Source organism: Nonomuraea sp. NPDC050383 (assembly GCF_044459125.1).
Classification (GTDB): Bacteria; Actinomycetota; Actinomycetes; order Streptosporangiales; family Streptosporangiaceae; genus Nonomuraea.
In genome coordinates this window covers 55946-113131 of the sequence record NZ_JBITIP010000007.1, presented here as the reverse complement: position 1 = coordinate 113131, position 57186 = coordinate 55946, and the positions used below count along the sequence as shown (strand labels likewise).

Here is a 57186-nt window from a genome sequence, read left to right as displayed (position 1 = left end):
GCGATCAGCCGCAGGTCGGCGACGGTGGAGCGGGCCTTGCGCGGCCAGTCCGCGTACAGCTCCCGCGTGTGCGGGTCGAGGAACATCATGCGGGCGATGTTGGGCCGGTCGTCCGGCCGGTCCGGCGCGCCGAAGTCGAGGTGCCCGGCCAGCAGGGCGTGCGCCATGGGGTTCCAGGCGAGGACGTCCAGGAAGCGGCCCATGACCAGGGCCGGCACGTCGCCGAACGACTCGATCATGACCCGGACGCCGGGCCGCACGCGCTCCGGCCTGGCCGGGCGGCGGCGCGCGGCGGGCCGGGGCCTGGCCAGGGAGTACAGGTGGGCGCGCTCGGCCTCGTCGAGCCGCAGCGCGCGGGCCACCGCGTCGAGCACGGCGTCCGAGGCACCGGGGCTCTGGCCCTGCTCCAGCCGGGTGTAGTAGCCGGCGCTGACGCCCGCGAGCTGCGCCAGCTCCTCACGGCGCAGGCCCGGCACCCGGCGACGGCCCCCGTACGCGGGCAGGCCGGCGTCCTCGGGCCGCAGCCGCGCCCGCCTGGACCGCAGGAACTCGCCCAGCTCCCAGCCGGGCCCTCGTCCGGTCGCCGCCTGTCCGCCCTGTACGCGCATGCCTCCCAGTCTGGCCGATGCCCGGTCGCCGAGCCTGCACCTGTCAGGTGTACCTCCGGCGGTGGGCTGGCACCGCCCGGCGGCACGCCGCAGCCTGGACACCTGAACAACCTGGATGTCGAGGAGCGGCAATGAGGATCATCGTGATCGGCGCGACGGGGACCATCGGGACGGCGGTCGCCGACGAGCTGGAGCGGCGGCACGAGGTGGTGCGCGTCTCGCGGCGGGGCTCGGCGGGGAGCCCAGCGGGGGGCTCAGCGGGGGGCTCGGCCGGGGACTCCGTGCGGGCCGACCTGCGCGACACCGCCTCCATCGACGCGCTGCTCGACCGGGCCGGCCGGTCGGGCGGGGTGGACGCGGTGGTGTGCTGCGCCGCGAGCGGGGCGCTCACGCCGCTGGACGACCCTTCGGACGCCGCGTTCTGGACCGGCCTCGACGGCAAGCTGGTCGGCCAGGTGAACCTGGTCCGCCACGCGCTCGGCCGGCTACGGGACGGCGGGTCGGTCACGCTGACCAGCGGGAGGTTCGCCGAGCCGGTGACCGGGTCGTCGATGGGCCATCTGGTCAACGCGGGACTGGAGGCGTTCGTGCGGGCCGCCGCCGTCGAGCTGCCGCGCGGCCTGCGTCTGAACGCCGTCAGCCCGGGCTGGGTGCGGGAGACGCTCGTGTCGCTCGGCATGGACCCGGCGGACGGGGTGCCGGCGGCCGAGGTGGCGCGCGTCTACGCGCAGGCGGTGGAGGGCTCGTTCACCGGTCGCACGCTCGCCGTGCGGGCCGTTACGCGAGGAGAATCCCCGGCCTCATAGGGATTGCCGCGCCTCTGGAGGGAACTCCTGAGTGCCGGGGCGATTGGATCACGCCATGGGTGGGAATCCCATCACGGTATCAAGCGTTAGACACCGTGGGAGACAGACCCCCCGCGCAATGGGGGCCCTGTAGGAGGCATTCAGACATGGGCGAGCGAGCACTTCGTGGCACCCGGCTCGGGGCAACCAGCTACGAGAATGACCGTAACACGGATCTGGCCCCACGCCAGGAGGTGTCCTACACCTGTCCGAAGGGCCATCTCTTCGAGGTTCCGCTCGCCGCCGAGGCTGAGATCCCCGCGACGTGGGAGTGCCGCATGTGCGGCGCCACCGCGGTGCGGGTGGACGGCGAGCAGCCCGAGTCGAAGAAGACCAAGCCCCCGCGGACACACTGGGACATGCTGCTGGAGCGGCGATCCATCGAGGACCTGGAGGAGGTGCTCAACGAGAGGCTGGCCGTACTTCGCGCCCAGCGTCGCAGGAGCGCCTGAACCCCTCTCACGGTGTGAAGCCCCCGGGCACGTCCCCGGGGGCAGTTTTCTGGACGCCGGTCTCCGTCTGACGACGGGGGCCGGCGTTCGGCTTTCCGGTGACCCCGGCGGACGGAAGGCGGACGGCCGAGCGGCTCGGCCCCGCGGCCCGGGGCCGTAGGGCGCCTCAGTCGCAGGAGCAGTCGCAGCACCCGCCCGAGCACTCGCAGCAGTCGCAGGAGCACTGGCAGCAGTCACAGCAGCCGTCACACCCGTCGCAGCCGTCCTTCAGGTAGCAGCGCTCCTCGCACGAGGCGCCGTTGAGCTCGCTCCACTCCGGCCGCCACAGTCCGCACGTGAGCAGCGTGCCCGCGCCCGCCATCGTCCGCAACGGCCAGGCGGGCCTGCGGCGGGCGGCCGTCGCGTGCTTGCCGAAGGCACGTGCCACCGCCCGCCGTACCTCCGCGCCGAGGAGCACCTCCACCAGGTGCCGCTCCTCCAGCTCCAGGTCCCGTACGGCGAGGGCGATGCCGTGCGCGGCGTCGTCGCACAGCCGCCGCGCCTCCTCGCGGCCGGTGCCGGTGGCGGTGAGCGGGTTGAACGCGCCCCGCGCCGCGTCGTCCTCCTGGTCCTCGACCGCGTCGAGCAGGTGTGCCAGACGCCCGAACAGCGTGCCGATCTCGGCCAGCACGACGGCGTTCCCGGCGCGGCCGGGCCGTCCGTCCGCCGCGGCACAGCGGACTCGCTCGTCCGCCGCGGCGCCGCCGTCCTGCTCGTCCGGCGCGGCGCGGCCGGCGATGAGCGCCGTGTGGGCGAACGCCGTCGCGACCGCCTCCTCGGTGGGCCGGGTCAGCTCCAGCAGTCCCGCTGTCCCGCCGACTGCGGAGGCGGCCGTGGGCGGTCCGGCGGCGGCCAGGCGCTCCAGGGTGATCTGCCGCTCCGCCGTCGCCGCCAGCGTCGCCGTGTCGAAGCCCACCTCCGCCCCGAGCCGCGCCCCGGCCGCCTCCCAGCGGGCCGCCAGCCGGCGGCCGGCGACAGTGGTGCCCGGAGCGGCGTCGCCGTCGGCGGCGTGGTCACGGAGCCGGCCGGCGGCCAGCACGAGCGACACCGAGGCGGCCAGCCGCGCCCCCTGAGCCCGGTGGTCCACCACGTCGGCCCGCCGGAACCCGCGCAGCGCGCACGGGCCCGCGGTGCGGTGCGGGGCGGCGGACGGGAGCTGGGCCTCGGTGAGGACCGAGATGATCAGGGTGTCGTAGTTGGTGGCCAGCCGGGCCGCCTGCCCCTGCCCGTCCTTCAGCGTGAGACAGAGCCCGCACAGGTGGGCGCGCCACGCGTCGCGCACGCTCGCGCAGACGTGCGTGGCGCACGGGCGAATGATTCCGAACACACGACCTCGCCGGTATTGGACCGATCTATACGGTTGATCGCAGGATCGTACTCCGAATCCGGCTCAGCATGACATGCCCGGCCACCGGGGAGGTGCGGTCCGCACGGGCACCCCGGGCGGGGCGGCCCGTGCGGCGGTGAGGCGCCTCAGAAGCCGAGCTTGCCGACCCCCGTGCCCGCTTCGACGATCGACGGGATCTTCGCGGGCTCGTCCAGCGTGTACGGGTAGTACGTGGACGGCTCCACGACCGTGCCGGCCGTCTCCGGCGCGCCCGAGCCGGCGTACACGTTGCGGCGCTCGACCACCCGTCCCGGAGCGCTCTTGTCGTACCCGACGTGAATGGGGTGGGCGACGTTCTCGAAGTAGTTGCCCTCCACCAGGACGCCCGCGTTCTCCGTCGAGGCCACGCCGTACAGGGAGTTGTTGCGGTAGTAGTTGTTGAACACGTGGACCGGCTCGGCGAAGCGCACCCGGGGGTGGCGCTGGTCGGTGCCGTCGAAGAAGTTGTGGTGGTAGGTGACCCGCAGCTTGCCGATGTCGGCGGTGTAGGTGTCGGAGTGGCCGAGCAGCATCGTCTTGCTGTGGTCGTGGAACCTGTTCCACGAGACCGTCACGAAGTCCGACTCCCGCTTGATGTCGAGCAGGCCGTCGTAGCCGTCGGACAGGTCGTTGTGGTCGATCCACACGTGGTGAGCCTTGTTGGTGACGCTGATGGAGTCGTCGTCCGCGGCGGTGAACCGGAGGTTGCGGATGATCACGTTGTTGCCGGGGCGGGTCGTGGAGCCGAGCTGGAGGCCGCCGCCGGTGATCTCCGCCGTCGCACCGACGCCGAGGATGCTCTTGTTCGCGACTACGGTGATCATGCCGCTGGTCCGGACCCGGCCGGAGATCCACAACGTGTACGGCCCCGCGCGTCCGGCGTAGTCCTTGAGCTGCGCGGCCGTGGTGATGGTGACGGAGGGACCGCCGGCGCCGCCGGTGGTGCCGTTCTGGCCGAGGGCGTCGACGGAGGCGAACCCGATCGGCGCGTCGGCCGCCCGAGCCGCCGCGACCGGGACGACGGCGGGGAGTGCCGCGGCGGATTCGGCGGGCAGGGGTGCGGAGGTCAGCGCGACGGCCAGGGTCGCCGCGGCGAGCAGCCGCCCCCACGGCCTGGCGCCCGTACGGCGTGGCCCCGAACCGTGGGGCTCCGAACCGTGTGGCCTCGTGGCGTAGGGCTTCGTGGCGAGGCTGTGCGGGGCAGACACGACGGACATGGCACTCCTCAGATCTTGCCGACGCCGGCGCCGGCCGGGACGACGGTGGGCACGCTGACGGCGGGGTCGGCGGTGTAGGGGTAATAGGTGCGCGGCTCGGTCACGGTGCCACGCGTCTCGATGGGGTGGTGGCAGGCGACGAGGATGTTGTCCCGCTCGACCAGCCGCCCGAGGTCGCCGCTGAACTCCACCCGGCCGGGGTTGTTGACGTTGGTGAAGTAGTTGCCCTCGGCCAGGACGGCGGCGTCGTAGGTGGAGGCGATCCCGTAGCTGTTGCCCCGGTAGTAGTTGTTGTAGACGTGGACCAGCGCGGAGAAGCGGACCCTGGGATGGCGCTGGTCGGAGCCGTCGAAGTAGTTGTGGTGGTAGGTGACCCGCAGCCGGCCGATGTCCTGCGGCCCGGCGGTCTCGTCGTGGCCCAGCAGCAGGGTCTTGTCGTGGTCGTGGAACCTGTTCCACGACACGGTGACGAAGTCGGAGCCGCGCTTGATGTCGACGGCCCCGTCGTCCCCGTTGGACAGGTCGTTGTGGTCGATCCAGATGTGGTGGCTGAACATCTGGACGTTGATCAGGTCGTCGGTGGCGCCGGTGATCGTCAGGTTGCGGATGATGATGTTGTGGACGGCGTTCGCCGGCGGGGCCGTCACGCGGTCGTCGACCGGCAGGCCGATGGTCAGGCCACCTCCCACGAGGGCGGCGTCGGCGCCGAGGCCGATGATGGTCTTGTCCGAGGTGACGGCGTGCATGCCGTCGGTCGTGCCGGTGGGCAGGATGATGCGGCCGCGTACCTGGATCACGTACGGGCCGGGGCGGGCGATGGCGTCGAGGAAGTCCTGGGTCGTGCCGACGGTGAGGGTGGGGCCGCCGGCGCCGCCGGTGGTGCCGTTCTGGCCGAGGGCGTTGACGGAGGCGAACCCGTTCGCGGGCTCGGCGGCCCGGGCGGGGGCTGCCGCCACGGCGGGCGGGGAGGTCATGGCGGACACGAGGACGGTGGCGGTGAGCAGGGCCATGAAGGCGATGAGCGGGACGGCCGCCTCGGGCCGGAGGCGGCGCCTCCTCGGGCCGGGGGCGGGCTCGGCGGTGCCGGGCGGTGTGGGGCGAGCGGTTCCGGGGGGCATGATCGCTCTGCTTTCTGACGGAGGGGGCCGGTGTGCCGGGGCGCCCGGGCCGTGGGGGTGCGGGCGCCCCGGGGCTCGCGGTCGGGCGCCGGGAAGGCGTGCGGCGCGCCGGGGCTGTGCGGTCGGGCGCAGGGACGGCGTGCCGGCGCCCGGGTTGTGCGGTCAGGTGCCGGGCCGGCGCCCGGGCTGTGCGGTCAGGTGCCGGGCCGGCGCCCGGGCTGTGCGGTCAGGTGCCGGGCCGCCGCCCGGGTTGTGCGGTCAGGTGCCGATCTTGCCGACGCCCGCGCCGGCGGTGACGATCGCCTTCACCGAGGCGGGGTCGTCGAGGGTGTAGGCGTAGTACGACCTGGCCTCCTGCACGGTCCCGCCGCAGTCGGGCGTGCCGGAGTCGACGAACACGTTGTCGCGGGCGACGCACCTGCCCGACGGGCCGGCGTAGCTGTTGCTGACCGGCTCCTCGACCCGCTCGAAGGAGTTGCCCTCGACCAGGCATCCGGCGTTCGCCTGGCAGGCCACGCCGACGTCGGTGTTGTAAAAGTAGTAGTTGTTGTAGACGTGCACCGGCTCGCCGAAGCGGACCCGCGGGTTGCGCTGCGGCGTCCGGTCGAACCAGTTGTGGTGGTAGGTGACCTTCAGCCGGCCGACGTCCTGCGCGCCGTTGGAGTCGTCGTGGCCGAGCAGCATGGTCTTGGTGTGCTCGTGGACGTGGTTCCAGGACACGGTGACGTACGACGAGCCGCGCTTGATGTCGATCAGGCCGTCGTAGCCGCAGCACAGGTCGTTGTGGTCGAGCCACACGTGGTGGGAGAACATCTGCACGTTGATCGAGTCGTCGCTGGCGCCGCGGAAGGTCAGGTTGCGGACGATCACGTTGTGCACGGCGTTCGCGGGCGGTGCGGTCACGGCGTCGTCGACGGGCAGCCCGATGTTGAGGCCGCCGCCGCTGATGCCCGACGCCGAGCCGACGCCCACGATCGTCTTGTCGGAGGCGACGTCGTACATGCCCGCGGGCACCGTGATCACGCCGCGCACGCACACCGTCAGAGGGCCGCTCCGCCCGATGGCGGAGATCAGCTCGCTCGCGGTGTCGACCTCGACGGTCGGGCCGCCCGCGCCTCCGGTGGTGCCGCTCTGGCCCCAGGCGTCCACCGAGGCGAAGCCGGCGGGCGAGCCGGGGCTGGTGCAGGTGCCGGAGGGCGGCGGCGTGACCGTCGGGGTGACCGGCGGCTCGGTCGGGCCGCCCACGTCGCTCACGAGCACGTCGTCGAACGAGGCGCTCGCGTACGAGCCGGCCAGGCCGGCCCGGCCGGAGGCGTAGGTGGCGTCCGTCGCGGAGACGACCTCCGCCCCGTCGAGGAAGCCGCGCAGCGTCGTGCCGAACGCCTCCAGCCGGAGTGTGTGCCAGCTGCCCGTCACGATCCCGGCCGGGGCCGAGGCGAGGGTCACCGGTGCGCCGCCGGTGCGCCTGCCGAGGACCACCGCGCCGGTCTCGCCGATCCCGAGGAAGTAGTACGCGCTGGTGCTCTGCGCCCTGGCCAGCACCGCGACGTGCCGGCCGGAGCCGTTGAACGCGATGGGCCGCACCCGCGCCTGCACCGACTGGCCCGTCCACGAGGACCCGGCGATGACCCGGGCGTCCGCGCTGGTGCCGGACTGCCGGTAGGCGCGCGAGCCGTCGGCCACCACCGACCAGCTCCCGCCGGACCTCGTCCAGCCGGCCGCGTCACCGTCCTCGAAGTCGTCGGCGAACAGGGTGGCGGCCGACGCGCCGGAGATCGCGGGGAGCCCCAGGGCCGCCAGCAGCGTGGCGGCGACGGCCGCCACGAGGGCGGCGAGCAGTGAACGGGCCCTGCGGGCTTTCCTGTCGCGTCCTGTGCTCATCGGCACTGCGTTTCTTGGCACTGCGTTACTCGGCACTGTGGGCCTCCGCTGGCAAGCCGTGACCTAGGAGCCCGCTCCCATGAACGGGCTCCTTACCAGGTGTGGTGCTCGTGCGTCAGCTCGGCCGGCCTTGATGCCTTTATGCAACCGTTTGTGGGCCGCGTCAATGCGGAAGGCTGTGCAGTTTTGTTGCAGTGCGCAGGTGGATCTCATGGACGACGCCGTACCGACTTGACCGGCCGTCGTTTCTGTGCAATCGCTTGCAGCCCGGCGGGCTACGGCTCGCGGTCCTCGCGCAGCACCTCGCCGTGGACGACCTTGCCGCCCGCGGGGGCCCGGCCCGCTCCGGCGTCGGGCCCGCCCGGGAACGTCTGCGAGAACAGCTGCGCGTACGGCGAGGCGGCGGCCATCCGCTTGACCCGGCGGTCGAAGAACCACGCCCCCAGCCGGCGCATCAGCGGCCGCGTGAACGGCAGCACGCACAGGAACCCAGCGATGTCGGTGAAGAAGCCCGGCGTCAGCAGCAGCACGCCACCGGCCAGGATCAGCGCGCCGTCGGCCAGCTCGTGCTCGGGCATGCGCCCGGACTGCAGCGCCTCCTGCAGCGCCCGCCAGGCGCGCCTGCCCTCACGGCGCACCAGCCAGGCCCCGAGCAGGCTGTCGGCGATGAGCAGGGCCACGGTCGGCCAGCCGCCGATGACGGACCCGACCTGGATGAGCAGCCAGATCTCCAGCACGGGGACGAGCAGGAAGGCCAGGAACAGCAGGAGGCGCATCGTTACCTCGATTCAGCGCGCGCGTACGTCACGAACAACGACCGGGGGGGCCGGTGCGTTCCGCGATCAGCCACGTCTCCTGCCGAACCGCGCCGGCAGTCCCGCGAACCCCCACATGGCGATGCGCCAGAACGACTCGGTCATGACCCGCCGGCTCATCTTGCTGGTGCCGACGGTCCGCTCGACGAACGTGATCGGCACCTCGGCCACGCGCAGCCCGTGGCGGACGGTGCGCAGCGTGAGGTCCACCTGGAAGCAGTAGCCCTGCGACTCGACGTCGGCCAGGCCCACCTTCTCCAGGGTCTCGGCCCGGTAGGCGCGGAAGCCCGCGGTCGCGTCGCGGACCGCCAGGCCCAGCATGATCCGCGTGTAGATGTTGGCGCCGCGGGACAGCAGCTCGCGGGAGGCGGGCCAGTTGACGACCCTGCCGCCGGGCACATAGCGCGAGCCGATGGCCAGGTCGGCGCCGTCGGCCAGCGCCTCCAGCAGCTTGGACAGCTCCTCCGGCTGGTGGGAGCCGTCGGCGTCCATCTCGACCAGCACGTTGAAGCCCTCGTCGAGGCCCCAGCGGAACGCCTCGATGTAGGCGGCGCCGAGCCCTTCCTTGCCGGGGCGGTGCAGGACGTGGATGTGGTCGTCGCCGGCGGCGAGCTCGTCGGCCACCTCGCCCGTGCCGTCGGGGCTGTTGTCGTCGACCACCAGCAGATGGGCCCCGGGCAGCGCCGCCCGCACCCGCTCGGCGATCATCGGGAGGTTGCCGCGCTCGTTGTAGGTCGGCACGATGATGAGCACTCGGCCAAGAGTCTCCATGATCAGCCTCTCCCCGTCCGGTCGCCTTGCCGCCTGCCGCGCCACACGGCCACGCCCGCGGCCGCCACGCCCATCAGCGCCAGCGCCCACTCGGGCAGCGCGCCGGCCCGGGTGGCGATCGTCTCCTGGGTGCGCACGGGCACCTTCACCACGGTCATGTCCGCGACGAGCTCGCGGGTCCGCCACGAGACCTTACCGTCAGGCGTGACGTAGGCGGAGATCCCCGTGGTGGCGGCCGTGACGACCGCCCGGTTGTGCTCCACCGCCCGGATCTGGGACATGGCGAGCTGCTGCGGCGGCAGGTTGGACAGGGCGTAGGTGGCGTTGTTGGTCTGCACCACGATCGGGCTCGCCCCGGTGCGCACGGTGCCGCGGACGGTGTCGTCGTAGGCCACCTCGTAGCAGTTGACCGCGCCGATCGTCACGGGCCCCATCTTCAGGTCGCCCGGCTTGGTGCCCGCCACGGACTGCCGGCCGACCAGGCTCGCCCGCTCCCACAGCGCGAGCACGATGTCCTTGAACGGGGTGTACTCCCCGAAGGGCACCAGGTGTTGCTTGTCGTAGTAGGCGCCGGGCCCGGTGACCGGGTCCCACACGAGGCTGCGGGTGGCGCGGTGCTCGTCGCCGATGGCGACGACCGCGCCGACCAGGGTGGGCACGCCGACGGCCTTGACGGACGCGTCGATGGTCTCGCGGGCGAACGTGTCACGGTACGGGTCGATGTCGGTGGAGTTCTCCGGCAGGACGACCAGGTCGGGGCGGGGCAGCGTGCCCGCCTCGACCGCGGCGGCCAGGCGCTCGGTCTCGGCGGAGTGGTTCTTCAGCACGACGGCCGGCTCGTCGCCCAGGGCGTACATGCCGCGGCCGGGCACGTTGCCCTGCACGATGCCGATGTTGACCGTGCGGCCCTCGTCGCCGGGGCGCGGGACGGCGAAGGTGAGCGCGGGCACCGCCACGGCGAGCAGGACAGGCGCCAGGCGCCGCGCCGCGCCGGCAGCGCCGCGCGTCCGCTCGCGGGCGCCCGCGAGACGGGCTCGCGCGAGATCGCCGCCCGCGAGGTGGGCGAGGGACGGGACCCGGGCGAGCGGGAGGAAGGCGAGCAGGGCATGGGCGAGCAGGGCGCCGGACAGGGTGACGGCGAACGACACGAGCGGGGCCCCGCCGAGCGCCGCGTACGCGGTGTAGAGCGACTCACCCTGGCTGAAGGCGAGGCGAGCCCATGGGAAGCCGCCGATGGGCACCAGGCCCCGGGCCCACTCCATGGCCACCCACAGCCCGGCGAACCACAGCGGCCACAGCCGCAGCCGGAACACCGGCGAGGCCAGGGCCGCCATCGCGGCGTAGAAGAGGCCCTCGACGGCCACCAGCATGACCCACACGTCGTCGCCGATGGTCCGCACCCAGGCGAGGGCGGGCACCAGGAAGACGACGGCGGCCAGGTAGCCGAGCCAGGCGGCGCGGCGGGGGCGGGCGCCGTACAGGGAGGCGACGACGAGGGCGACGCCGAGCGGCGCGGCGGGCCACCAGCCGAGCGGCGGGAAGGCCAGGAACAGCAGCGCTCCCCCGGCCACGGCGGCGATCGCCCGGAGCAGCACCAGGCGCGCGGGCTCGCGGCCCTTCAATCCACCCGCCCCAGCGCCCTCGGCGGCCGGCACCGCAGCGCCCTCGGCGGCCTTCACGGTGGCCTGCGGGGCCTCCGCGGCTCGCTCCGGCCGTGGCGGCCCTTCGCCGTCGGCGGGCGGGCCTGAGGGGCCTTCGGGGGCCGGGACCGTGGCGGAGGAGCGGCGGCGTGCGGACTCGCCGCCGGTGGGCGGTAGGCCCGTCCTGTCCTGCACCACTGCGCCTGCTCCCCTTCCGCCGCGGGAGGTCCCCCGCGGAGCCGCCCGTGTGCCCGCGGGCGAAAACACGTTCCTGCCGAAACGGTACCGCTCCCGGGCGGCCCTGCGGTCGCGAGGCGCGACCTCCTCCGAGAATAGGGGTCCCAGGCAGGGGGAACGGCCTGGGACACCGCGGGCACGGCGACGGGCGGGCGGGGGGCGGATCGCGGTGGTGAGGCTGGGAGCGGCTGGGTGATCCCCGGTCAGACGGAGCCGTGGGACCACCCGGCGCTGATGGCGATCCTGCGCACGAGAGCGGGAAGAGGGCCCGGAAACCCTTCGGACCGGACCCGTCTCGTCGGCGGCGAGCGCGGAATTCCGTTGTCTACTGGGCTACCGGGCCCGTCCCGGGTCCAACCCCCCGCCCGGCTGGGGTGCCCCGACTCGACGGACCGACGGCCCTGCACCTGGCTGTGTGGACGGAGTCACGCTCCGTCACGGACGCAGGATCCGACGATGTCAGAGACGGCCAACCGGCCAAGTCCCGTGCTGGACTGCGCAGCAAACTACCGACTCCACCTCAGATGTCAACCGTGTCCCGATCAGCGGGAACATCAAGTTTTCGCAGGTAGGACATGCTTGGCCTGCCGCCCCAACGACCCTAAAGACCGTTTGTCGGTAGATGTCCCCTGGGTGGGAGGCCCGTCAGCGGCTCCGGCAGCGGCTCCCCGTGGACGACGCCGAGCCGCCGCGTGGCGCGGGTCAGGGCGACGTACAGGTCGTTGAGGCCGCGCGGCGACTGGGAGGCGATGCGGCCGGGCTCGGCCACGATCACCGCGTCGAACTCCAGGCCCTTGGCCTCGGCGACGCCCATGACCGCCACGGGGGCGTCGAGGGCCGCCGCTCCCCCGCTGCGCCCGGACCCGGGCGGCACCACCACGGTGCCGTCCACGACCCGGGAGACCGCCTCCCCGAGCTCGTCGAGCAGCGCGTCGGGCGCCACGACGGCGACCTTGCCGCCCTCGCCGGCCTCCGCCTTGACCAGCTCGGGCAGCGCCGTCAGCGGCTCCGCCCACGGCCGCGCCCCGGTCTCCCGCACCGAGGCGGGCGGCTCCAGCGACGGGTCGATGGCGGCGAGCACGCGGGCGGCCACCGCCATGAGCTCCACCGGGGTGCGGTAGTTGACGGTGAGCCGCTCCTGCCGCCACCGCCCCGCCACGTACGGGTCGAGCATCTCGCCCCAGGCGCGGGCGCCGGCCGCGGAGCCGGTCTGCGCCACGTCGCCGACGATGGTCATCGAGCGGGTGGGGACGCGCCGCATCACGGCCCGCCAGGCCATCGGCGACAGCTCCTGCGCCTCGTCCACGATGACGTGGCCGTAGGCCCAGGTGCGGTCGGCGGCGGCGCGCTCGGCGGTGGTGAGGTACGGGCCCTGGCCGCGCTGCCGCTCGGCGAGCCGTTCGGCCTCCATGACGTCGGACAGGCCGGTCAGCTCCAGCACCTCGCGCGCGTAGGCCAGCTCGGCCTCGCGCTCGTGCTCCTCCGCCTGGCGGGCCGCGGCCAGCTCCTCCTCGGCCTGCAGCGCGGTGGCGCGCAGCACCTGCTCGTCGATCTCGCCGAGCAGCTCGGCGGCCTCGTCCAGCAGCGGCACGTCCGACTCGGTCCAGGGGGCGCCTGGGTCGCGGCGCAGCAGCGCGCGCTCGGCGGGGGTCAGCGACGCGCCGGCGTGCCCGAGCCGCTCCGGGGAGCCGTACAGGCCGAGCAGCAGGCGCTGCGGGGTGAGGTACGGCCAGAGCCGGTTGAGCGCGGACTTGACCGCGGGCTCGGTGCGCAGCTCCTCACGCAGGTCGGCCAGCTCGTCCTCCTCGATGAGGCCCCGGCCGAGCTTGCGGGCGGCCTGCCGGGCCAGGGCGTTGAGCAGCGAGCGGACGAAGACTGCGCGGGCCTGGTTGTGGGGGCGGCGCGTGCGGGTGGCCTTGTTGCGCGCCCCCTCCAGCATGGCCCGGTCGATCGTGAGGGTGTGGCGGCCGAGGTCCAGCTCGACCGGCTTGCGCGGCACCCGCTGCCGGTCGCGCACGGCGCGCGCGACGACGTCGGCCATCCGCGCGTCGCCCTTGAGCGCGGCCACCTCGGGCCGGTCGCGGGCGGTGGCGGTCAGGCCGGGGTAGAGCTCGCCGACGGTGGACAGCAGCACGTCGTTCTCGCCCAGGGACGGCAGGACCTGCTCGATGTAGCGCAGGAACGTCGGGTTGGGGCCGAGGACGAGGACGCCCCGGCGCTCCAGCCGCTCGCGGTGGGTGTAGAGGAGGTAGGCGGCGCGGTGCAGGGCGACGACGGTCTTGCCGGTCCCGGGACCGCCCTGCACGACCAGGACGCCGTTGAGGTCGGAGCGGATGACGCGGTCCTGCTCGGCCTGGATGGTGGCGACGATGTCGCGCATGCGGCCGGTGCGCTGCTCGTCGAGGGCGGCGAGCAGCGCGGCCTCGCCGTTGAGCGTGGCGCGGTCGTCGTCGCTGAGCGCGTCGAGGTCGAGCAGGTCGTCGTCGACGCCGACGACGACGCGGCCCCGGGTCTGCAGGTGCCGGCGACGGGTGACGCCCATCGGCGCGGCCGGCGTGGCGCGGTAGAACGGCTGGGCGACGGGGGCGCGCCAGTCGATGAGCAGCCGCTCCTGCTCGTCGTCGGCCATGCCGAGCTTGCCGATGTAGAGGCGGCCCTCCTCGACGTGGTCGAGGCGGCCGAAGACCAGGCCCCGCTCGACCGCCCACAGCCGGGCCAGCCTGGAGGCGTACATCTCGGCGAAGGTGTCGCGTTCGGAGCGGTTCTGCATCGTTCCCACGGCACCCGTGGCCAGCACCTCCTTCAGCTGGCGCTGGGTGCGGTCGCGCAGCGTGTCGAGCCGCTCGTAGAGGCGGGCGACGTACTCCTGCTCCCTGGCGAGCTCCGTTTGACGATTTGTCGCCAGACCATTATTGTTGTTAATGGGACACTCCGGGCCATTCTGCTTGTTGTTACGACAAACGACGACACTAGCATGCCTGTTGAGGCACTCCCATCCTTCCGCGTCATCCCCTCCCTCCGGTACGGTCACGGCTTGGTTTCGGCTCTTGACCACGGCCCCGCCGACTCCTTACGTTCGCATCAAGTTAGGAAAGTTTCCTAACTCCGCGTGAAGGAGCACATGTGAGCGGACCGGTGCCCGGCACCCCGAGCCTGCTGCGGGCGATCAACGACCGCGCCGCCCTGCTGGCCCTGCTGGACCGCGGGCCGCTCACCCGCCCCGAGATCGGCGCCCTGACCGGGCTGTCCAAGCCCACCGCCTCCCAGCTCCTGGCCCGCCTCCAGGAGGCCGGCCTGGTGGTGCTGGACGGCGTACGGGAGGGCCTGCCGGGCCGCACGGCGGAGCTCTACCGGATCAACCCGGCGGCCGCCTACGTCGGCGCGCTGGACGTCACGCCCGACCGTATCGAGGCCCGCGTGGCCGACATCACCGGTGAGGTCGTCGGCGAGTACACGCTGCCCACGCCGCGCCGCCCCGGCGGGGAGCTGGTCGAGCGGCTCAACGCCGCGCTGGAGGGCGCGTGCCCGCCGGACCGGCTGCGCCAGGTCGTGATCGGCGTGCAGGCGGCCCTCGACCCGTCCACGGGCGGCCTGGGGTACGCCACGGCCAAGGACATGCCGGGCTGGCAGATCCCCGGCCTGGTGCCGGCGCTGTCGCAGGGGCTCGGCGTGCCCGTCGCCGTGGAGAACAACGTCAACCTCGCCGCCCTGGCCGAGCAGGCGCACGGCGCCGCGCGGGGCCACTCCGACTTCGTGCTGCTGTGGGCCGACGAGGGCATCGGCGCGGCCGTGGTGCTCGGCGGGCGGATGCACCGGGGCGCCACGGGCGGCGCGGGCGAGGTCGGCTACATGCCCGCCCCCGGCGCGCCGACGGCCCGCGAGGCCGGGCGCTACGCCAACCACGGCTACCAGGCGCTCACCGGTGGCCCCGCCGTGCTGCGGCTGCTGCGCTCGTACGGCGTGCGCGGCGCCGACTTCCGGCAGGCCGTCGCCAACGCGGTGCGCGCCGTGGAGATCGCCGCGGAGAGCACCGGGGGCTCCGGGGAGGCGGCGGTCCGGCGGGGCGAGGACGCGCGTGCGGGGCTGCGCGACATCGCCGCCCGCCTCGCGGTGGGCCTGGCCGCGATCACCTCCGTCATCGACCCCGGGCTGATCGTGCTCACCGGCGGCATGGTGCTGGCCGGCGGCGAGACGCTGCGCGAGCTGGTCGAGCACGAGCTGCACGCCCTCACCATCCCCCGGCCGCGGCTGCGGCTGTCGTCCGTCGAGGGCAACCCGGTCCTGGCCGGCGCCCTCGACCTCGCCCTCGACATGGCCCGTGACGAGGTCTTCGGCTCCACGGTGACCGCGTCCGGCGGCTCACCGCGATAGCGGCGGCCGCATCCACCGTCCCCTCACGATCAGGAGGCACCCCCCGTGCGCTACTCCCCCCTGGTGGTCGCCGGCCTCACGGCCCTGGCGCTGACCGCCTGCACCGCGGGCAAGGAGGCGGCCCCGTCGCTCGGCGCCCGTCCCCGGCCCTCCGGATCGGCCTCGCAGGCCCTCCCCGCGGCCACGCTCACCCTGTGGCACGGCTTCTCCACCGGCCCCGAGGTCAAGGCGTTCGAGGACGCCATCGCCGGGTTCACCAAGAAGTTCCCCCAGATCACCGTCAAGACCGTCAAGAACGTCCAGGACGACCAGATCACCCAGGCCATCCGGGGCGGCAAGGCCCCCGACGTGGCGGCCTCGTTCACCACCGACAACGTCGCCCAATGGTGCCGGTCGGGATCGTTCCAGGACCTGACGCCCGTCATCGAGCAGGACGGCATCGACCTGAGCGTGCTGCCCGAGGTGGCGCGGGCCTACACCGGGTTCGCCGGCAAGCGGTGCACGATGCCCCTGCTCGCCGACGCCTACGGCCTCTACTACAACAAGGCCCTGATGAAGGGCAGCGCGCCGCCCAGGACCCTGTCGGAGCTGACCGCGCTGACCAAGAAGCTCACGGTGCGCGACGCGAACGGCGACATCAAGGTGGCCGGCTTCGTCCCGAGCTTCCAGTACTACGAGAACACCCCCGCCCACCTGGGCCCGATGGTCGGCGCCAGGTGGCTCAACGACGACGGCACCTCGGCCATCGGCTCGGACCCGGCGTGGAAGGAGCTCCTGCGCTGGCAGAAGGAGCTCGTCGACTGGTACGGCTACGACAAGCTGGAGAAGTTCCGCAAGGGCCTGGGCGACGAGTGGGGCGCCGAGCACCCCTTCTACGCCGGCAAGGTGGCCATGGTCGTCGACGGCGAGTGGCGCAACGCGATGATCGCGGGCGATCCCAAGGCCAAGGCCATGGACTACGGCACCGCCCCGGTGCCGGTCGCCGACGCCAGGCCCGACCTGTACGGCGGCGGCTTCACCGCGGGCACCGTGATCGGCGTGCCGAAGGGCGCCCAGCACCCGCAGCAGGCGTGGGAGCTGGTCAAGTACCTGACGACCGACACCGACTCGCTGGTGACGCTGTCCAACGCGCTGCGCAACGTCCCGACGACCAAGGCCGCGATGGAGTCGCCGAAGCTGACCAAGGACGCCAACTTCCAGACGTTCCTCGACATCTTCGCCCACCCGAAGACCTCGACGCTGCCGAGCGCCGTCAACAGCGTCTTCAACCAGGAGGCGTTCGCCACGTTCCTCACCAGGTGGGAGAAGGGCGCGGTGCCCGACCTGGACGCCGGGCTGAAGGCCGTGGACAAGCAGATCGACGACAAGCTGAAGCTGTCGGGGAGCTGAGCGTGGCGTCCCTGACCTCTCCGGCCGCCTCGCCGGGGCCGGCCCCCTGGCGGCGGCGCGAGGGCCTGCGCGCGCTCGTGTGGCTGTCGCCGTGGCTGGCCGGCGTGTCGATCTTCTTCGTGTACCCGCTGCTGGCGACGGTGTACTTCTCCTTCCAGCACTACGACCTGTTCACGCTGGAGTGGGCCGGGCTGGACAACTACCGCTACCTGCTGCGCGACCCCCGGGTGCTGACCTCGGCGCGGAACACGCTGTGGCTGGTGGCCGTGATGGTGCCCGTGCAGACGTTGTTCTCGCTGGGGCTGGCGCAGCTCGTGGTCCGGCTCAAGGCCGGCATCGGGATCTTCCGCACCATCTTCTACCTGCCGTCGCTGGTGCCGGTGGCCGCCGGGACGATCACGTTCGTGTTCCTCATGAACCCCTCGACCGGGCCGTGGAACCAGTTCCTCGCGCTGTTCGGGATCAGCGGGCCCGACTGGTTCGGCGACCCCGCCTGGGCGAAGCCGAGCCTCACGCTGCTGTCGGTGTGGGGGTGCGGCCAGATCGCGGTGATCTTCATGGCGGCGCTGCTGGACGTGCCCAGGCACCTGTACGAGGCGGCCGCGATCGACGGGGCCGGCCCGTGGCGGCAGTTCCGCAGCGTGACGCTGCCGTCGATCGCGCCGGTGCTCATGTTCTCGGTGGTGACGGGCGTCATCTACGCCGTCCAGTACTTCGCGCAGGCGATGATCGCCTCCCGGGTGGCGTCGGGCGCCACCGACTCGCCGGGCAGCACGTTCACGCCCGGCTATCCCGACGAGTCACTGCTGACGCTGCCGCAGTGGCTGTTCCAGGCCGGCTTCCGCGACTACCAGATGGGATACGCCTGCGTGCTGGCGCTGGTCCTGTTCGCCACGTCGATGGTGTTCACGCTGATCCTGCTGTGGCAGTTCCGGCGGACGGAGGGGGCCGCGTGAGCGCCGCCGTCACCGCCCCGCCCCGTCCCGCCGCCGCGCCCCGCTCGCGCAAGGCCGCGAACGGGGCCCGCCGGAGGCGCGCGCTGCTCTGGATCGCCCAGCACGCGCTGGCGATCGTGCTCGCGCTGATGTTCCTGGCGCCCGTGGTCTTCCTCGCGTTGACCGCCGTCATGACCGACGAGCAGGCGCTGACCAGCGACCTGTGGCCCCGGTCGTGGAACTGGGACAACTTCGCGACCGTGTTCGCCAAGTCGCAGCTGCTGCGCTGGACGCTCAACACGCTGCTCTACGCCGGCCTGGGCACACTGTTCACGGTCGTGTCGTCCGTGCCCGTCGCCTACGCGCTGGCCCGCTTCCGCTTCCGGGGACGGCAGGCGGCGTTCCTGCTGGTGATCATCGCGATGATGCTGCCGCCGCAGGTCGTCGCGGTGCCGCTCTACCTGGTGTGGGCGCGGCTCGGGCTGACGGACACCCTGTGGCCGCTCATCCTGCCGATGCTGCTGGGCGACGCGTTCTCCATCTTCCTGCTGCGCCAGTTCCTCGTGACGATTCCGCGCGAGTACACCGACGCGGCCAGGGTCGACGGCTGCTCCGACCTGCGCACGCTGCTCAGGGTCATCCTGCCGATGGCCCGCCCGGCCGTCGCCGCCGTCGCGCTGTTCCAGTTCTTCTACTGCTGGAACGACTACTACGGGCCCCTGCTGTACGCGGGCGTCGAGCAGCAGGGCTGGACCCTGTCGCTGGGCCTGGCCACCTTCAAGGCGTTCCACAGCGTGCAGTGGAACCTCACCATGGCCGCCACCCTCCTGGTGACGGCGCCGATCATCATCGTGTTCTTCTTCGCCCAGAAGGTCTTCATCGAGGGCGTGACGCTTACAGGAGTCAAGGGTTGAAACTCGCCGTGGTCGGGGGCGGCTCGACGTACACGCCGGAGCTGATCGACGGGTTCGCGCGGCTGCGCGACGTGCTGCCCATCACCGAGATCGCGCTCATCGATCCCGATGAGAGGCGGCTGGACCTGGTGTCGGGGGTGTCGCGGCGGATGCTGGCCCACGCCGGGCATCCGGCGCGGGTGCTCGCCACCTCCTCGGTGGAGGAGGGCGTGGCGGGGGCGAGCGCCGTGCTGTTCCAGCTCCGGGTGGGCGGTCAGGCCGCCCGCGAGGTGGACGAGACGCTGCCGCTGCGCTGCGGCTGCGTCGGCCAGGAGACGACCGGCGCGGGCGGCCTGGCCAAGGCGCTGCGCACGGTCCCGCTCGTCCTGGAGATCGCCGAGAAGGTGCGCGAGCACGCGCCGGGGGCGTGGATCGTCGACTTCACCAACCCCGTCGGCATCGTCACCCGGGCGCTGCTCGACGCCGGGCACCGGGCCATCGGCCTGTGCAACGTGGCGATCGGCCTGCAGCGGCGCGCCGCCGCGACGCTCGGCGTGCCGCCGTCGCGCATCACGCTCGACCATGTCGGGCTCAATCACCTCACCTGGCTGCGCGGCGTCCACCTGGACGGGGCCGACGTGCTGCCCTCGCTCATCGAGGGCCACGCCGAGGAGATCGCCGGTGGGGCGGGGCTGCGGCCGGAGCTGATCCGGCGGCTGGGCGCCGTCCCGTCGTACTACCTGCGCTACTACTACGCGCACGACGAGGTCGTGGCGGAGCAGCGGACCGCTCCGCCACGCGCGGCGGAGGTCGCCGCCGTGGAGGCGCGGCTGCTGGAGCTGTACGCCGACCCGTCGGTGGTGACCAAGCCGGAGGAGCTGGCGCAGCGGGGCGGCGCCTTCTACTCGGAGGCGGCCGTGGACCTGCTGGCCGCCCTCCTCGGCGGCCGGGACGACGGGCCCGCCCAGGTCGTCAACGTTCGCAACGGCGGGACGCTGCCGTTCCTGCCCGAGGAGGCGGTCATCGAGGTGCCCGCGGCCGTGACCGCCGCCGGGGCGGCGCCCTTGCCGGTGCGGCCCGTGGAGCCGCTGTACGCGGGGCTGATCGCGCACGTGTCGGCGTACGAGACGCTGGCGCTGGAGGCGGCGCTGCGCGGCGGGGCGGACCGGGTGCGCGACGCGCTGCTCGCCCACCCGCTGGTGGGGCAGGACGCGATCGCCGGGGAGCTGACCGGGCTGCTGCTGGAGGCCAACCGCGCCCATCTGCCGTGGACGGTGGGGCGGTGACACGCCGCAGGCTCCTCCTGGCCGTCGACGGCGGCAACAGCAAGACCGACGTGGCGGTGGTGGCGGAGGACGGCGAGGTGCTGGCGACGGCGCGCTCGGGACCGTTCGTGCCGCAGAGCGCCGGGGTGGCGGCGGCCGTCGACGAGATCGAACGGGCCGTCCGGCAGGCTATGGCGCAGTTGCCGCCCGATCCAGGTGGGTCCGGCGCCGCGTCCGGCAGGTTCGACCATGTGGCGGCCTACCTGGCGGGCGCGGACCTGCCGGTGGAGGAGGAGGCGCTGGCCCGCGAGCTCGCCGCCCGCGGGTTCGGGCCGGACGTCGTGGTGGGCAACGACACGTTCGCGCTGCTGCGGGCCGGGACGTCGGCGCCGTGGGGCGTGGCGGTGGTGTGCGGCGCCGGCATCAACGCGGTCGGCGTCTCCCCCACCGGCGAGGTGGCGCGCTTCCCGGCGCTCGGCCGGATCAGCGGCGACTGGGGCGGCGGGCTGGGCCTGGGCGAGGAGGCGCTGTGGCACGCCGTCCGCGCGGAGGACGGGCGCGGCCCGGCGACGGCGCTGGTGGAGGTGGTCCGGGACGGGTTCGGCGCGCGCACGGTCGGGGAGCTGGTGCTGGAGATCCACTTCGGCCGGGTGGACGCGGCCCGGCTGCACGAGCTGGCCCCCGGGGTGCTCGCCGCCGCCTCGGCGGGCGACGCCGTGGCCACGGCGCTGGTGGAGCGGCAGGCCGAGGAGGTGGTGGTGATGGCGGAGGTGTGCCTGCGCCGTCTCGGCATGCTGCAGACGCCGGCGGAGGTGGTGCTGGGCGGCGGGGTGCTGCGGGCGCGCGACCCGCTGCTGACGGCGCTGCTCGACGAGGGGTTCGCGGCGAGGACGCCGCACGCCAAGGCCGTCGTCTCCGGGGTGCCGCCGATCGTGGGCGCGGCCCTGAACGGCCTGGAGCGCCTCGGCGCGCCGCAGGCAGCCCAGTCCCGCCTGCGCGCCCACTACGAGCCCCGGGGTGCCTCTGAGCGCCTGGCGGGTGTCATCGGCCCGGCATGACCCGTGTCATGCGGAACCGATGACACAGCGGACTGCCCCGGCCGGGCCCGGACGATCATGATGGTGGCATGACATCTCCCTCATCCCCCCTTCGATCTTCTCGGCGGGCCGGCTCCCTCCGGCGGGTCCGCGGCGCCGCGGGGGCGCGCCGCGCCGGGCGGGCGGCCCTGTCCGCGGTCGTGGGCGCGCTGCTCGCCACGGCCGCGCTGACGGCCCCCGCCCCCGCCTCGGCGACCACCTCTTCCGACGCGCCCGCGGGCCTCGACCGGGCGGAGTTGCGGCGGACCCTCGACGCCGTCCATGAGGCCGGCATGTACGGCGTCTACTCCGAGGCGGTCGACGGGGGCCGGACGTGGCGGGGCGCCTCCGGCGTCGCCGACGTGGTCACCCGCCGCCCCGCGCTCGCCGGCATGCGCCACCGGGTGGGCAGCATCACCAAGTCGTTCACCTCGGTGGCGATCCTCCAGCAGGTCGAGCGGGGCGCCGTCGAGCTGGACGCGCCGGTGGACCGCTACCTGCCGGGCCTCATCCCGGGCGAGCGAGGCGCGAAGATCACCGTGCGGATGCTGCTCAACCACACCAGCCACATCGGCGACTACATCGTCGGCGCGTTCCCCTCGCTGGCGCAGGGCTCGCCCGCCAGCCTCGACGACAACCGGTTCCGCCGGTTCACGCCCCAGGAGCTCGCCGGTCTCGGCCTGGCCGCCCGGCCGACCGGCGAGCCGGGGGCCCTGCCGGGCTCGTACTCCAACACCAACTACGTCATCGCCGGCCTGCTGCTGGAGAAGGTGACCGGCGTCGACGCCGAGCGGTACATCACCCGGAACGTCATCCGCCGCGCCGGGCTGCGCGACACCTCCTTCCCGGCCACGCCGCGGATCCCCGGGCCGTCCTCCAAGGCGTACGAGTCCCTGTACGGGCTGATCGACCCGGCGCGCGACTACAGCACGTACGACATGTCGTGGGCGAGCACCGCGGGGGCGCTGGTGTCGACCATGGACGACCTCAACCGCTTCTACCGGGCGCTGCTGGGCGGCGAGCTGATCGGCGCCGGGGCGCTCGAGGAGATGCGGACGACCGTGCCGGTGCAGGCGGGCGGCGGGCGCGTCGACTACGGGCTCGGCCTGTACACCCTGGACCTGCCGTGCGGGCGCTTCTGGGGGCACGACGGGGTCGTCTTCGGCATGGCGGCCCAGTCGCTGATCCGCGAGGACGGCGCCCGCCTGGTCTCGTTCGGGGTGAACCGCACGAAGTACCAGCGGATCGGCGACGACGGCACGCTGGAGCCGAGCCCCATCGACTACGCGCTCGCCGAGCACATCATCGTGGCCCTGTGCGGCCCGGCCGCCGGGGCCGACTCGGCGAAGGCGGCGCGGGCGCCCTTCCTGCCGTTCGCGGCGGACCGGGCGCCGGTCGGGCCCTGACCCTCCTCAGGCCGGCGAGTGGTCCGCCGGCCCCGAGGCGGGCTCCGGGGCGATCTCCGGGGCCCGGTGCTCGTACGGCGTGCTGAGGACGACCGTGGTGCGGGTGGAGACGTTGGCGGCGGCGCGGATCTGCTGGAGCAGGTCCTCCAACGCCACCGGCGAGGCCACCCGCACCTTGAGGATGTAGCTCTCGTCGCCCGCCACGCTGTGGCACGCCTCGATGGCGCTCAGATGCGCGAGCCGGTCGGGCGCGTCGTCCGGGGCGGCGGGGTCGATCGGCTTGATCGACACGAACGCGGTCAGCGGCAGGCCCACGGCGTCGTGGTCGATGACGGCGGTGTAGCCGCGCAGCACGCCGCGCTTCTCCAGGCGGCGCACCCGCTGGTGCACGGCCGAGACCGAGAGCCCGGTCTCCCTGGCCAGGTCGGTGAAGCTCATCCGGCCGTCGCCGGCCAGGAGCGTGACGATCCGGCGGTCGATCTCCTCCATCGGTCAAAAATAGCCCGTCGAGGTCACGACATGGTCCCGACCGGGGTGGCGCCCCGGCGCATGGCGTGCTCGACGAGCGTGATGAGCACCTCGCGGCCGGAGTCCCGGCGGCGCGCGTCGCACAGCACGACGGGGATGTCCGGCTCCAGGTTGAGGGCCTTGCGGACCTCGCCGATCGTGAACGTCCGCGCGCCTTCGAAGCAGTTGAGCGCCACGACGAACGGCGTGTCGCGCTGCTCGAAGTAGTCGATGGCGGGGAAGCAGTCGGCCAGGCGCCGCGTGTCGGCGAGCACGACGGCCCCCAGCGCCCCCATGTTGAGGTCGTCCCAGACGAACCAGAACCGCTCCTGCCCGGGGGTGCCGAACAGGTACAGCATGTAGTCGCCGCTGATCGTGATGCGGCCGAAGTCGAAGGCGACGGTGGTGGTCGGCTTGCCCTCGATGCCGGCCAGGTCGTCGATGTGCTGGCCGATCTGGGTGAGGATCTCCTCGGTGCGCAGCGGCCGGGTCTCGGACACGGCGGTCACCATCGTGGTCTTGCCCGCGCCGAAGCCGCCCGCGATCAAAATCTTGATCGCGGTGGGCAGCCGCCACCGATCAGAACGACCGAAATCCATCGAGCACCGCCTGTACATCCCTTCGCGGGCAAGGCCCTCGCCATGCCGCGCGCGCACAAATCCGCCCTTGGGGAGCCTTGGTCAGCGGATGCCTGTCAAGGCGTGAGAAGAGGTCGATCCACATGTCTGGCACCGGTCACCCTAGCAACGCCTCAAATTGCACTCAAGTCACCAACCGCATCAGTGATCAATATGTCATACCTTGGCGCGGCTGTCGTTACTGACGGGCGACCGGGATCGGTCAGGAAGCCTGTCACGCCTTTCCGGCCCACCCGTTAGCCGTCCTCCGCGGAGGGGTCAGCCCACGTGGACGACCGGGCGGCGGGCGGCGTCGGGCTCGGCCTGCCGCAGCACCTCGCGGGTCAGCGGCGGGATGTCGCCGCCGCCGAACACCAGGTAGCGCAGCAGCGCGCCGATCGGGTTGCCCTCGGCGGCCCAGTGGAAGTACACGTGCGGCATCTTGCCCGTCTGGTCGCGCAGGTAGAGCAGCAGGGCGGCGATGGCGTTGGCCACGGTCGGGCTCTCCATGCGCAGGATGCGGTAGCCGTGCCGCTCCTCCCCCACGACCCTGACCTCGCTGGCGAACTCCGAGGCGTCGGGCACCGTGACCTCCAGGAACAGGATGCCCTCGGAGGGCCGCAGCCGGTGCAGCTCCCAGGCCTCGCGGGCCTTGTCGACGTACTCCTTGCAGTCGCGGGCGTGCGGCTCGTTGGCGATGAGGCGCAGGTCGCCGGTCTCGTTGACGTACCGGCGGGCGAGGTCGTCCAGCGTGATCTCGGTGACGCGCAGCTCCGTGGAGCGGGTGGCCCGCGACACGAGCGAGGTGATCACGATTCCCAGCACGAACAGCAGGGCGATGACCAGGCCGTCCGGCCGCTCGATGATGTTCGCCACGAGGGCGTACGCGAAGATCAGCGAGATGACCCCGAACGGCACGGCGGCCTTGGTCCGGCGGCCGGTCCAGGCCGAGAGGGTGACGGCGACGGCGGCCGACAGGATGAGCGCGAGCACGCCGCTGGCGTAGGCGCCGCCCTGGGACTCGACGTCGGCGCCGAAGAAGATCGTGATGACGAACGAGATGGCGGTGAAGACCAGCACCATGGGCCGGGCGGCGCGCGACCAGTCGGGGGCCATGCCGTACCGGGGCAGGTAACGCGGCACGATGTTGAGCAGTCCCGCCAGGGCCGAGGCGCCGGCGAACCAGAGGATGGCGATGGTGCTGAGGTCGTAGGCGGTGCCGAACCAGTCGCCCAGGTACTCGTGCGCCAGGTACGCCAGCGCCCGCCCGTTGGCCGAGCCGCCCTCGGCGAACTCGTCGGCCGGGATGAGCACGGTCGTGGCGAAGCTGGAGGTGATGAGGAAGACGCTCATGATGACCGCCGCGGTGGTCAGCAGCTTGCGCGCGCCCTTGACCCGCTGCGCCAGGTCACCCCTGACCAGCGGCATCACGGCGACACCGGTCTCGAAGCCGGACAGGCCGAGGGCGAGCTTGGGCATCACGTACAGCGACACGGCGACCATGGCGACGGGGCTGGCGTAGTCGGTGGCCAGGAGGTTCTGCCAGTCGGTGACCTTGGCCGGGGCGGCGAGCACGTGCTGGACGGCGGTGGCCACGACGACGATGTTCAGCAGCAGGTAGACGGCCACCAGGACGACGGCGATGGAGATGGCCTCGCTGAACCCGGCGAGGAACACCCCGCCGAGCGCGGCGATCAGCAGCAGCGTCACGGGGACCTGCCAGCCGGCCAGGGCCGCGGGCACGAACGGGTTGTGCAGGATGTGCGCGGTGGCGTCGGCCGCCGACAGTGTGATCGTCACGATGAACGCCGTGGCGACGAAGCCGAGCAGGAACAGCACGAGCAGCTTGCCGCGCCAGCCGGGCAGCAGCCGTTCGAGCATGGACAGGGAGCCGAGCCCGTGGGGGCTCTGCTCGGCGACGGCCCGGTACGTCGGCAGGGCCCCGAACAGGGTGAGCGCCACCAGCAGCAGCGTGGCGATCGGGCTGAGCGCGCCGGCGGCGAGGGCGGCGATGCCCGGCTGGTAGCCGAGCGTGGAGAAGTAGTCGACGCCGGTGAGGCACATGACCTGCCACCACGTGTGCTGGTGCTCGGGCGCCTCCTCGTGGTGCGGTCCGGTGGTGCGGGGGTCGGCACGCTGCAGTCCCTTCAGCAGCCACTGGCGTACCTCTGAGCCGGCCGTACTGACCACGGTCTCCCCCTGTGCGACGCGCGTCCCGCCCTGGGACGTCCTCTTGCGGTGGACCACTGTGTCATGCACCCGGAAGCGTGCGTCAATCACCCCTTCCCGCAGTACGCCGGAAATGCCCCCACGCGCGCGGGCACCTCAGCCGGGTGCCCGCGCGCCCGCCTCCGTTCAGTCCGGCGCCCGCGCGCCGGCCTCCGTTCAGTCCGGCGCCCGCTCGCCCGCCTCCGTGATCCGCTCCTCCGCCCACAGCCGCCGCATCTCCGGGCAGCTCTCCAGCAGCCCGGCCAGCGGCCCGCGCCCGGCGACCCGGCCGCGGTCGAGGACGACGACCTCGTCGGCCCGTTCGAGGGCGGCCCTCCGGTGCGACACCACCAGCAGCGTCGAGGGCCCGCTCCCGTCGCGCGCGGCCGTCGCGAGCCGCTCCCACAGCAGCTCCTCCGTCTCGACGTCCAGCGCGGACGACAGGTCGTCGAGGACGAGCAGGTCCGGAGCCCGTACGAGCGCGCGGGCGGCGGTCGCCCGCTGCACCTGGCCGCCGGACAGCCGCACGCCGCGCGGCCCGACCACGGTGTCCGGCCCCTCCGGCATGGCGGCGAGGTCGTCCTCCAGCGCCGCGAGCCGCAGCGCCCGCTCCAGGCCGTCACCGGGGACGCCGAGCAGCACGTTCTCCCGCAGCGACGCCGAGAACAGCCGGGGCACCTGCCCGGCGTACGCGACCCGGCCGGGCACCAGGAACGTCCCGGGGTCGGCGACGGGCCGGCCGTTCCAGGTGATCGTCCCGGCGTCCACCGGCAGCAGCCCGAGCAGGGCCCGTACCAGCGTCGTCTTGCCCGCGCCCACGGCGCCGGTGACGACCGTGAACGAGCCGCGCCGCACCCGCAGGTCCACCTCCCGCAGCCCGGCGCCGTGCGGCCCGAGACGGACGGTCAGGCCGCGCGCCTCCAGCACCTCCAGGGGGTCGCCGTGACGCGGCGGCGGCACGGCGGCGGGCGGCTCGCGGTGGAACCACACGCCAGTGTCGCGCGCCAGGTCGCCGGCGTCCTCGTGCGGCGCCATGAGCGCGGTGAGGCGGCCGGCGGCGACGGTGGCGTGCGGCAACCGGGCGAGGATTCCGCCGACGACGCGCGGCAACGCCGCCAGCCAGCCCGCGTAGCTGGTGAACAGCGCCAGGTCGCCCACCGTGAAACCGCCGCGGCGCATGGCCGGCGCGGCGAGCACCAGGACCAGGCCGACGCCGATCTCGACGGTCGCGCTCGTCACGCCCTCCAGCAGGTCGGTGGCCAGCCGGTCGCGGAGGGCGGCGTCGCGCCGCGCCCGGTTGCGCTCGCGCAGCCGCTCCAGGGCCGCCGCCTCCGCGCCCGCCACCTTGAGCGCGAGCACGCCGCCGAACATCTCCCCGACGTACGCGGTGACGTCCGCGCCGAGCGCCCGCGCCCGCTGGTGCAGCCGCCGGACCCGGCGGCTCATCAGCCGGCCGGCGACCCCGATCACGACCATCGGCACCACCAGCGCCGCCGTGACGACGGGGTCGATCGCCGCCATGATCCCGAGCGCGGTCCCGCCGAACAGGATCGCCCCGGCCAGCGGCACCGCCTCGTCCACGAGCTCCACCAGGTCGCTCACGTCGTCCCGCAGCCGCGCGAGCGCGTCCCCCGGCGCGTACGGCAGCCTGGCCGCGGCCGGGCCCGGGGCGGTGAGGACCGAGCGGAGCAGGTTGGAGCGCAGCAGGGTGGCCGCCGCGTCCCACCAGTAGTCGCCGTACGTCCAGGCGACCACCATGGTCAGGCCCCGGGCCAGCTCCACGCCGACGAGCGCGGCGCACAGCCACAGCACCTGGCCCGGCGCCGCGGCGGCCTGCCCGCTGATCCCGTCGAAGATCGCCTGGAGCGCCAGGCCGGTGCCCAGCGGCAGCACGCTGACCGGCATCCACAGCAGCGCGCCCACCAGGAACCGGCGCAGGTCGAACCGCACCAGTCCCGCCACCACCGTCCACACGCCCGCCGTACGCCCGGAACGGCCCCTCGGGTCCACGTCACCTTCCGCGCGGCTCATCGGGTCACCCCCGCCAGCGTCAGCAGGCGCGCGAAGCGGCTGCCCGGGTCCGCCGCCAGCTCCTCGCGGCGGCCGTACTCGACGACCCGCCCGTGCGACATGACCGCGATCTTGTCGACCCGCGCCAGCGACGACAGCCGGTGCGCGACGATCACGCCCGTGCGGCCGGCGAGCAGCCGGTCCATGCCGCGTTCGACGCGCCGCTCAGTGGCGGGGTCCAGCCGGCTGGACGCCTCGTCGAGCACGACCAGCCCCGGGTCGGCCAGGAACGCCCGCGCGAACGCCAGCAACTGCGCCTGCCCGGCCGAGACGCCCCGCAGCTCGGTGTCGAGCCCGTCGGGCAGCCCGGCCAGCCACTCGCCGAGCCCGGCGTCGGCCAGCGCCCGCCGTAACCGGTCGTCGCCGGGCGAGGGACGGAACAGGGTCAGGTTGTCGCGGACACTCGCGCCGAACAGCCGCACGTCCTGCGTGACCGCGCACACCCGCTCGCGCAGGGAGACGGCGTCCACGTCGCGCAGGTCGAGCCCGCCCACCCGCACGGCGCCCCGCACCGGGTCGTACAGGCGCAGCACGAGCCGCGTGATCGTGGTCTTGCCGCTCCCGGTGCGGCCGACCAGCCCGAGCGTCTCCCCCGGCGCCAGCGACAACGTGACGTCCTCCAGCACCCGCTCCTCGGGGGCGTCGCGGGCGTCGTAGGCGAAGGCGACCGCGTCCAGCTCCAGCGCGAGCGGCCCGCTCGGGGGCAGCCGGCGGGGCCGGGCGGGCGCGGGCAGCGTGCGCCGCTCGGCCAGCAGGCCGCCGATGCGGGTGATCCCCGCCAGGGCGCCCTGGTAGTCGCGCAGCCGGTCGATCAGCCGCTCGAACGGCGTACGCACCATCACCGTGCACTGGAACACCAGGACGGCGGTGCCGACCGTGAGCGTCCCGCTCGCCCGGGCCCACGCGGCCAGGGCCAGCATGAGCGCCGTCCCGGCGGCGAACGCGACCGACGTGCCCGCCAGCAGGCCGCTGCCGATCCGGTCGGCCCGGTGCTCGGCCCGGTACCAGACGGCGGCGGTGCCGAGGAAGCGGCTCACGACGTGCCCGCCCGCGCCGTTGGCGCGGATGTCCTCGGCTCCGGCCAGCCGCTCCTCCATCTCGCCGTACAGCCGTGCCTGGGCCGCTCTCGCCGCGGCGGCGGAGGGCACGGCCAGCCGCTGCGCGCGCGTCGTGCCGAACCCGACGAGCACGCAGTACGCGAGCAGGGCGGCGCCGAGACGCGGGTCGGCGGCGAACACGACGGTGATCACCCCGGCCAGCAGCAGCCCGCCGGCCACGACGTCCATGAGGAACGCCACGACGAACCCCGACACGGCCACCACGTCGCCGTCCACCCGCTCGATCAGCTCGCCGGGCGTGTGCCTGCCGTGGAAGTCCATGTCGAGGCCGAGCGCGTGCCCGGCCAGGCGCTCACGGAGACGGTCGGTGCCGTCCCAGGCGAGCCGGCTCGCCAGCCAGGCGGCGGCCAGCCGGGCCGCCTGCCCCGCGACGGCCGCCGCGAGGGCGGCCAGCGCGATCAGCGTGAGCCGGCCGGTGCCCGCGCCGGCGATGGCGTCGTCGACGAAGCGGCGGGTGAGCTGGGGGCCCGCCAGCGGGAGCACGGTCATGGCGGCGACGGCCACGCCCAGCACCACGGCGGCCCGCCGTCCCGGCCACATGAGCCGCAGCACATCCCGCCGGACCTCCCGGCTCCGCCCCGGACCCCGGTCCGGACCCCGCCGGGCCCTCCCGCGCTCTCCGGTGGCATGCCGATCGTCCCGGTCCTGCCGGGTCTCGGAGGTCATCGGCTACACCCGCCGCGCGACGTGCAGGAGGTACTGCTCGCGGTCGAGCGGGTTCCGGCCGTCGCGCCGCCGGACGGGTGCGGGCCCTCGGACGGGCCGGTAGTGGTCGAAGACGGTCTCCAGGACGCCCTCGCCCCGGGTCAGCCCCGGCAGCCGCCGTTCCAGCCGGTGGATCTCGGCGGCCGGGATGTCGCCCTCCAGCTCGTACCACGGGCCCCGTCGTGCCGTGTCGCCGTGAACGGCGCGCAGCCGGCCCAGGACGGCCGCGACCTGCCTGGCCGTGTCCGCCGGGACCTCCAGGTGGAAGCGGTGGACCGGCTCGCACACGACCGTCCCGGCCCGCCGCAGCGCGCTCATCAGCACCAGCGGCGTCAGGAGCCGGAAGTCGCGTGCCGTGGACATCGGCGAGATGTAGCCGGAGCGCGTCAGGGTGACGGCGCAGTCGACGACCTCCCAGCCGCGCAGACCCTGCCGGAGCGTCTCGCGCACCGTGCCGCCGATCGTCTCGGCCAGCTCGCCGACCGACTTGTACACGTACAGCGGGAGCGTGCCCAGCTCGGCCCGCACGCGGAAGGCGACGCCCGCGCCGGGCGGGGCGGGCTCGACCCGCAGGCCGAGCGTGGCGACGAACGGGTTGCCGTCCTGGCCGAGGAGCTCCACGGCCTCGCCGGTGGCGGCGGGGCGCTCGACGCAGATGGTGGTGGTCTCGCGGAAGGTGACGTGCAGGCCGTACTCGGCGGCCAGCGTGTCCTGGACGACCTCCTTCTGCACCTCGCCGTAGAGGGAGATGGAGATCTCCTGCCGCTCGTCGTCCTGGCGCAGGCCGATGAGCGGGTCCTGCTCGGCGAGCTCGGTCAGGGCCGCGTGCAGCGCCGCCCTGTCGGCGCGACGGGCCGGCACGACGACGGTCTCCAGGCTGGGCGGCGCGAACCACCCGCGCCCGGGCGCCCGCACCGGCCGGGCGTGATCCACGGCGAGGGCCGGGGAGGCTCCCGGGGACGCGGCCGAGGGCTCGGCCTGGCGGATCTCGTCGCCGATCCGGATGCCGGCGAGGCCCCGCACCGTCCCGATCCGCCCGGCCGGGAGCGCCGCCTCCGGACCCGCCGCTCCCCGGTCGAACACGCGGATCGCCGTGACCCTGCCCTCCCGCTCGCCCCCGACCTGGCCACCGCCGTCACCGGCACCTTCACCAGCGCCTTCACCGGCACCTTCACCGGCGCCGGCGAGGGGGCCGAAGCGCACCCGGTCGCGCACCCGCAGCGTCCCGGACAGCATCCGCACATAGGCGGCCCTCTCCCCGGCCGGCCCCCGCTCGACCTTGAAGACGGTGCCCGACGCCGGGGCGTCCGGGTCGGGGTCGGCGGCCGGCAGCAGCTCCTCGACCCCGGCCAGCAGCGCGTCCACGCCCGCACCGGTGATCGCCGACCCGAACAGCACCGGGTACGCCCGCGCCCGCCCCGTCTGGTCCGCGAGCGCGCGGCGCAGCCGGTCGTGGGTGAGGGCGCGCCCGCCGTCGAGGTAGGCGGCCAGCAGCGCGTCGTCCCGCTCGGCCAGCGCCTCGGCCAGCCCGGTCACGTAGGCGGCGTCACCGGGCCCGTACGGGACGAAGGCGGCGTCGCGCGTGCCGGCCCGGCGCACGGCGCCCAGCGGTACGACGTCCGGGGTCAGCCTCTCGGCGACGGCCCGCAGGACCCGTCCCGGATCGGCGCCCGAACGGTCGATCTTGTTGACGAAGATGATCGCGGGGATGCGCAGCCTGCGCAGCGTGCGCATGAGCACGCGGGTCTGCGCCTGCACCCCTTCGACGGCCGAGACGACGAGCACGGCGCCGTCGAGGACGCCGAGGGCCCGCTCCACCTCGGCGATGAAGTCCGGGTGGCCGGGCGTGTCGATCAGGTTGACCGTGACGCCGCCGACGGTGAACGACACGACGGCGGACTTGATGGTGATGCCGCGCCGGCGTTCCAGCGCGAGCGAGTCGGTCTGTGTGGTGCCGTCATCGACGCTGCCGACCTCGTCGATGACACCGGCGGCGTGCAGCAGCCGCTCGGTCAGGCTCGTCTTACCGGCGTCTACATGCGCCAGGATCCCCAGGTTGAGCGTACGCACGAAGCGTCATGTCCTTCACGTAGATGGAACCTCCTTGCCGAATGGACATGGACCTACGCCGCATCTCCGCCTCCTTGGTCTGTGGCCGGTTGGCCGGTGGCCTGTCGTCGCCGGGAGTACAGCAGACGGCCGGCCCGCCGCACAACCGAATAACCGGCGCCCGGTGCGGAAGACTCGGTGGCATGAGGATCACGCTCGTCCAGGGGGACATCACCGAGCAGCGGGTCGACGCCGTGGTCAACGCCGCGAACCCGTCGCTGCTCGGCGGAGGCGGCGTCGACGGGGCCATCCACCGGCGCGGCGGCCCGGCGATCCTGGCGGAGTGCCGGCGGCTGCGCGCCACCCGCTACCCGGACGGGCTGCCGGTGGGCCGGGCGGTGGCCACCACGGCGGGCGAGCTGCCCGCCCGGTGGGTCATCCACACGGCCGGCCCCGTCCACTCCACCCGCGAGGACCGCTCGGCGCTGCTGGCCTCCTGCTACCGGGAGGCGCTGCGGGTGGCCGGCGAGCTCGGCGCCGCCACCGTGGCGCTGCCCGCCGTGTCGGCCGGCATCTACGGCTGGCCCGTGGACGACGCCGCCCGCATCGCGGTGTCCACCGTCCGGGCCGCCGGCGCGGAGCTGGAGACCGCGCTGGAGACGGCGCTGGAGACGGTGGCGGAGACGGCGCTGGAGGAGGTGCGGTTCGTGCTGTTCACGGCCGACGTCCACGCCGCCTTCGCCCGCGCCCTGAAGGACGCGGGCGGTTGACGGCGGTCAGCCGCCCGGGCCCACGTGGTTGTCCGGGGCGCCGTCGCCGGCCGTGGGGAGGTCGCCGCGGGGCACGGCCGTCGGCGGCGGCGCGGGCGTGCCGTCCCCGACGGCGGGGCGGGCCTCCGTCACGGCCTTCCGCAGCGCCTCCCGGCCGACCTGCGCCACCGGGGCGGTCAGCCGGATGTAGTGGTCGCCGCGGACCACGGTGTAGTCCTGGCGCGCCCCGTCCGTCCGGTACCAGCCGTCCCCGTCGCGCTCGCACCGCACCTGGCCGCCCTGCGCGCCGGTGCCGCCCGGACCGCTCGCCACGGGCGTGGTGGCGCACAGCGTGTCGCTGAACCCGCCCCGGTCGATCCGCAGCTGCACGGGCTCGCCCGAGCCGCCGTCGGCGCCGTAGTACGCGCCGTAGCCCTCCTCGCCGATCCCGCCCGCCGACTGCTCCAGCAGCCGGTACCCGTCCAGCTCGACGGCGTAGATCAGGTCAGGCGCCGCCCCGGAGGCGCGGGCCCGGTCGACGACCTCCTGGCTCAGCGCCCCCTGCGACCCGCACCCCGTCACGAGCCCCAGTCCCAGCCCCAGTCCCAGTAGGACGACACGCTTCACGGGCCCGGCCGCTCTTGTGCGAGGGCGCGGCCGATGACGAGCCGCTGGATCTGGTTGGTGCCCTCGACGATCTGCAGCACCTTGGCCTCCCGCATGTACCGCTCGACCGGGAAGTCCTCGACGTAGCCGTACCCGCCGAGCACCTGCACCGCGTCCGTGGTGACCTTCATGCACGCGTCCGTCGCGAACAGCTTGGCCATCGCGGCCCGCGTCCCGTACGGCCGTCCGGCGTCGCGCAGCCGCGCGGCGTCGAGGTAGAGCGCCCGGGCGGCGGCGACCTGCGTGGCCATGTCGGCCAGCATGAACGAGACGCCCTGGAAGTCGACGATGCGGCTGCCGAACTGGCGGCGCTCGCGGGCGTAGGCGGAGGCGGCGTCGAGCGCGGCCTGGGCCACGCCGACCGCGCAGGCGGCGATGCCGAGCCGGCCGCCGTCGAGCGCCGCCATGGCGATGCGGAAGCCCTCGCCCTCGGCGCCGACCAGCGCGTCGTGCGGCAGCCGTACCCCGTCGAAGCGGACCTGCGCGGTCGGCGAGGACCGCATGCCCATCTTGTGCTCGGGCGTGCCGGACGACAGGCCCTCCGCGCCGGCCGGGACGTACAGGCAGGACACGCCGCGCGCGCCCGGCTCGCCGGTGCGGGCCATGAGCAGGTAGAAGTCGGCGACGCCGCCGTGGGTGATCCACGCCTTGACGCCGTCGACGGTGTAGCCGTCGGGGCCGGGCACGGCCCGCGTGGTCAGGGCGGCCGCGTCGGAGCCCGACTGGGGCTCCGACAGGCAGTACGCGCCGAGCAGGTCACCGCCGAGCATGCCGGGCAGCAGGCCGGCCTTCTGCTCCTCGCTGCCGTAGGCGGCGAGGGGGAAGCACGACAGGGTGTGGACGGAGGTGCCGAGGCCCACGGCCAGCCAGCCGGCCGCCAGCTCCTCGACGACCTGGAGGTAGACCTCCTGCGGCTGGGCCGCGCCGCCGTACTCCTCGGGGTAGGGCAGGCCGAGCAGCCCGGCGGCGCCCAGGGTGGCGAACACCTCGCGCGGGAACCGCCCGGCCGCCTCGTCGGCCGCCGCCCGGGGCGCGACCTCCTTGGCGACCAGCTCACGGGTCAGCTGGATCAGGTCGTGCGCCTCGGGGGTGGGCAGGGCACGCTCAACAGTCATCGGCAGATACTCCTTGTGAGAGTGTACGTGCCCTGAATTCTGCCTAAATGATCACCAATTCACGAGAGGTGAGGTTCAGCCGTTCTCCACCGTTCTCTCCGCAGACGACGATGTCCTCGATGCGGGCCCCGTGGCGGCCGGGCAGGTAGATGCCGGGCTCGACGGAGAAGGCGAAGCCGGGCTCCATCGGCTCGGCGTTGCCGGAGACGATGTAGGGCTCCTCGTGCGTCTCGATGCCGATGCCGTGCCCGGTGCGGTGCACGAAGTACTCGCCGTAGCCGGCCTCGGCGATGAGGTCGCGGGCGGCGGCGTCGATCGACTCGCACGGCACGCCGGGCCGCACGGCGGCGCAGGCGGCCTCCTGCGCCTGGCGCAGCACCTCGTAGTACGCGGCGAACTCGGCGGGCGGCTCGCCCACGCTGTAGGTGCGGGTGGAGTCGGAGCAGTAACCGTTGTGCAGCTGGCCGCCGATGTCGACCACGACCGGCTCGCCCGGCTGGATGACGCGGTCCGACACCTCGTGGTGCGGGCTGGCGCCGTTGGGGCCGGAGGCGACGATGACGAAGTCGACCGTGGAGTGCCCGGCCGCGAGGATCGCCTCGGCGATGTCGCGGCCCACCTCGCGCTCGGTGCGGCCGGCGCGCAGCAGCTCCGGCACCTGCCGGTGCACGGAGTCGATGGCCTCGCCGGCCTCGCGCAGCGCGGCCACCTCGACCGGCGACTTGCGCATCCGCAGCTCACGCAGCACGCTGCCGGCCAGCACCTGCCGCGCCTCCGGCAGCACGTCGCGGAAGCGCAGCGACGACATGGCCCACATCCGGTCCGCGAGCCCGACCGTCGCCACCGGCCCGAGCCGGTCGGCGGCGATCCGGTACGGGTCGTCGGTCTCGTCCCACGCCACGAACTCCAGCCCGAGCCGCGAGGCGGGCGACGCCTCGGCGGCGGGCAGCTCCAGGCGGGGCACCAGCATGTACGCCTCGCCGGAGGCGGGCACGACCAGGCAGGTGAGCCGCTCCAGCGGCTTGGCGTCGTACCCGCTCACGTACCGCAGGTCGGGGCCCGGGGTGAGCAGGAGCGCGTCGATGCCGGCCTTGGCGGTGGCCTCCTGGACGGCGGCCAGGCGGGACACGGGATACAGATCTGAGGACGTCACGGCCCCAAATCTACTCCTGACGCCACCTCCTAAAATCCGCGAAAAGGTCTTACAAGACGCCAGGCCACCGCTACCCTTCGCTCACGTCCGACCGCATAGTGTGAGGCGAATGTCCGGTTCCACTGCATTCGAGGGTGTGTCTCATGGTCGACGTCATCACCGGCGGGCCGGGGCAGCGACGGCGGCCAGGAAGTGCCGCCGGGGCGCCGTACCAGGTGTCCGCCGAGCGGGAGCTGCTGGCCGTCCGGCTGGCGCACGCCCAGCGGCTGGGCAACATGGGATGGGCCGAGTGGGATCTGCGCACCGGGGCGAGCGCCTGGTCGGACCAGGTGTACGTGATCTTCGGTCGCGACCCGGCCGAGGGGCCCGCGGACCTGCCGGAGCTGGCCTGCCTGGTGGAGCCGGACGATCTGCGGCTGCTGGAGCAGCTCCTGCTGACCGTCGTGCACGAGGCGGAGCCGGCGCAGGCGGAGCTGCGCATCAGGCGCGGCGGTGAGCTGCGCAACCTCCGCGTCGTCCTGGAGCCCCTGCTGTCCTCGGGCCGCGCACCGGACCCGGACCGCGCACCGGAGTCGGGTCGCGCACCGGAGTCGGGTCGCGCACCGGAGTCGGGTCGCGCCACGGTGGCGGTGCGGGGCGTGCACGCCGTCTTCCAGGACATCACCGGCCGCCGCCGGGCCGAGCGCATCATGTCGGAGTCGCGCCGCCAGCTCCTGGAGGCCCGCGTCAAGGCCGCCGAGGAGCGGCACGTGATGCTGGCGCTGCGCGAGGCGATCCTGCCCGACCCGGTCGGCTGCCTGGACCTGCCGCCCACCCGCATCGCCGTGCGGTACGTGCCGGCGGAGAAGACGGCGAGCCTCGGTGGCGACTGGTTCGAGGCGGCGCCGCTGCCCGACGGGCGGGTGCTGCTCGCTATCGGCGACGTGTCGGGGCACGGCCTGCCCGCGATCGCCCACATGGCGCAGCTCCGCCACGCGCTGGTCGGGCTGACGATGACCGGCGAGCCCGCGAACGGCCTGCTGGCCCTGCTGAACGACCTGGTGATCCACCGTCTGGAGGGCACCACCGCCACGGCCGTCATCGGCCATCTGGACGCCTCGGCGCGGGTGTTCAGCTGGGCGCGGGCCGGCAACCTGGAGCCCATCCTGGTGCGCGACGGCACCGCCCGCCGCCTCGAACAGGCCAGGGGCGTGCTGCTCGGGGCCGCCTGCGACCAGTCGTACCATCTGGCGAGCATCGAGCTGCGGGAGGGCGACCTGCTGCTGATGTTCACCGACGGGCTGGTCGAGCGGCGCAACCGCGGCATCGACGAGGGCCTGGCGCTGGTCCTGGCGGCCGCCTCCCGCCTGCGGGGCGACGACCTGCACAGTGGCCTGGACGCCGCGCTGGACCGGCTGCTGGACGAGATCGGCGGGCCGAACCCCGAGGACGACGCCTGCCTGCTCGCCGTCGGCATCCAGAACCGCGCCGGAACCTGAGCCGCGAGCCCCTGTCCCAGGAGCGTGCCGTGCCGGAGCGTGCCGTGCCGGGAGCGTGACTTGTCGCACCCGGATGCCACCATGGGTGGGTGCTGATGCTGCTGGACACCCCGTCGCTGTACTTCCGCGCCTTCTACGGCGTGCCGGACTCGGTCACCGCGCCCGACGGCATGCCCGTCAACGCGGTGCGCGGCCTCATCGACATGATCGCCACGCTGGTCCGGGCCCACTCCCCCACCCGGATGGCGGCCACCATGGACGCCGACTGGCGTCCCGCGTTCCGCGTCGAGGCGATCCCGACGTACAAGGCCCACCGCGTCGCCCAGGGGGACGAGGAAGAGGTCCCCGACACGCTGGTGCCGCAGATCCCGGTCATCGAGCAGGTGCTGGACGCGGTCGGCATCGCCCGGCTGGAGTGCCCCGGCTACGAGGCGGACGACGTCATCGGCACGCTCACCCACCGGGAGGACGGGCCGGTCGACATCGTGACCGGTGACCGCGACCTGTTCCAGCTCGTCGACGACTCCCGCCCGGTGCGGGTCCTCTACACCGCCCGCGGCATCCGCAACCTGCAGATCGTGGACGAGGAGTTCGTGACCGGCAAGTACGGCATCCCGGGCCGCGCCTACGCCGACTTCGCGACCCTGCGCGGTGACCCCAGCGACGGCCTGCCGGGCGTGGCCGGCGTCGGCGAGAAGACGGCCGCCTCGCTCGTCACGCGCTTCGGCTCGCTGGAGGCGTTGCTCGCCGCGCTCGACGCGGGCGTCACCGACGGCTTCCCCGCGGGCAGCCGCACCCGGCTGGCCGCCGCCCGCGACTACCTGCGCGTCGCCCCGGCCGTGGTCGAGGTCGCCCCGGACGCGCCGCTGCCCGAGGCCGATCTCACCCTCCCGGCCAAGCCGCGCGACCCCGAGGCCCTCGTACGCCTGGCGGACCGTTACGGCCTGGACAGCCCGCTGAACCGCCTCCTCGACGCCCTGCCCGGCTGAGTCACCCCCTACCCGCCTGAGAGGCACTGACGGGCTGAGGAGCACTGACGGGTTGAGCGACTCCGGACGGGTTGAGCGACTCCGGACGGGCTGAGCGACTCCGGACAGGCTGAGCGACTCCGGACAGGCTGAGCGACTCCGGACAGGCTGAGCGACTCCGGACGGCTGAGACGCCGTGGGCGGACGGGCTCACACGATGACGACGATCTTGCCTGTGGGGTGGCCCTCCGCGAGGTGGCGGATCGCCTCGGGCGTCTCGGCGAGAGGGTAGGCGCGGCCGACCACCGGCCTGACCGCGCCCGACTCGATGAGCCGGTCCAGCTGCGCGAGGTCCTCGGCGCCCTCCCTGGCGGTGTGGCCGCGCAGCCGCTGTCTCGTGGTGATCTGCACCAGCGGTCTCCACAGGAGCGCGCGCGTGTACCCGCCGAGCGGGCCGGGCGCGTCGTGCCCGCCGCCGGCGAGCACCAGCGTGCCGCGTGGCGTCAGCGCGCGCCGCAGCAGCGACAGCGGCCTGCATCCCGCGACGTCGATGATCACGTCGTGCCGGGGCCCGTCGCGGTCGACCTCGTCGCGGGTGTAGTCGATGACGTCGTCCGCCCCCAACGAACGGACGAGATCGGCCTTGCCGGGGCCGCACACGGCGGTGACCGTCGCGCCGAGCGCCTTGGCGATCTGCACGGCGAACGTGCCGATGCCGCCTCCCGCGCCGGTGACCATCACACGCTGCCCGGGCCGCACGCCGCCGGTGTCACGGACGGCCTGGAACGCGGTCGTCCCCGACACGGGCACCACTGCGGCCTCCTCGAACGACAGCCCCGCCGGCTTGCGCGCCAGCAGCCGCTCGGGCGCCGCCGCGTACTCGGCGTACGAGCCGCTCTCGCAGGTGCCGTGCACCTCGTCGCCGGGCCGGAACCGGGTCACGCGGGCGCCGACGGCCTCCACCACCCCGGCGAGGTCCCGGCCGCGCACGGGCACCCTGGGCCGGCGCAGACCGAACCCCATGAGCCGCACGGCCGGCGGCCGGCCGGTCATGACGATCCACACGCCCGGGTCCACGCCGGCGGCGCGCACCCGTACGAGCACCTCGTCGCCGCCGATCCGCGGCTGCTCGACGTCCCGTAACCGGAGCACCTCCGCCGGGCCGTACACGTCCTGGACGATCGCCTTCATGACGTCTCCTCGGGTGGGCCGGGATACTGGAACACCTCGTCGAGCGGGACGCCGAACACCCGGGCGATCCGGAAGGCCATCTCCAGGGACGGCGAGTACCTGCCCTGCTCGATGGCGATGACGGTCTGCCGGGTGACGCCGATGCGCTCGGCGAGCTCCGCCTGGGTCATCTCGCCGTGCGCGAAGCGCAGGGCGCGGATGCTGTTCGTCACATGGGTGGGCTTCACCACTGCGGCATGCTCCTGCGGTACACAACGATCTTCGTGAGGCCGCCGAGGACGGACGACAGCGCGAAGCACAGGTAGACCGCGTTGGCGATCCAGAACCGCTCCCAGCCTGCCATCGCCATCAGCATCGCAGCGACGGCGCCGATGACGACGAACGACTGGCCGGTGTGCTCGCCGAGCCGCCCGATCTCCCTGTCGCGCACGTCGCGGGCCCGCGACGCCCCCGGCGTCACGACCGCCATGACGATCTCGGCCGCGATCGAGGCCGCGATGGCCCCGCCGACCGACCACAGCAGCGCGGCGGCGTAGGGCACCTCGGCCAGCGGGCGCCCTCCGGCACGTCCCGCGAGGGTGACCACGTACGCCGTGTACGCCACCACGGAGACGACCAGGCGGATCCACGCGCGTTTCTCCTCGTGCGTCATGACATGCCTCCTGTGATGTACAGAATCTTTGACATCTCGAATGTAGCGAATCTTTGACGTCATGTACAGAAGATTTGACATCGCACGGGGCCGGACGCCGGCGGCGCGAGGGGCGCGCGGTAGGTTGATCGGCGTGTCGAAGACGAGCATTCAGGTCCCAGGCGACGTCCCCGCCCGCCTGGAGGACGGATTCGGACGCATCAGGCGCGAGGCCGAGCTGCCCGACGGGTTCCCCCGGGCGGTGCTCGACGAGGCCGACTGGGTGGCCGAGGCGCCCCGGGTCTCCGGCGAGGACCTGACCGAGCTGCCGTTCGTCACCATCGACCCGCCCGGCGCCATGGACCTCGACCAGGCCGTCCACCTGGAGCGGCTGGCCGGCGGCTACCGGGTGTGGTACGCGATCGCCGACGTCGGCACGTTCGTCCGGCCCGGCGGGGCCGTCGACACCGAGGCCCGCGTCCGCGGCGAGACCGTCTACCTGCCCACCGGCAGGGTCCCGCTCCATCCGCCGGTCCTGTCGGAGGGCGCGGCCAGCCTGCTGCCCGGCGCCACCCGCCCGGCGGCGGTGTGGCGGATCGACCTCGACGCCGACGGCCGCACGCTGGGCGCCGACGTGCGGCGGGCCCTGGTGCGCAGCCGCGAGCGGCTCGACTACGCCTACGTCCAGGCCGCAGTCGAGACCGGCACGGCCGACGGCACCCTCGGCCTGCTGGCCGAGATCGGCCCGCTGCGGCTGGAGCTGGAGCGCGAACGCGGCGGCGTCACCCTTCCCACCCCCGAGCAGGAGGTGGTGCCCGCCGACGGCGGCTACCGGCTCGAATACCGCGTGCCCCTGCCCGCCGAGGCGTGGAACGCCCAGATCTCCCTGCTCACCGGCATGGCCGCGGCCACCATGATGCTCGACGCGGAGATCGGCGTGCTGCGCGTCCTGCCGCCGCCCCAGCCCGGCGACCTCGCCAAGGTGCGCCGGATGGCGGCGGCGCTGGGCGTCGGCTGGGCCGAGGACGCCACGTACGGGGAGGTCGTGCACGGCCTGGACCCCAAGAGCCCGCAGCAGGCGGCGTTCCTGCACGAGTCGCGGGTGCTGCTGCGCGGCTCCGGCTACGTCGCCTTCGACGGCGCCCCTCCCCCGATGGCCGACCACGCGGCGGTCGGAGCGCCGTACGCGCACGTGACGGCGCCGCTGCGGCGCCTGGTCGACCGGTACGCCACCGAGGTGTGCCTGGCGGTCGCGGCGGGCGAGCCGGTGCCCGAGGACGTCGCGCAGGTCCTGCCGGAGCTGCCGCCGATCATGTCGGCGTCGAGCCGGCGCAGCGGCGGGGTGGAGCGGGCCTGCGTGGACCTGGTGGAGGCGTTCCTGCTGCGCGACAGCATCGGCGAGGCGTTCGAGGCCGCGGTGATCGACGTGACGGCGGACGGCCGGGGCGGGCAGGTCCAGCTCGTGGAGCCGGCGGTGGTCGCCCGCTGCGACGGCGCCCTGCCCCTCGGCGAGAACGTCACGGTCCGCCTCGTCCAGGCCGACCCCGCCACCCGCGAGGTCCGCTTCACCCTGGCATGAGGATCACCCCGGCCTGAAGCCCCGGCCTGAAGCTGAGCCCCGGCCTGAAGCTCACCCCTGGCCTCGGGCTCATCATGGCATGAGCCTGCGCTCGGCCCCGGGCACGGCCGTGGCCGCGCCCGGGTGGACGGGCGCGGCCACGGAGGCGCGGGTCACTTCTTGAGGACGTTCCAGCCCGCCCCCACCCCCATCAGGTGCAGGGCGACGGCGAGGAGCCCGGCGAGCCCGAGCGTGGTGACCGTCAGCACGCCGCCCACCGACAGGCCGGCGAGGGCGAAGATCAGGGCGAGCAGGAAGAACAGGGCTGCGACGAGGGCGAACATGCCAACCTCCGGTGGTCCGGCGGACGCCGGGGTTCCGTGCCGGGGGCGGGCCTCAGCGCGGTGCGTCCGAAGCGTGACGGGCTTTCCGACATGGGGATGTCCGCCAGGTTCGGGCAGGAAACTGGCGCGGTGGTGACGATGCGTAGACCGCCGATGACAACACCTTGACCGGGCGGTCAGTCCGGGCTCCGCCGGCCGAGCCCGGCCCCGCTAGCTGAGGGAGGAGTAGGCCACCACGCCGCGCCGCATGCCGTCGATCGCCTTGGACGCCGTCTGCTTGATCTTGCTGTCCGGAGGCGCGGCGTTGCCGAGCTGGCCGAGCAGGTCCATCAGCTGCTTGATCCACCGGACGAAGTCGCCGGCCGCGAGCTCGTTGCCGTTGATGCCGTCCATGAGGACCGCGTCCAGGGTGTGCCCCTTGGTCCACCGGAACGCCGCCCACGCGAATCCCAGGTCGGGCTCGCGGATCGTGTCGAGGCCGTGGTCGGACTCGATGCCCTCCAGCTCCGCCCACAGCCGCACCATCGCCGTCAGCGCGTCCTGGGCCCGCCCCGCCGGGATCTTGGGACGGCGGGCGTCGTCGGCCTGCCGCGACTCGAACACCAGCGCCGACACGCACGCCGCCAGCTCCGCCGGCTCCAGCTTCTCCCACAGCCCGCTGCGCAGGCACTCGGCCGTCAGCAGGTCCAGCTCGGTGTAGAGGCGGCCGAGGCGGCGGCCCTCGTCGGTGACGGTCTCGTCCTCCAGGTAGCCGAGCTGCTCCAGCACCGCGCAGATGCGGTCGAACGTGCGCGAGATGACGTGGGAGCGGCCCTCGACGCGCCGCCGCAGCCCCTCGGTCTCACGCAGCAGCTTGTAGTAGCGCTCGGCCCAGCGGGCGTGGTCCTCGCGCTCGTCGCAGCCGTGGCACGGGTGCTGCCGGATGCGCCGGCGCAGCTCGTTGATCTCCTCGTCCTCCACCGCGTGGTCGCGCGCCCTCGCCGGCTTGCCGAGGTCACGGTCGCCGATCTTGGCGAGCAGCGTGGAGACGAGGTTGGCGCGCTCCTTGGGGGCGCGGGCGTTGAAGTTCTTCGGGATGCGCAGCTTCTCGATCGGCTCGACCGGAACCGGGAAGTCGGCCGGGTCGAGCTTCTTGACCTGCTTGCCGATGGTCAGCACCAGCGGGCTCGGGCCGGTGCCCCGGGGGTTGCGGCCGGGGTCGAGGACGATCGCCAGGCCCGCCCGGCGCCCGCCGGGCACCCGGATCACGTCGCCCGGCTGCAGCGCCTCCAGCGAGCGCACGGCCGCCGCCCGCCGCGCCGCGCCGCGCTGGCGCGACAGCTCGGCCTCCCGGTCGGACAGGCGCCGCCGCAGCCCCGCGTACTCGGTGAAGTCGCCCAGGTGGCACGTCATGGCCTCCTGGTAGCCCTCCAGCGCCTCCTCGTGCTTGCGCAGCTGCTTGGCCAGGCCGACGACCGCCCGGTCCGCCTGGAACTGCGCGAACGACTCCTCCAGCAGCGTGCGGGCCCGCTCGCGGCCGAACTGGCCGACGAGGTTGACGGCCATGTTGTAGGAGGGCTGGAAGCTGGAGCGCAGCGGGTAGGTACGGGTGCCGGCCAGGCCGGCCACCGACAGCGGGTCCATGCCGAGCTGCCACAGCACCACGGCGTGGCCCTCGACGTCGATGCCGCGCCGCCCGGCCCGGCCGGTGAGCTGGGTGTACTCGCCGGGCGTGAGATCGGCGTGCGTCTCGCCGTTCCACTTGTCGAGCTTCTCGATCACCACGGTGCGCGCCGGCATGTTGATGCCCAGCGCCAGCGTCTCGGTGGCGAACACGGCCTTGACCAGGCCACGGGTGAACAGCTCCTCGACGACCTCCTTGAAGGCCGGCAGCATGCCCGCGTGGTGGGAGGCCAGCCCCCGCTCCAGGCAGTCGCGCCATTCCAGGTAGCCGAGCACGGCCAGGTCCTCGTCGGGCAGGTGCGCGGTGCGCTCGTCGACGAGCTGGCGGATCTCGTGCCGCTCCCGCTCGGTGGTGAGCCGGATCCCCGCGTACAGGCACTGCGCGACGGCCGCGTCGCAGCCGGCCCGGGAGAAGATGAACGTGATCGCCGGCAGCAGCCCCTCGGCGTCGAGCTTCTCGATCACCTGGGCGCGGTCCGGCGGCCGCGAGCGCTGCGGCCGGCCGTAGCCGCGCCTGCCGCGGCCCGCGCCGAGCCGCTCGGCGTCGCGGGTGACCCGCATGAGCGTCGGGTTGATGCGGGGCACGTCGTCGTCGGTCATGAACATGTCGTAGATGCGGTTGCCGACCATCATGTGCTGCCACAGCGGCACCGGCCGGTGCTCGTCGACGATGACCGTGGTCTCGCCGCGCACCTCGCCCATCCACTCGCCGAACTCCTCGGCGTTGCTGACCGTCGCCGACAGCGCGACCAGCCGCACCGACTCGGGCAGGTGGATGATGACCTCCTCCCACACCGCGCCCCGGAACCGGTCGGCGAGGTAGTGGACCTCGTCCATCACCACGAACCCCAGCCCGGCCAGCGTCGCCGACCCGGCGTAGAGCATGTTGCGCAGCACCTCGGTGGTCATGACCACGATCGGGGCCTCGCCGTTGACGCTGTTGTCGCCGGTCAGCAGGCCCACCTTGGCGGTGCCGTAGCGCTTGACCAGGTCGTTGTACTTCTGGTTGGACAGCGCCTTGATGGGGGTGGTGTAGAAGCACTTCTGCCCCTGCTCCAGGGCGAGGTGGACGGCGAACTCGCCGACGACCGTCTTGCCCGAGCCGGTGGGAGCGGCCACCAGAACGCCGTCGCCCGCCTCCAGTGCCCGGCAGGCGTCGATCTGGAAGGGGTCGAGCGCGAAGTCGTAGAGACCCCGGAACGATCTCAGAGCGGCCCCGTCGTCTCCGAACCTCTCGCGGAAGGCCGCGTACCGTTCCGCTGGCGTCGTCATGACGTCAGCCTACCGAAACCACCATTCCGGTCCGTCCCGGTGCGCTCCGCGCTTCGCGGCCGGCGCCTTTACGTTGTAGATCTCTCACTCGGGGCTCAGGCGATGACCTGGAGCACTCCCGGCAGCACCTCGCAGGTCACCGGGCCGGTCCCGAGCCGTTCGCCGTCGGCGTAGGCCGGCACGTCCGGCGCCTCCAGCCGCACGTGACGCGCCCGCCGGACCGTGACGGACGGATGGCCGACATGCGTGCCCCGGTAGACGCCCGGGAAGACCCGCAGGAACTCCGCCACGCCCACCGCCCCCACCACGACCACGTCCAGCAGCCCGTCGTCGGGCCGCGCGCCCGGGCAGACCCGCATGCCGCCGCCGTAGGAGTGCGTGTTGCCGACCGCCACCAGCACCGCGTCACGCTCGACGACCTCCTCGCCGTCGAGGGTCACGCGGAACGGCACCGGCCGGAACGCGCGCAGCTCCGCCAGCACCGCCCGCACGTACCGGGCGCGGCCGGAGGGCCACGTCAGCCGGTTGGCGCGCTCGTTGACCCGGGCGTCGAAGCCGCAGCACAGCACGCCGGCGAACAGCTCCTCCACCGCGCCCTTCCCGACCGGGCTCTTCCCGGCCGGCGCCTCCCCGATCGGGCCCTCCCCTGCCGGGCCGGTGACGGCGCGGGCCGCGTCGACCGGCCGCGTCCTCATGCGCAGCACGGTGCGGGCCGCCGCCATCGGGTCCGCGGGCACGCCCAGGCCATGGGCGATGTCGTTGCCCGTGCCGGCCGGGATGATGCCGAGGGGGACGTCGGTGCCCGCCACGGCCTGGACGGCCAGATGGACCAGCCCGTCGCCGCCGAAGGCCACCAGCGCGTCGGGCCGCTCGGCCACGCACGCGCAGGCCCGTTCGAGGGCGTCGGCGGCGTCGACCCCGGCGATCACGGAGACTTCCGCGCCGCCCATCCGCAGGCGGCGCACCACGGGCTCCAGCAGGCGCAGCGCGCGGCCGCCCCGGGCCGCGGGATTGACGAGCAGGGCGAGTCGAGGGGACACGCCCGGAACCTATCGCCTATCTGCCCGAACCGGAATCCTCTTCCAGTGTGCCGGTGTCCTCCGGCAGCGGCGACGCCTCGTCGTCGGACAGGTGGGAGAAGTCCTCACCGGACGGCGCCCGCTTCTCGCGGAGGTACATGAACGCCTCCGCCAGGAAGTACAGCACCACCATGGGGGCGGCGAGCGCCATCATCGTCAGCGGGTCCCCGCCCGGCGTGATCACCGCGCCGAAGACGAACATGAGGAACACCACCGTGCGGCGGTGCTTCTTCACCGTCGCGTGCGGCAGCACGCCGATGATGTTGAGGAAGACCAGCAGCAGCGGCAGCTCGAACGAGATACCGAAGATCACCAGCATGATGAGCACGTAGCTGACGTACTCGTCGATCTGGATGATGGCCACCGTGTCGCTGGGCGCGAACCCGAGCAGGATGCCGAGGCTGGTGTCCATGATGAAGTACGCCAGCACCGCGCCGACGAGGAACAGCGGGATGGCCAGGCCCAGGAAGGCCAGCGAGTAGCGCTTCTCGTTGCGGTACAGGGCGGGCGTCACGAACGCCCAGATCTGGTAGAGCCAGACCGGTGAGGACACGACGATGCCGACCATCGCCGAGACCTTCAGGGTCAGGAAGAACGACTGGAAGATGCCGCCGTAGGTCAGCGTGCAGCCCGCGCGGAGCTGGTGCGCCTGCGGCGTGGCACAGAACGGCGCCTTGATGAACGCCCACACCGGATCGAAGAAGATCCAGCCGATGATGATCCCCACGATCACGGCGGCCGTCGCGATGAGCAGCCGGTTGCGCAGCTCCCGCAGGTGGTCCATCAACGGCATGCGGGCGTCGGCGTCGGGGTCGGGCTCCGGCCCTTTGCCGCTCGACTTGCCGCTCGACCGTTTCAGCAGCGCCATCTACCAGTCCAAGGTGACGAGGGGACGAGGAGGGAACAGGGTCAGATCTGCTTGTCGGCCTTGGCCGCGGCACGCAGCCTGGCGGCCTGCTCCTCCAGCTGGCGGGCCTGCTCCTCGGCCGACAGCGCCGGCGCCGGCGGGATCTGCTGGGCGGCGGGCTGCGGCTGGGGCTGGGCCTGCACCGTGGTCCGCTGCTCGTCCTCGTCGTCGTCGCGCAGCTTCGCCGTCTCCGACTTGAAGATGCGCAGCGACCGGCCGACGCCCCGCGCCATCTCCGGCAGCTTCTTGGCACCGAACAGCAGGACGAGCACCAGCGCGATGATCAGAAGCTCAGGAACTCCGAGGTTAGACATGTAACGTCCTTACCGGTTAGTGCGTTTGCAGCCATGATGGTACGCCGCCCGGGGGCCGGTCTTCATCCCCCCTGACCCCGCAATCCGGCCGAGTGGGACTCGATCGCCGCCCGCGCCACGGCCACCTCTCTGTTCAGACTACGCGCCGCGGCGGACACCCGCACACCTGCCCAGGCGAGCAATCCCAGGCCGGCCAGGGCCAGCACCGCCGCCACCACGATCCACGTCATGACCGGTGAGCGTACCGGGCCAGCGCCGCGTCGGCCTCCTCACGCACCCGCGCGGCCATCGACGGCGGCGAGACGATCCTGCCCGTGTCACCGAGCCGCAACGCAAGTTTCACCACCCAGTCCTCGTCCCGAGCCCGCAGCGTCACCCGCAGACGGCCCTCGCCGAGCTCCTCGGCCCGCTCGCACGGGTAGTACTCGGCCACCCAGCGTCCCGCGGCGGTGACCTCCAGCTCGACCATCTCGTCGGTGGGCGAGGGCCGGAAGACGCCCTGGGCCACGTCGATCGGCTCGGCCCCGGCGGGCGGGTCGGCGGGCACGTCGAGCACGTCCACGCCGAGCATCCGGTCCAGCCGGAACAGCCGCATGGCCTCCGCCCGGTAGCACCAGCCCTCCAGGTAGGTGCGGCCGTCGGCCACGACCAGCCGCATCGGGTCGACCTCGCGCGGCGTCACCTCGTCGCGGCCGGGCACGTAGTAGCGCAGCGACAGCCGCCGACGGCCGGTCAGCGCCTCGCGGACCCGGGGCAGCGCGTCGGGGGCGGCGTCCACGTCCACCGCGACCTGGCTGCTCACCGAGGACGCGCCCTCGCCCGCGGCCCGCTCCAGCTTGGCCACCACGCGCGGCAGCGCGTCGCCGGGGACCTCGGCCAGCTCCGGCATCGCGGCCAGCATGCGCAGCGCCACGAGCAGCGCGCTGGCCTCGTCGATGCCGAGCCGCAGCGGCCGGGCGATGGTGTCGGCGTTGTCGATGAGGATCTCGCCGCCGTCCCAGGACACGTCGATGAGGTCGCCCGGGGTGTGGCCGGGCAGCCCGCACATCCACACGAGCTGCAGGTCGTCGATGAGCTGCTTCTCGCTCAGCCCGAACACCTCGGCGACCTCGCCCACCTGGGCGCCCGGGTGGGACATCAGGTACGGCACGAGGGCGAGCAGCCTCGGCAGCCGGTCGGCGGAGCCGCTCACGCCGCCCCCTCGCCGGGCGCGGATCCGGTCATGCCGGTCATGCGAGGGCTCCCTTCAGTCTGGCTATGACGGCCTCACGGGCGTCCGGCGGCTCGACGACCTCCACGTCGGAGCCCAGGCTGGCCATCCACCCGGCCAGCCGCTCGGGGTCGGAGAAGGCCAGCTCCGCCTCGTCCCACTCCGCCGGCTCCTCCCGTGCGGGCCGGACGGCGCGGGCGAGCTGGCGCAGCCCCTGGCAGGTGCCCCGGCGCACGAGCACGACCGCCACGCGCTCCTCCATCGTGGACTCCTCCGGGAAGTCCACCATGGCGCGCAGGTCCACGCCCTCGGGCACCTGGACGGCGCCGGGCCGGCCCACGGTGGCGACCTGGCCGGTGATGCGGCTGAGCCGGAAGGCGCGCGGCGCCTGCCGGTCGCGGTCGAACCCGGCGAGGTACCAGCGCCCGCGACGGCTGACCACGCCCCACGGCTCCACGGTGCGGGCCCGGACGCTCTCGCTGCCGGCGCCGCGGTAGTCGAAGCGCACCGCCCGCCGGTCCCGCACGGCCTCCCACAGCGGCGGGAACGCCGGGTCGCGGGTGTCGACGCGCAGCTCCAGCACCCCCGTCTGGCCCAGGCCGCCGACGGTCTCGTCGGTGGCCACCCCGCCGGCGCGCAGCTTCAGCAGGGCGCCCGAGGCGGCCTCGGCCAGGCTCGCGCGCTGCCACACCTGGGCGGCCAGGCCCAGGACGGCCGCCTCGTCCGGCTCCAGGGTGATCTCGGGCAGCTCGTACGACTCGCGCCGGATGCGGTAGCCGGGCTCGTCCTCCCAAGGGTCGCGCACCACGTCGATGGGGATGCCGATCTCGCGCAGCTCGTTCTTGTCGCGCTCGAACATCCGCTGGAACGCCTCGTCGCCGTCGCGGTCGTAGCCGGGCACCGCGTGGCGGATCTGCTCGGCCGACAGGGGACGGCTGGTGGCGAGCAGGCAGATCACCAGATTCAGCAACCGCTCGGTCTTACGGCGCGACATCTGCCTCACTCCTCCTTCATCGACGCTACCCTGCCCCCGTGATCAGATGGCGCAAGGGCGAGGTCGTGCGGATCCGCCGCGAGTGGCCGGGAGCGGTGGAGCTGGACGTCGCCGTGCCCGAGGGGCGGTGCCGGGCGCTGGCCTATCCGGCTCTGGTGGGCCGCCCGGAACCCGGCGACGAGGTGCTGCTCAACACGACGGCACTCGCGATGGGTCTCGGTACGGGAGGTTACGCCATGGTGGTGGCCGTCCCGAACCGTTTACCGGAAGATCCCCAAGGGCCGGGGCACCTGGTGAAGGCGCGCTACACCCCGATGCAGGCGACGGTGCTCGGCGCGGACGAGCAGGACTCCCCTCATCACGAGGTCCTGCGCGAGGCGGACTCGGTCGACGGGATGCCCGTGGTGGTGGCCGACCTGCACTCGGCACTGACGCCGATCCTGTGCGGCCTGTACGAGGCGGTGCCCGGGGGCGCGGGCGGCGGCGTGCGGGTGGCGTACGTGATGCAGGACGGCGGGGCGCTGCCCGCGTGGTTCTCGATGGCGTGCGCGACGCTGCGGGAGATCGGCTGGCTGGCCGGGGTGGTGACGGTCGGGCAGGCGTTCGGCGGCGACGTGGAGGCGGTGACCACGCACACCGGGCTGCTGGCGGCCCGGCACGTGCTGGAGGCCGACGTCGCGATCGTGGCCCAGGGTCCCGGCAACCTCGGCACGGGCACGCGGTGGGGCTTCTCCGGCGTGTCGGCGGGCGAGGCGGTCAACGCCGCCGCCGTGCTGCTCGGCCGGCCGGTGGCGGCGCTGCGGGTCAGCGAGGGGGACCGCCGTGAGCGCCACCTCGGCGTGTCCCACCACTCGCTGACCGCCTACGGCCGCGTGGCGCTGGCGCGCGCCCGCGTGCCGGTGCCGCTGCTGCCGGGCGAGTTCGGCGAGCGCGTCCGCGACCAGGCCGAGCTGCTGGCCGTACGGCATGAGCTGGTGGCCGTGCCGGTGGACGGCCTGCACGAGGCGCTGCGCGACTCGCCGGTGCGCCTGTCGACGATGGGGCGGGGCCTGGAGGAGGACCTGGCCTACTTCCTGGCCTCGGCGGCGGCGGGCAGGCTCGCGGCCTCGCTGCTCTCGTAGGGCTCCTGGAAGGTGAACGCCTCGGGGCCGGGCCCGTGGGCCTTGAGGCGTTCCAGGCGCTCCATCCCCTCGGCCAGGGTCGGGATGTACCCCTCGGGCACCCACCACAGCACCGCGTACGGCTCCGCGATGCGCAGGAACCACTCCCTGCGCCGGCGCAGCACGCCCAGATGGGCGCTGCGGTAGACGAACGACCACAGGGCGTCGACGGACTCCCACAGCGAGAAGGTGACCACCAGGTGGTCGCCGTAGTCGTGCGTGATCGTGGCCGTCGGGTCCTCCTCGCTCTCCTTCATCCGCCACACGAAGCCGGGGGCGCTGTCGGCGAGGTCGTTGATCGGCTCCAGGAGCTCGACGAAGGAGGCGAGCTCGGGCCCGTCGATGGGCGCGCGCAGATGGGCGACATTGAGCTGGGCGAGATGCATGGCGCTCAGCACACCACGCCTCGCGCTTCTATGTCAATCTTCATTTGTTTTAGAAGGCCGAGGCGGATCGGCGAGGGAGACGCAGCACTCCCCCGGCCGGGGATCCAGCTCGGCCCGCTCCGGGCGGTCGCCCAGGCCCTCCAGGAGGCCCTGGCACAGCGCGAGGTTCATCGAGCACACCAGCAGAGGCTGCTCCTGTGACAGCGCGTGGAAGGGGCAGTTGCGCAGGCGCAGCCTGCCCGCTTCGGTGTACGGCTCGTAGCCCCGATCGCGCAGCACCGCCTCCAGGGGCTCGCCCCGGTGGCCACGGGCCATCCGGGCGCCCGCCGCCCTGGCCGCCTCCTCCGCCCGCTCCTCGGCGCCCAGCGCGTCCACCACGCCCGCCAGCACGGAGGCCAGCACGCCGTAGTCGCGCGGCGGCAGGCTCACCGACCGCTCCCCCGAGGCCCGCCGGTACACCTTCGCCGGGCGCCCGCTGCCCGGGCCGCGCCGCTCCTGCTGCCTGAACCCGCTCTCCAGCAGACCGGCCTCGACCAGCTTGTCGAGGTGGTGGCCGGCGAGGGTCCTCGACACCCCGGCGGCCTCCGCCGCCTCGCCCCGGCCCACCTCGCCACCGCCGCCCGCCACGGCCTCGTACAGGCTGCGCCGCACAGGGTCGTGCAGCAGGGACAGGGCCTCAAGGTGGTCTTCGCGCACAGCCGGAGTCTAGGCCGCGCCGGCGCCCTCCCCGGACGCCGGTGCGGCCCGCTCACCTACGTCAGTAGGCCGACAGGACGTCCACCACGAACACGAGCGTGCTGTTGGCCGGGATGCCCTGCTGCTCCTGCGCGCCGTAGCCCAGGTCCGGCGGGATGCTCATCACCACGCGGCTGCCGACCGGCACGCCCACGAGGCCCTTCTGCCAGCCCTGGATGACCCCGGACAGCGGGAACGACGCCGGCTGCCCCTTGGCCCAGCTGGAGTCGAACTCCTTGTCGGTGCCCCAGATCTTGCCGGTGTAGTGGACGGTCAGGGTGTTGGCCGCCTGCACCTTCTGGCCGGTGCCCTGGATCAGCGTCTTGACGACGAGCTCCTTCGACGGCTTCTCACCGGTCTTGGTGGTCAGCGTCGGGGCCTTGTCACCGCCGGGGCTGACGACCTTGACGCCCTTGATGCTGTCGCCGGTCTCCTTGCCGGCGGCGGCCTTCAGCGGCTCGGGCGGCGCGCCGACGACGTCGATGACGAACACCTTGGTCGGCTGGGCGGCCTGCGTCTGCTGCGCCTGCTGCTGGGCGGAGTCGGCCGCCATCACGGCCAGCAGCCGGCCGCCGTGCTTGACCTTCGAGAAGCCGTCGCGCAGCACCTGCGGGAGCTGGTCGGTGACCGGGATGGTCTCCGGCTGCTTGGTGTCGTAGGAGGAGCCCTGGAAGGCGTTCTGCTTGCCGTCCCAGTTGTAGACGGTCAGGTTGACGATGACCTGGCCGCCCGTCTTGACCGCCGGGCCGGTGCCCGGGGCGATCACCTCGTACGACGACTTGGTGGCGGGCGTGCCCGAGATCGTCACGGTGGGCTTGACGCCCACGTTCCCGGTGACCTTCACGCCCGCCGAGCCGCTTCCGGCCCCGTCGGAGCTGGAAGCGGTACTCGGGGCGTCGGAGCCGCACGCGGCGGCGAAGAAGATCAAAGGCACGGCGGCCAGGACGGCCAGGGCGCGGCGCATGGAGTTCCCTCGGTGGCGACAGCAGATTCGCGTCACCCTATCCGACCGTCGGGTAGGGCCGAGGTAAACCAGCGGGTAAAGCGGCTACATCCCGGCGATGAGCTTGTCCACCCGCTCGTCCACGCTGCGGAACGGGTCCTTGCACAGCACGGTGCGCTGCGCCTGGTCGTTCAGCTTCAGGTGGACCCAGTCGACCGTGAAGTCGCGCCGCTTCTCCTGCGCCTTGCGGATGAACTCGCCGCGCAGCCGCGCCCTGGTCGTCTGCGGCGGCACCGACTTGGCCTCGAAGATCTTGAGGTCGGACGCCACCCGCTCCACCGAGCCGCGCTTCTGCAGCAGGTAGTACAGGCCGCGCTTGCGGTGCACGTCGTGGTAGGCCAGGTCGAGCTGCGCCACCCTCGGCGAGGACAGCGGCAGGTCGTACTTCTTGCGGTAGCGCTCGATGAGCTGGTATTTCGTCACCCAGTCGATCTCGCGGGCCACCAGGTCGAGGTTGCCCGTCTCGACCGCGGTCAGCGTGCGCTCCCACAGCTCCAGCACCCGCTGGGCGACCGCGTCGCCGCCGCGCCGCTCGACGAAGTCCTTCGCCTTCGACAGGTACTCCTGCTGGATCTCCAGGCTCGACGCCTCGCGGCCGTTGGCCAGGCGGACCCTGCGGCGGCCGGTCATGTCGTGCGAGACCTCGCGGATGGCCCTGATCGGGTTCTCCAGCGACAGGTCGCGCATCACGGTGCCGGCCTCGATCATGCGCAGCACCAGGTCGGTGGCGCCGACCTTGAGCAGCATGGTCGTCTCGCTCATGTTCGAGTCGCCGACGATGACGTGCAGGCGGCGGAACCGCTCGGCGTCGGCGTGCGGCTCGTCGCGCGTGTTGATGATCGGCCTGCTGCGGGTGGTGGCGCTGGAGACGCCCTCCCAGATGTGCTCGGCCCGCTGCGACACGCAGTAGACCGCGCCGCGCGGCGTCTGCAGCACCTTGCCGGCGCCGCAGATGATCTGCCGCGTCACGAGGAACGGGATGAGCACGTCGGCCAGCCGGCCGAACTCGCCGTGCCGGCCGACGAGGTAGTTCTCGTGGCAGCCGTACGAGTTGCCGGCGGAGTCGGTGTTGTTCTTGAACAGGTAGATGTCGCCCGCGATACCCTCTTCGCGCAGCCGCTTCTCGGCGTCGACGAGGAGGCCCTCGAGGATCCGCTCCCCGGCCTTGTCGTGGGTGACGAGCTCGATGACGTTGTCACACTCGGGTGTTGCGTACTCAGGATGGCTGCCCACGTCGAGGTACAGGCGTGCGCCGTTGCGGAGGAAGACGTTGCTCGATCGGCCCCAGGACACGACCCGCCGGAACAGGTAGCGCGCGACCTCGTCGGGCGACAGCCTGCGCTGTCCCCGGAACGTGCAGGTCACGCCGTACTCGTTCTCCAGCCCGAAGATGCGACGATCCATCACCTCACACTATGCCCACGGATCGGCTCGCGGGAGGGATCTTCGGCGTGTTTTGCCGCCCCACGCCCTTCCGGCCCCCCGCCCACCCGCTTCGTCCCACCCTGACCCTCCACGTCCCCGCCGTCACGCGTCGCGGCCCCTCTCGCGTCCGGCGACTCCACACCCCCGTCCTGCCCTCGGCATCCGCACGCGACCCCCTGTGGGCCCGCCGCCGTTCCAGGGCCGCCCGGATACGGGAACGCCGCCTCCTCCCGGGTGGGAGGGGCGGCGCGTCACGGCTGTCCTGGACGACGGCCCGCGAGGAGGTCAGGGGGTGTAGATCTCCTGGACCTTGACGATCTGACCCTTGTAGACGGTGATCAGGGACGCCTGGCCGTTCTTCTTGTGCCGCTTGAGCAGCACCGAGCGGGAGCAGCGCTGGTCGCCGAGCCCGGTGGAGCGGCTGACCGTCATCTGCGACATGGTGGCCTTGCAGCCGAACGCCGACAGGTACACGACGTCCTTGGCGACGGGCGAGGCGTAGGCCGTCACGTCACCCTCGGGCGGGCCGACGAAGAAGCCCTCGGTCCGGGTGCCCTTCTTCCACTTGATCGGCTCGTACTCGGCGACACTGCCACGGACCACGGTGATCCATCCGCGCAGGATGCCGTCGTGCCGCGAGCGGATGCCCTTGGTGAAGTCGTGCTTCGGGTCGGCCTGGAAGGTCGTCCCGAAGATCTTCGGGGCCTTGAAGTCCGGAATCGGCCGCCGAGCCGCGACGGCCTCGAAGGGGGCGGTGGAGGCGCCGGTGAGGGCACCCGTGGAAGTGCCCGTCGAGGCGCCCGTGGAAGTGCCTGTGGAAGTGGACGCCCCGGCGGCCGCGCCGGAGGTCAGGACCAGGGCCGCGGTGGCGCCGCCCGCGAGAAGCGTACGCAGGGAAGTCTTCACGGACAGATGAGATCCTGCGCCTCCCGCCGGAGTTCGACCCATCAATGGTGACATAGGTCACATTCTCCGGCGGGGGGCGTTCACCGGCCGGGTCAGATCAGCTCGTACACCACGTTGACGATCACGGACACCGACGACTCGCCGGGGCTGACGAACGCACCGTCGGCCATCGCGTACTGCCGTGTCGGCGCCTCGGCCTGCTCGTCCATCCGCACGACCCGGCCCACGTGCCGGCCGGCCAGCGCCGCGAGCTGCCGCGCCTTGGCCAGCGCGTCCCGGTAGGCCGCCGCCCGCGCCTGCTGCACGAGCGTCTCACCCTTGGAGATCTCGAACGTGACGCCGTTGATCTGCACCTCGTCGCCGACGGCCGCGACGGCGTCGATGACGGCGTCGGCCCGCGACAGGTCGCGCAGCAGCACCTCCACGCCCTGGGAGGCCCGGTAGCCGACCACCTGGGCGCCGTCCTTGTACTCGGCGCCGAGGGTGAGGTTCTCGGTCCGCAGGTCGTTCACGGAGATCCCGGCGCCCTGGACGGCGGCGGCGAGCCGGGCCCGCGTGGCCTTGGCGGCGCTGAACGCGGCGGCGGCGCGGTCACGGCGCACCTCGACGCCGACGCTGAGCCGCATGACGTCGGGCGGCGCCTGGACGGTTCCGCGTCCGACGACGGTGAGCTGCGCCGGCTCCCCCGGCCACGTGCCGGCCGTACGCGAGGAGACGCCGGACGCCCCCGAGACGTGAGGAGCCGTACGCGAGGAGACGCCGGGCGATCCCAGGGCGTGGGGGGACGGACGTGAGGAGGCGCGGGAGGACGGCCCCGGGGAGGCGGGACGTGGCGTGCGGGCGACGGCCCCGTGGGACACGTGCCCGGCGGGCCGGGAGGCGTGCGGGGTGGCGGGGCGGGCGAGGGAGGGAGACTCCGGCTTGGGCCCGGCGGACGCGAGCGCGGGGACGGCCTGCGCTCCCAGGAGGACGAAGGTGGCGGAGGCCACGACGGCACTCAGTTTGATCATGGGGTCATGGCAGCACCCGGCAGCCCGGCCGCCCCGCCGCCGACACCCGGCCCGCCCGACATTTGACCGAACCCGGCGGCCACGGGGATGGCACCGGGCCGTCCCTTTACCGACGCCCACCGGTCCCGCCGCATATGCCCGCACAGAAGCCCGGCCGTTCTGCCCATCCGCCCGTTCTGCCCATCGGGCCCTCAGCCCATCCGCCCGTTCTGCCCATCCGCCCGCCCGCTTGCCCGCCCACACACGCGGGCGCTGGGGTTCAGGGGCCGTCGGATGCCGAGCGGCTGGGATGCGGGCAGCTGGGAGGCGGGAGGCGAGCGACTGGGAGGCGGGCGGTTGGGAGGCGAGCGACTGGCAGGCGGGCGGCTGGGAGGTAAGCGACGCCGACGGCCTCCACGGCGCGTGGAGGTCGTCGGCGCGGGTGGGGAATGCCGCCGGGATCGCTACAGCGGCGAGGAGCCGTCGTCGATGTCGCCGTCCGGACCCGTGGGCGGCGGGGTGCCGCCGGACGGGGGCGTCGGGCCGGTGGCCGGGGCGGCGGGGCCGGTCTCCGCGGCGGGCTCCCCGGAAGGCTCCCCGGCGGGGCCGGTGGTGTCAGGAGACGCCTGCGACAGCAGCCGCTCCAGGCGGGCGGCCGGCAGCCGGAGGAACTTGCGGTGCTCCCGGTTGCGGTCCAGCACCGCCACCTCGAGCTGCCCCATCGGCGGTCGCTCGCCCCCCGGCTCGGTCAGCGCCGCCATCGCGACCTCCAGCGCGTCGGCCAGCGGCATGCCCTCTCGGTAACGCTCCTTCAGCCGCGTCGACACCGCCTCCGCCTGCCCGCCCATCGCCGCGAAGCCGTGCTCGTCGAACACCGAGCCGTCGAACGTCAGCCGGTAGATCGCGTCACCGTCGGCGGCGTCGCCCACCTCGGCCACCACGACCTCCACCTCGAGCGACTTGATCGACTCGGTGAAGATACGGCCCAGGTTGGAGGCGTACAGGTTGGCCAGGCCGCGGCCGGTCACGTCGGAGCGGTCGTAGGTGTAGCCGTTGATGTCGGCGTAGCGGATGCCGCCGAGCCGCAGCTCCTCGAACTCGTTGTAACGGCCCACCGCCGCGAAGCCGATGCGGTCGTAGATCTCGCTGATCTTGTGCAGCGCCCGCGACGGGTTGGGCGCCACGAACAGGATGCCGTCCTCGTACTGCAGCACGACGACGCTGCGGCCCCGCGCGATGCCCTTGCGCGCGTAATCCGCCTTGTCCCGCATGATCTGCTCAGGGGACGCATATCCGAAAGGCATGGACACCGTGATGGTCCTTTCTATCGCAGCGGGGCGATGGGGCCGTCAGGAGAGATCAGCCGGGCCTCGAGCATCTGCTCGACGTAGCCCGACACCTGCTCATCCGTCAGCCGGCGGAAGCCGTCGGCGTCGATCACCGACACGATCGGCCAGATCTTGCGCGTCACGTCCGGCCCGCCGGTCGCCGAGTCGTCGTCGGCCGCGTCGTACAGCGCCTGGATCAGCGTCATCACCATGTCGTCGGCCGAGGCCCCGTCGCGGTAGAGCTTCTTCAGCGAACCACGCGCGAAGATCGAACCCGACCCGATCGCGTCGAACCGCTCACGCTCGTACGGGCCGCCCGCCACGTCGTAACTGAAGATCCGCCCCTCGTCGCGGTCGGGATCGTA

Annotated in this window: 51 protein-coding genes (2 of these 51 only partly in view); 14 read left to right on the top strand and 37 right to left on the bottom strand. The window is 73.4% G+C overall.

Annotated features, from left to right (window positions below; all coding sequences use genetic code 11):
* On the bottom strand, positions 1 to 608 hold the 5' portion of the coding sequence (locus tag ACIBG4_RS19110; RefSeq protein WP_397202873.1) for a helix-turn-helix transcriptional regulator. Its footprint begins 310 nt before the window's first position; the window shows 608 of its 918 coding nt (coding positions 1-608); it begins with the start codon at positions 606 to 608; its stop codon lies beyond the left edge, outside the window.
* Between the two features lie 131 nt (positions 609 to 739).
* Here ACIBG4_RS19110 and ACIBG4_RS19105 point away from each other — a divergent pair, with 131 nt between their 5' ends.
* Together ACIBG4_RS19105 and ACIBG4_RS19100 are read left to right on the top strand one after the other, a co-directional pair.
* Positions 740 to 1414, top strand: coding sequence for an SDR family oxidoreductase (locus tag ACIBG4_RS19105; RefSeq protein ID WP_397202872.1), 675 nt, complete (start codon positions 740 to 742; stop codon positions 1412 to 1414).
* A gap of 146 nt (positions 1415 to 1560) precedes the next feature.
* Positions 1561 to 1905, top strand: a complete 345-nt coding sequence (locus ACIBG4_RS19100; RefSeq protein WP_310709104.1) for an RNA polymerase-binding protein RbpA — start codon at positions 1561 to 1563, stop codon at positions 1903 to 1905.
* Between the two features lie 166 nt (positions 1906 to 2071).
* Here the strand turns inward: ACIBG4_RS19100 and ACIBG4_RS19095 are convergent, their stop codons facing one another.
* The 8 genes from ACIBG4_RS19095 to ACIBG4_RS19060 all read right to left on the bottom strand — a co-directional run bounded on the left by ACIBG4_RS19095 (position 2072) and on the right by ACIBG4_RS19060 (position 13759).
* Positions 2072 to 3271: a DUF5685 family protein gene (locus ACIBG4_RS19095; RefSeq protein ID WP_397202871.1), complete on the bottom strand. Its 1200-nt coding sequence runs from the start codon at positions 3269 to 3271 to the stop codon at positions 2072 to 2074.
* 146 nt (positions 3272 to 3417) lie between these two features.
* The gene (locus ACIBG4_RS19090; RefSeq protein WP_397202870.1) at positions 3418 to 4527 is read right to left on the bottom strand and encodes a polysaccharide lyase family 1 protein; all 1110 of its coding nucleotides are present in this window, start codon (positions 4525 to 4527) and stop codon (positions 3418 to 3420) included.
* Between the two features lie 8 nt (positions 4528 to 4535).
* Positions 4536 to 5645, bottom strand: a complete 1110-nt coding sequence (locus ACIBG4_RS19085; protein WP_397202869.1) for a polysaccharide lyase family 1 protein — start codon at positions 5643 to 5645, stop codon at positions 4536 to 4538.
* 258 nt (positions 5646 to 5903) lie between these two features.
* Positions 5904 to 7526 carry a pectate lyase gene (locus ACIBG4_RS19080; RefSeq protein WP_397202868.1) on the bottom strand — a complete coding sequence of 541 codons (1623 nt, stop codon included), beginning with the start codon at positions 7524 to 7526 and terminating at the stop codon, positions 5904 to 5906.
* A 275-nt stretch (positions 7527 to 7801) separates the two neighbouring features.
* Positions 7802 to 8302, bottom strand: coding sequence for an FxsA family protein (locus tag ACIBG4_RS19075; RefSeq protein WP_397202867.1), 501 nt, complete (start codon positions 8300 to 8302; stop codon positions 7802 to 7804).
* Between the two features lie 66 nt (positions 8303 to 8368).
* On the bottom strand, positions 8369 to 9112 hold the full coding sequence (locus ACIBG4_RS19070; protein ID WP_397202866.1) for a polyprenol monophosphomannose synthase: 744 nt from the start codon (positions 9110 to 9112) through the stop codon (positions 8369 to 8371).
* Positions 9113 to 9114: 2 nt separating this feature from the next.
* Positions 9115 to 10947 (bottom strand): apolipoprotein N-acyltransferase, encoded by a 1833-nt coding sequence (lnt, locus tag ACIBG4_RS19065; protein WP_397202865.1) that lies wholly within the window; start codon positions 10945 to 10947, stop codon positions 9115 to 9117.
* A gap of 643 nt (positions 10948 to 11590) precedes the next feature.
* Positions 11591 to 13759, bottom strand: a complete 2169-nt coding sequence (locus ACIBG4_RS19060) for a HelD family protein (RefSeq protein ID WP_397203135.1) — start codon at positions 13757 to 13759, stop codon at positions 11591 to 11593.
* A gap of 353 nt (positions 13760 to 14112) precedes the next feature.
* Between ACIBG4_RS19060 and ACIBG4_RS19055 the strand changes: the two genes are divergently transcribed.
* The 7 genes from ACIBG4_RS19055 to ACIBG4_RS19025 all read left to right on the top strand — a co-directional run bounded on the left by ACIBG4_RS19055 (position 14113) and on the right by ACIBG4_RS19025 (position 22324).
* Positions 14113 to 15360 carry an ROK family transcriptional regulator gene (locus ACIBG4_RS19055; RefSeq protein WP_397202864.1) on the top strand — a complete coding sequence of 416 codons (1248 nt, stop codon included), beginning with the start codon at positions 14113 to 14115 and terminating at the stop codon, positions 15358 to 15360.
* 45 nt (positions 15361 to 15405) lie between these two features.
* The gene (locus tag ACIBG4_RS19050) at positions 15406 to 16749 is read left to right on the top strand and encodes an ABC transporter substrate-binding protein (protein ID WP_397202863.1); all 1344 of its coding nucleotides are present in this window, start codon (positions 15406 to 15408) and stop codon (positions 16747 to 16749) included.
* Positions 16750 to 16751: 2 nt separating this feature from the next.
* Positions 16752 to 17705, top strand: coding sequence for a sugar ABC transporter permease (locus ACIBG4_RS19045; protein WP_310709094.1), 954 nt, complete (start codon positions 16752 to 16754; stop codon positions 17703 to 17705).
* A complete protein-coding gene (locus ACIBG4_RS19040) occupies positions 17702 to 18598 on the top strand; it encodes a carbohydrate ABC transporter permease (protein WP_397202862.1) in 897 nt (298 codons plus the stop codon). Before ACIBG4_RS19045 ends, ACIBG4_RS19040 begins: the two co-directional genes overlap by 4 nt.
* A complete protein-coding gene (locus tag ACIBG4_RS19035; RefSeq protein WP_397202860.1) occupies positions 18595 to 19863 on the top strand; it encodes a 6-phospho-beta-glucosidase in 1269 nt (422 codons plus the stop codon). The genes ACIBG4_RS19040 and ACIBG4_RS19035 overlap by 4 nt, the downstream gene beginning before the upstream one ends.
* Positions 19860 to 20900, top strand: coding sequence for an N-acetylglucosamine kinase (locus ACIBG4_RS19030; protein ID WP_397202859.1), 1041 nt, complete (start codon positions 19860 to 19862; stop codon positions 20898 to 20900). The genes ACIBG4_RS19035 and ACIBG4_RS19030 overlap by 4 nt, the downstream gene beginning before the upstream one ends.
* A gap of 68 nt (positions 20901 to 20968) precedes the next feature.
* The gene (locus ACIBG4_RS19025) at positions 20969 to 22324 is read left to right on the top strand and encodes a serine hydrolase domain-containing protein (protein ID WP_397202858.1); all 1356 of its coding nucleotides are present in this window, start codon (positions 20969 to 20971) and stop codon (positions 22322 to 22324) included.
* A gap of 6 nt (positions 22325 to 22330) precedes the next feature.
* Here the strand turns inward: ACIBG4_RS19025 and ACIBG4_RS19020 are convergent, their stop codons facing one another.
* From ACIBG4_RS19020 to ACIBG4_RS18995, 6 genes are all read right to left on the bottom strand, one after another.
* Positions 22331 to 22813, bottom strand: coding sequence for an Lrp/AsnC family transcriptional regulator (locus ACIBG4_RS19020; protein WP_397202857.1), 483 nt, complete (start codon positions 22811 to 22813; stop codon positions 22331 to 22333).
* Positions 22814 to 22836: 23 nt separating this feature from the next.
* Positions 22837 to 23430, bottom strand: a complete 594-nt coding sequence (locus ACIBG4_RS19015; protein ID WP_310709088.1) for an ATP/GTP-binding protein — start codon at positions 23428 to 23430, stop codon at positions 22837 to 22839.
* A 297-nt stretch (positions 23431 to 23727) separates the two neighbouring features.
* The gene (locus tag ACIBG4_RS19010) at positions 23728 to 25707 is read right to left on the bottom strand and encodes an amino acid transporter (RefSeq protein WP_397202856.1); all 1980 of its coding nucleotides are present in this window, start codon (positions 25705 to 25707) and stop codon (positions 23728 to 23730) included.
* Positions 25708 to 25833: 126 nt separating this feature from the next.
* Positions 25834 to 27687: an ABC transporter ATP-binding protein gene (locus ACIBG4_RS19005; protein WP_397202854.1), complete on the bottom strand. Its 1854-nt coding sequence runs from the start codon at positions 27685 to 27687 to the stop codon at positions 25834 to 25836.
* Complete coding sequence (locus tag ACIBG4_RS19000; protein WP_397202853.1) at positions 27684 to 29396, bottom strand: ABC transporter ATP-binding protein; 1713 nt, start codon at positions 29394 to 29396, stop codon at positions 27684 to 27686. Before ACIBG4_RS19000 ends, ACIBG4_RS19005 begins: the two co-directional genes overlap by 4 nt.
* 117 nt (positions 29397 to 29513) lie before the next feature.
* Positions 29514 to 31619, bottom strand: a complete 2106-nt coding sequence (locus tag ACIBG4_RS18995) for a GTP-binding protein (protein WP_397202852.1) — start codon at positions 31617 to 31619, stop codon at positions 29514 to 29516.
* Between the two features lie 182 nt (positions 31620 to 31801).
* Here ACIBG4_RS18995 and ACIBG4_RS18990 point away from each other — a divergent pair, with 182 nt between their 5' ends.
* Positions 31802 to 32368, top strand: a complete 567-nt coding sequence (locus tag ACIBG4_RS18990) for an O-acetyl-ADP-ribose deacetylase (protein ID WP_397202851.1) — start codon at positions 31802 to 31804, stop codon at positions 32366 to 32368.
* Between the two features lie 6 nt (positions 32369 to 32374).
* Here the strand turns inward: ACIBG4_RS18990 and ACIBG4_RS18985 are convergent, their stop codons facing one another.
* From ACIBG4_RS18985 to ACIBG4_RS18975, 3 genes are read right to left on the bottom strand one after another with little or no spacing between them, the layout of a single operon-like run.
* Positions 32375 to 32974 (bottom strand): hypothetical protein, encoded by a 600-nt coding sequence (locus ACIBG4_RS18985; protein ID WP_397202849.1) that lies wholly within the window; start codon positions 32972 to 32974, stop codon positions 32375 to 32377.
* Entirely contained in the window at positions 32971 to 34128 is a 1158-nt protein-coding gene (locus tag ACIBG4_RS18980) for an acyl-CoA dehydrogenase family protein (RefSeq protein WP_397202848.1), read from the bottom strand. The genes ACIBG4_RS18985 and ACIBG4_RS18980 overlap by 4 nt, the downstream gene beginning before the upstream one ends.
* A gap of 43 nt (positions 34129 to 34171) precedes the next feature.
* Entirely contained in the window at positions 34172 to 35281 is a 1110-nt protein-coding gene (locus ACIBG4_RS18975) for a M24 family metallopeptidase (RefSeq protein WP_397202847.1), read from the bottom strand.
* 143 nt (positions 35282 to 35424) lie between these two features.
* Here ACIBG4_RS18975 and ACIBG4_RS18970 point away from each other — a divergent pair, with 143 nt between their 5' ends.
* Both ACIBG4_RS18970 and ACIBG4_RS18965 read left to right on the top strand, forming a co-directional pair.
* The gene (locus ACIBG4_RS18970) at positions 35425 to 36759 is read left to right on the top strand and encodes a PP2C family protein-serine/threonine phosphatase (protein ID WP_397202846.1); all 1335 of its coding nucleotides are present in this window, start codon (positions 35425 to 35427) and stop codon (positions 36757 to 36759) included.
* 95 nt (positions 36760 to 36854) lie between these two features.
* Positions 36855 to 37748, top strand: coding sequence for a 5'-3' exonuclease (locus tag ACIBG4_RS18965; protein WP_310709072.1), 894 nt, complete (start codon positions 36855 to 36857; stop codon positions 37746 to 37748).
* Positions 37749 to 37937: 189 nt separating this feature from the next.
* On the opposite strand, the gene ACIBG4_RS18960 is transcribed toward ACIBG4_RS18965, so the two are convergent.
* From ACIBG4_RS18960 to ACIBG4_RS18950, 3 genes are read right to left on the bottom strand one after another with little or no spacing between them, the layout of a single operon-like run.
* Positions 37938 to 38918 carry an NAD(P)-dependent alcohol dehydrogenase gene (locus ACIBG4_RS18960; protein ID WP_397202845.1) on the bottom strand — a complete coding sequence of 327 codons (981 nt, stop codon included), beginning with the start codon at positions 38916 to 38918 and terminating at the stop codon, positions 37938 to 37940.
* Complete coding sequence (locus tag ACIBG4_RS18955) at positions 38915 to 39148, bottom strand: helix-turn-helix transcriptional regulator (protein WP_355452398.1); 234 nt, start codon at positions 39146 to 39148, stop codon at positions 38915 to 38917. Before ACIBG4_RS18955 ends, ACIBG4_RS18960 begins: the two co-directional genes overlap by 4 nt.
* Positions 39142 to 39570 (bottom strand): hypothetical protein, encoded by a 429-nt coding sequence (locus ACIBG4_RS18950; protein ID WP_397202844.1) that lies wholly within the window; start codon positions 39568 to 39570, stop codon positions 39142 to 39144. Before ACIBG4_RS18950 ends, ACIBG4_RS18955 begins: the two co-directional genes overlap by 7 nt.
* A 133-nt stretch (positions 39571 to 39703) precedes the next feature.
* On the opposite strand from ACIBG4_RS18950, the gene ACIBG4_RS18945 reads away from it, so the two are divergent.
* The gene (locus ACIBG4_RS18945; protein WP_397202843.1) at positions 39704 to 41128 is read left to right on the top strand and encodes an RNB domain-containing ribonuclease; all 1425 of its coding nucleotides are present in this window, start codon (positions 39704 to 39706) and stop codon (positions 41126 to 41128) included.
* A 152-nt stretch (positions 41129 to 41280) separates the two neighbouring features.
* On the opposite strand, the gene ACIBG4_RS18940 is transcribed toward ACIBG4_RS18945, so the two are convergent.
* The 8 genes from ACIBG4_RS18940 to ACIBG4_RS18905 form a co-directional block, all read right to left on the bottom strand.
* Positions 41281 to 41451, bottom strand: a complete 171-nt coding sequence (locus ACIBG4_RS18940) for a hypothetical protein (protein ID WP_310709067.1) — start codon at positions 41449 to 41451, stop codon at positions 41281 to 41283.
* Positions 41452 to 41661: 210 nt separating this feature from the next.
* Entirely contained in the window at positions 41662 to 44385 is a 2724-nt protein-coding gene (locus ACIBG4_RS18935) for a DEAD/DEAH box helicase (protein WP_397202842.1), read from the bottom strand.
* A 95-nt stretch (positions 44386 to 44480) separates the two neighbouring features.
* Entirely contained in the window at positions 44481 to 45425 is a 945-nt protein-coding gene (locus ACIBG4_RS18930) for a diacylglycerol/lipid kinase family protein (protein WP_397202841.1), read from the bottom strand.
* A 16-nt stretch (positions 45426 to 45441) separates the two neighbouring features.
* Positions 45442 to 46332, bottom strand: coding sequence for a twin-arginine translocase subunit TatC (gene tatC / locus ACIBG4_RS18925; RefSeq protein WP_397202840.1), 891 nt, complete (start codon positions 46330 to 46332; stop codon positions 45442 to 45444).
* A gap of 41 nt (positions 46333 to 46373) precedes the next feature.
* Complete coding sequence (gene tatA, locus ACIBG4_RS18920) at positions 46374 to 46685, bottom strand: Sec-independent protein translocase subunit TatA (RefSeq protein ID WP_397202839.1); 312 nt, start codon at positions 46683 to 46685, stop codon at positions 46374 to 46376.
* 62 nt (positions 46686 to 46747) lie between these two features.
* Complete coding sequence (locus ACIBG4_RS18915; protein ID WP_397202838.1) at positions 46748 to 46915, bottom strand: hypothetical protein; 168 nt, start codon at positions 46913 to 46915, stop codon at positions 46748 to 46750.
* A complete protein-coding gene (locus ACIBG4_RS18910) occupies positions 46912 to 47877 on the bottom strand; it encodes a WYL domain-containing protein (RefSeq protein ID WP_310709061.1) in 966 nt (321 codons plus the stop codon). Before ACIBG4_RS18910 ends, ACIBG4_RS18915 begins: the two co-directional genes overlap by 4 nt.
* A gap of 37 nt (positions 47878 to 47914) precedes the next feature.
* Entirely contained in the window at positions 47915 to 48889 is a 975-nt protein-coding gene (locus ACIBG4_RS18905) for a helix-turn-helix transcriptional regulator (RefSeq protein WP_397202837.1), read from the bottom strand.
* A gap of 38 nt (positions 48890 to 48927) precedes the next feature.
* On the opposite strand from ACIBG4_RS18905, the gene ACIBG4_RS18900 reads away from it, so the two are divergent.
* Positions 48928 to 50010 (top strand): DUF3866 family protein, encoded by a 1083-nt coding sequence (locus tag ACIBG4_RS18900; protein WP_310709059.1) that lies wholly within the window; start codon positions 48928 to 48930, stop codon positions 50008 to 50010.
* On the opposite strand, the gene ACIBG4_RS18895 is transcribed toward ACIBG4_RS18900, so the two are convergent.
* The 8 genes from ACIBG4_RS18895 to prcB all read right to left on the bottom strand — a co-directional run.
* Positions 49956 to 50435 carry a DUF3291 domain-containing protein gene (locus ACIBG4_RS18895; RefSeq protein ID WP_397202836.1) on the bottom strand — a complete coding sequence of 160 codons (480 nt, stop codon included), beginning with the start codon at positions 50433 to 50435 and terminating at the stop codon, positions 49956 to 49958. The genes ACIBG4_RS18900 and ACIBG4_RS18895 overlap by 55 nt on opposite strands.
* Before the next feature lie 33 nt (positions 50436 to 50468).
* Positions 50469 to 51131, bottom strand: coding sequence for a helix-turn-helix transcriptional regulator (locus ACIBG4_RS18890; protein ID WP_397202835.1), 663 nt, complete (start codon positions 51129 to 51131; stop codon positions 50469 to 50471).
* 61 nt (positions 51132 to 51192) lie between these two features.
* Complete coding sequence (locus ACIBG4_RS18885) at positions 51193 to 52134, bottom strand: FKBP-type peptidyl-prolyl cis-trans isomerase (RefSeq protein ID WP_355449258.1); 942 nt, start codon at positions 52132 to 52134, stop codon at positions 51193 to 51195.
* 84 nt (positions 52135 to 52218) lie between these two features.
* The gene (gene pafA / locus ACIBG4_RS18880; protein WP_310709055.1) at positions 52219 to 53577 is read right to left on the bottom strand and encodes a Pup--protein ligase; all 1359 of its coding nucleotides are present in this window, start codon (positions 53575 to 53577) and stop codon (positions 52219 to 52221) included.
* A gap of 306 nt (positions 53578 to 53883) precedes the next feature.
* Positions 53884 to 54504 carry a hypothetical protein gene (locus ACIBG4_RS18875; protein WP_397202834.1) on the bottom strand — a complete coding sequence of 207 codons (621 nt, stop codon included), beginning with the start codon at positions 54502 to 54504 and terminating at the stop codon, positions 53884 to 53886.
* A 92-nt stretch (positions 54505 to 54596) separates the two neighbouring features.
* A complete protein-coding gene (locus tag ACIBG4_RS18870) occupies positions 54597 to 55514 on the bottom strand; it encodes an SIMPL domain-containing protein (RefSeq protein WP_397202833.1) in 918 nt (305 codons plus the stop codon).
* Positions 55515 to 55957: 443 nt separating this feature from the next.
* Positions 55958 to 56797 (bottom strand): proteasome subunit alpha, encoded by an 840-nt coding sequence (gene prcA, locus ACIBG4_RS18865; RefSeq protein ID WP_397202832.1) that lies wholly within the window; start codon positions 56795 to 56797, stop codon positions 55958 to 55960.
* Positions 56798 to 56817: 20 nt separating this feature from the next.
* Positions 56818 to 57186, bottom strand: the final stretch of a protein-coding gene (gene prcB / locus ACIBG4_RS18860; RefSeq protein WP_310709052.1) for a proteasome subunit beta. Its footprint extends 480 nt past the window's final position; the window shows 369 of its 849 coding nt (coding positions 481-849); its start codon lies beyond the right edge, outside the window — the gene reads right to left on this strand; its stop codon occupies positions 56818 to 56820.

Coding starts and splice junctions, on each gene's coding strand:
- ACIBG4_RS19105 (WP_397202872.1), top strand. CDS start 740: ATGAGGATCATCGTGATCGGCGCGACGGGGACCATCGGGACGGCGGTC.
- ACIBG4_RS19100 (WP_310709104.1), top strand. CDS start 1,561: ATGGGCGAGCGAGCACTTCGTGGCACCCGGCTCGGGGCAACCAGCTAC.
- ACIBG4_RS19090 (WP_397202870.1), bottom strand. CDS start 4,527: ATGTCCGTCGTGTCTGCCCCGCACAGCCTCGCCACGAAGCCCTACGCC.
- ACIBG4_RS19085 (WP_397202869.1), bottom strand. CDS start 5,645: ATGCCCCCCGGAACCGCTCGCCCCACACCGCCCGGCACCGCCGAGCCC.
- ACIBG4_RS19080 (WP_397202868.1), bottom strand. CDS start 7,526: ATGAGCACAGGACGCGACAGGAAAGCCCGCAGGGCCCGTTCACTGCTC.
- ACIBG4_RS19075 (WP_397202867.1), bottom strand. CDS start 8,302: ATGCGCCTCCTGCTGTTCCTGGCCTTCCTGCTCGTCCCCGTGCTGGAG.
- ACIBG4_RS19070 (WP_397202866.1), bottom strand. CDS start 9,112: ATGGAGACTCTTGGCCGAGTGCTCATCATCGTGCCGACCTACAACGAG.
- ACIBG4_RS19060 (WP_397203135.1), bottom strand. CDS start 13,759: ATGCAGAACCGCTCCGAACGCGACACCTTCGCCGAGATGTACGCCTCC.
- ACIBG4_RS19025 (WP_397202858.1), top strand. CDS start 20,969: ATGACATCTCCCTCATCCCCCCTTCGATCTTCTCGGCGGGCCGGCTCC.
- ACIBG4_RS19020 (WP_397202857.1), bottom strand. CDS start 22,813: ATGGAGGAGATCGACCGCCGGATCGTCACGCTCCTGGCCGGCGACGGC.
- ACIBG4_RS19015 (WP_310709088.1), bottom strand. CDS start 23,430: ATGGATTTCGGTCGTTCTGATCGGTGGCGGCTGCCCACCGCGATCAAG.
- ACIBG4_RS19005 (WP_397202854.1), bottom strand. CDS start 27,687: ATGAGCCGCGCGGAAGGTGACGTGGACCCGAGGGGCCGTTCCGGGCGT.
- ACIBG4_RS18990 (WP_397202851.1), top strand. CDS start 31,802: ATGAGGATCACGCTCGTCCAGGGGGACATCACCGAGCAGCGGGTCGAC.
- ACIBG4_RS18980 (WP_397202848.1), bottom strand. CDS start 34,128: ATGACTGTTGAGCGTGCCCTGCCCACCCCCGAGGCGCACGACCTGATC.
- ACIBG4_RS18970 (WP_397202846.1), top strand. CDS start 35,425: ATGGTCGACGTCATCACCGGCGGGCCGGGGCAGCGACGGCGGCCAGGA.
- ACIBG4_RS18965 (WP_310709072.1), top strand. CDS start 36,855: ATGCTGCTGGACACCCCGTCGCTGTACTTCCGCGCCTTCTACGGCGTG.
- ACIBG4_RS18960 (WP_397202845.1), bottom strand. CDS start 38,918: ATGAAGGCGATCGTCCAGGACGTGTACGGCCCGGCGGAGGTGCTCCGG.
- ACIBG4_RS18950 (WP_397202844.1), bottom strand. CDS start 39,570: ATGACGCACGAGGAGAAACGCGCGTGGATCCGCCTGGTCGTCTCCGTG.
- ACIBG4_RS18940 (WP_310709067.1), bottom strand. CDS start 41,451: ATGTTCGCCCTCGTCGCAGCCCTGTTCTTCCTGCTCGCCCTGATCTTC.
- ACIBG4_RS18935 (WP_397202842.1), bottom strand. CDS start 44,385: ATGACGACGCCAGCGGAACGGTACGCGGCCTTCCGCGAGAGGTTCGGA.
- tatC (WP_397202840.1), bottom strand. CDS start 46,332: ATGGCGCTGCTGAAACGGTCGAGCGGCAAGTCGAGCGGCAAAGGGCCG.
- tatA (WP_397202839.1), bottom strand. CDS start 46,685: ATGTCTAACCTCGGAGTTCCTGAGCTTCTGATCATCGCGCTGGTGCTC.
- ACIBG4_RS18915 (WP_397202838.1), bottom strand. CDS start 46,915: ATGACGTGGATCGTGGTGGCGGCGGTGCTGGCCCTGGCCGGCCTGGGA.
- ACIBG4_RS18905 (WP_397202837.1), bottom strand. CDS start 48,889: ATGTCGCGCCGTAAGACCGAGCGGTTGCTGAATCTGGTGATCTGCCTG.
- ACIBG4_RS18895 (WP_397202836.1), bottom strand. CDS start 50,435: ATGCATCTCGCCCAGCTCAATGTCGCCCATCTGCGCGCGCCCATCGAC.
- ACIBG4_RS18885 (WP_355449258.1), bottom strand. CDS start 52,134: ATGCGCCGCGCCCTGGCCGTCCTGGCCGCCGTGCCTTTGATCTTCTTC.
- pafA (WP_310709055.1), bottom strand. CDS start 53,577: ATGGATCGTCGCATCTTCGGGCTGGAGAACGAGTACGGCGTGACCTGC.
- ACIBG4_RS18870 (WP_397202833.1), bottom strand. CDS start 55,514: ATGATCAAACTGAGTGCCGTCGTGGCCTCCGCCACCTTCGTCCTCCTG.
- prcA (WP_397202832.1), bottom strand. CDS start 56,797: ATGCCTTTCGGATATGCGTCCCCTGAGCAGATCATGCGGGACAAGGCG.